Here is a 54,842-nt window from a genome sequence, read left to right as displayed (position 1 = left end):
CCGGAGGGCTGGCGATGACGCGCCCGCTTTGCTATGAAGCGGCCAAGCACCTGCTTACGCAAGCGGGTCCGCGGTCCCGTAGCTCAGCCGGATAGAGCGACGGTTTCCTAAACCGTAGGTCGCATGTTCGAGTCATGCCGGGATCGCCAGTTTCAGAATCCAACGACCCAATAATGACGGGCATTTCTCGTCGTGGGCGCATGGCAGGCGGCGCATTCAAGATCGATTTTGCCGGCGATAAAATGGTTGGCCCCGATCTCGCCGAGGACCGTGCCAACCGGATCAAGGCCGTGTTGCAAGGTTATGGCGCCGTGATGAATGATGAGCGGGATCCGGTCGGCATGCTGACCGCTGCAGTCACGAAGCCGCCGATACTTGAACTTCTGAAAGCGGACACCGCTCTTTCTCAAGACGCGTGGCTTGAGGAAAAGGCCAAAAAGGGTCCGCTCGATCCAGGTTCCTTGTTTTCGCGAAGCGCCTGATCATTCGTCGGTATCTTTCCGAGTGGTTGATCACGGCTTGCCCTGTACTTGGGATCTGCCCGACGCGCGCATGTCAGGCGGTCGGCGGGACCCGCTCGAACAGATGCTCGTAATGCAGCACCAGTCCGGTATCGTCGACCACCAGATCCGCTTCAAAGCCGAATGACAGCCCAAGATCGACGTAGCGTACCCGCCCGGGGCCTTGCCGGTCGTAGCGCTGGCGCGACCGCGCCACCGTCAGCGCCGGCCCATCGATGAAGGCTGTATCGAGCGGCAGGCTGTCTCCTGCGCCAAGGGGCGTCCTGCGGATCGGGAAGGTGTTGCAGAATGGCGTGATCGACAAGTCCGGCTCCTCGGCGCCTTCGAGGTCCGGCCGCAGCACGCCGTCGACCCGCCAGCCCGTTCCGGCGCGTTCCAGACGCAGGAGACCATGGCCTTGCGAGTTCCAACGCTCCACGGTGACGGTCAGCGCGTGCCATTCGGGATCGAGCCGCCAGCGGTGGTCGATGCGATAGCCGCCGGCTTCGAGGCAGATCGTGGTGGCGGTGGCCGTGACCTGGTCAGGCTCGATTGCTAGTTCCAGGCGTTCGAGGCCCTCGATATCGGTCCGGCGCCAAAACAGGGCGGATGTGCTCATGGCAAGTCTCCTTCCTTTCCCCAGCCTTTATCCTACGGGGGCAAGGATCATGCGTTACGCCGCCGCGGATCGAACACGCACACGTGTTCGAAGCCTTTCCATGAAGTGAGTCGGTTTCCTAAACCGTAGGTCGCAAGTTCGAGTCTTCCCGGGATCGCCATTTTTCAAGCACTTAACGCGACCTGCGGTTCGCTTTTTCGTTTTGGTTCTCCAATTCATCTATCGTGACGTGTGCGGCCCTTGCTATAGAATGGAGCCAGCACGCGGGGGCGTTTTTGCATGACGGATTTTTGGTACTACGACGAAGGAGGTCAGGCGCGTGGTCCGCTGTCGCACGCTGAATTGATCCCACTGCTTGCGCGTATTGCCGATCCGCGGCGCGTCCTGATCTGGCGCGATGGCTTCGAGGATTGGAAGGCGGTCGAGGATGTGCACGAGGTCGCACAGCAACTGTTCCCTCCGCCACCATCAGGATCTGCTCCGCCGCCGGCTGTTCGCGAGCCCGTAGTCGACGCGGGTGACGCGGCTGAATTCAAAAACGTGAAGCCGGAATTGACCGGCATCGGTGGTTGGCTCGCGCTCCTGGCGTTGGGGCAAGTGGTGGGAATTCTGCGAGTGCTGGCGTCGCTGGGGCAATATTACCCCACGATCTCTGACGAACTCTGGAAGCGATTTCCCGAAGCGCTCTGGGGCGAAGCTGCCCTGAATGCCGCGATGGTTTGTTTGGCGGTGTACACGACGGTGCTGCTGTTCCGGCACTCTCGACATTTCCCGAGCTTCTTCATTTGGCAAACGATTTTCGTAATCGTGATGCCGCTCATTAATCTCGTGTGGCTCGCGTTGATCTTTTCGCTCGCAACGAACAAGTCGATTTCCGAATTCCTCACCCTTGAGGCCAAGGAGGGCGCGCAGATGCTCGCCGCCGTGATCGGCGCGGCCATCTGGATTCCGTACATCCTGCGTTCCCGCCGGGTCGCGAACACATTCACCCAGTGATCCCCGAAAGGTCACGAAAGGGCGCCCAGTGCGACGTCACTTTCAGGATGACGTCGAGGTGCCGTCTCCGTGCGGTATCCGGTGGCGCATGTCGCTCGGAGTCATGCCGAAGCGGCGGCGGAAGGCGCGGTGAAAATAGGACACGTCGTTGAAGCCGGCGAGATACGCGATATCGCTGACCTTGCGCGCAAGGTGTCGCGGATCGCGCAGCAGCCGGGCGGCGCGGACCATCCGGTCCTAACCGGACTCCGGATGGATTTGCAGGAACGCCATCGTTGTGTCCCGCGCCCGTCGCGCAATCTCGGCGGCGCTTGGGCGATCGGCCACCTGAAGCAGCAGGCCGGTCATCAGGTCGCCCGAGAGTAGCCCCAAAAATTTTTCGGTCATCGCGTCGGGATCGCCAACGACAAGCCCGGCTGATTTGGCATTTGCCATGATCGTGCGCAATGCATCGCGCGTGGGTTTGCGCGCGATCGATTCCAGCGCTTGCGCGACTTTTGGCGCGTGCACGGTTTCTGATATTGCCAAGCGAAATACCGCGACGACGACCGGATCGGTCGTTTCCGTCAGAAGTCTTGTTCCAAAAGCGGTCAGCACTTCGGTCAGGATTTTTCTGTCGCGCAGTTCGGGGAGATCGGCGGGTGCTTTCAACCGCTGGGCGCGCTCGGTGATGCAGGCTACGAGCATCGCTTCCTTGTTGCCGAACAGCGCGTAAAGCTCCCGCTTCGAAACGCGCGCGCGCGTCGCAATCTCCAGCGTGCTGGTCTGCGCATAGCCGCCCTCCATGAACGCCGAAAGGGCCGCGCCGAGGATCCGCTTCCGGACCTCGGTCCCAGCGGTTTCCTCCTCGCGCGCCTTCATCCTTGGACTCATCGCCTGATTTTTCCGCTTGACTTGGTACCAGCAGGTACCATATTTCGATTTATCCGGTACCGGATCGTACCAAACCGAACCCGGATGTAAAGGACGGGAGATCATGAACAGACGCCAACTATTGGCTGCGGCACTGGCGCCGCTCGCATGGCGAACTGCCTCTGACGCGCTCCCATCAAAGGCATTTGCTGCAACAGCGGAGCGCGATGGAAAGATGAGCAAGACAACGCAACGCATCATCGAATGCAACGGGATCCACATCAACATCGCCGAGCAGGGCGAGGGGCCGCTGGTGCTGCTGGTGCACGGTTTCCCTGAATCCTGGTTCTCGTGGCGGCATCAGATCGACGCGCTTGCTGCCGCCGGCTTCCGTGTTGTCGCCCCCGATATGCGCGGCTACGGCAAGAGTGACGCGCCGCAGACGATCGACCAATATACGATCCTGCATCTCGTCGGCGACATGGTCGGCATTCTCGATGCCCTGGGTGCGGCGACCGCGGTCATCGTCGGTCACGATTGGGGCGCCAGCGTCGCCTGGCAGGCCGCTCTGATGCGGCCCGACCGCTTCAGGGCGGTGGCAGCACTCAGCGTGCCGTTCCGGCCGCGCGGCAAGGTGCCGCCGACAAGCCTGATGCCCCGCACCGAGAATGCGCAATTCTATCAGCTCTATTTCCAGGAGCCGGGGCCGGCGGAGGCGGAGCTGGGCCGCGATCCGCGCGCGACCATTCGCAACATGCTGTTCGGAGCGTCCGGCGATGGCGTGGCCGCAGCCCGCGCGGCCGCCGCTGCCGGCGGGCTTGCACCGAACCTCGGCATGGTGCCGAAGGGCGGCGGATTCTTGCAGGGACCCGGGGCGCCGAAAACCCTGCCGTCCTGGCTAACCGAAAGCGACATCGATTTTTATGGCGAGGAGTTCAAGCGCAGCGGCTTCCGCGGCGCGCTCAACTACTACCGCAACATCGATCGCAACTGGGAAATCACGGGCGCGATGGCCGGCCTGCAGGTGACGGTGCCGGCGCTCTTCATCGCGGGCGATCGCGATTTTGTGGTGTCGTTCCCCGGCACGGACCAATTGCTCGCAAACCTGAAGAGCTTCGTTCCCGGCTTGCGCAAGATCGAGATGCTTCCCGGTTGCGGCCACTGGACCCAGCAGGAGCGGCCGAACGAAGTCAGCGCCGCGCTTGTGGACTTCATTCGAGCCGGGCCGAGCCGCTCATGACAACGCTGACATCCCACCAATCCCTGTCGCCAGGAAATCAAGCGGCGCAGGTCAAACAAATGGCGATGCTCGACGGCCCGGTGCTGCCGACGCTCCTGAAGCTCGCCTTGCCGACCGTCGTGGTGCTGGTCGTGCAAACGCTTGTCGGCGTTGCGGAGACCTATTTCGTCAGCTTCCTCGGGACGGAAGCCTTGGCCGGCGTCAGCCTGGTGTTTCCCATCTTCATGCTGATGCAGATGATGTCGAACGGCGGCATCGGCGGCGGCGTCGCATCGTCGATCGCGCGTGCGATCGGGGCAGGCAAAGTGGCCGAGGCCGAGGCGCTCGCGCTGAACGCCCTGGTTCTTGCCGCCGTCCTCGGGATCATCTTTGCGGGCGCCGAATTGCTGTTTGGCGAGGCCGCCTACCGGTTGCTCGGCGGTCAGGCGGGAGCGCTCGGCGCGGCCCTCGAATATGGGCACGTCATCTTTTCCGGCGCGGTCTTTGTCTGGATCGTCAGCCTGCTGGCGGCGGCGCTTCGCGGCGCCGGCAACACGGTGGTGCCGGCGGCCGTCATTCTGCTGGGCGTGTTCGTGCTGCTTCCGCTTTCGCCGGCGCTGATTTTCGGCTGGGGCCTTTTTCCCCGGCTGGGCGTTATGGGAGCCGGCCTCGCCGTCGTCGTCTACTATCTCGGCGGCGCGATTGTGCTGATCGTCTACATGCGTTCCGCCTCGGCCTCGTTGCGCCTGCCTTTCGACGCTACGCTCATCAAGTGGCGGCTGCTCGGCGATATCCTTCGCGTCGGCGGATTGTCGGCCATCGGCACCATCCAGGCCAATTTGACGGTGGTGCTGGTCACGGGCGCGGTCGGGTTGTTCGGCACCGACGCCATCGCAGGCTACGGAATCGCTTCGCGACTCGACTACATCCAGATCCCGCTCCTGTTCGCGCTCGGCAGTGCGGCGCTCACCATGGTCGGCGTGAATATCGGAGCCGGTCAGGTCAGGCGGGCAGAACGCATCGCGTGGGTCGCCGCGTTTTTCGCGGCCGGCGTCACCGGGATCCTCGGATTTTTCGTGGCGCTGTTTCCCCATGTCTGGCTGACGCTGTTCAGCACCAATGCCGAGGTTCTCGCGGCCGGTTCGATCTATTTTCGTACCGTGGCGCCATTCTACGGAATATCAGGTCTCGGGATGCTGCTGTACTTCGCGGGTCAGGGGGCAGGTCGCGTGATGTGGCCGGTTCTCGGCGGAACCGTTCGGCTGTTGATCGCGGCCGGCATCGGCTGGATCATTGTCGTCGATCTTGGCGGAGGATTGCGCGAGCTCTTCATGGCAGGCGCCGCCGGCTCGATCGTTTCCGCTGCCATTGTCGCCGGCGCGCTTTGGCTTCGCGGCTGGGGCCCGGCCGGGGAGGTTTCGAAATAGTTTTCGGCATGCGACGGCTTCGCTTGCTGCGGCTCGCGATGTCGCGGCCTACACGCCCTTTTCCAGCAGCACCTTGAAATCCACCCGTGCGCGTTGCGCTTCGCGTTTGGCGGTCTCCGACGCCTCGCCGAGGCCGAAATAGCCGTGGATCAGGCCAAGGCCGTCGTAATAGCTGGTCGGAACGCCGGCGGCGGCAAGCGCATCGGCGTAGGCCTTACCCTCGTCGCGCAGCGGATCGAACCAGGCGGTCGCAACGATCGCCGGTGCTACGCCTGCAAGGTTTTTGGCGCGCAGCGGCGACACGCGCCAGTCGGTGCCGTGCGTCTTGTCGGCGAGGTAATGGCCGCAAAACCATTCCATGGTGACGCGGGTGAGGAAATAGCCTTCCGCGTTCTCGTTGCGCGAGGGAAAGCGCGCGTTTTCTTTTGCATCGGCGAAGTTTCCGAAAACGTCGGTGACGGGATAGGCCAGCAATTGCGCCGCCAGTTTGATGCCGGCGTCGCGGCAGGCGATCGCGGTGCTGGCCGCCAGATTGCCGCCGGCGCTGTCACCGGCCACGCCGACGCGCTTTTCGTCGCCGCCGAATTCGGCGATGCGGGCGACGATGTCCTTTGTCGCCGCGAAGGCATCCTCAAAGGCGCCGGGAAAGCGCACCTCGGGCGGGCGGCGATAATCGACCGAGATGACGACCGCGCCGGTCTCGATCGCAAGCCAGCGCGCCTGCCGGTCATGGGTGTCGAGATCGCCGGCGACCCAGCCGCCGCCGTGAAAGAACACCACGGTTGGTGATTTCTCGCTCGAGTTGCGGTAGGCCCGCGCGTTGAGGAACCCGGCGGCGCCTTTCACCTTGATGTCCTCCGCGCTCATCACCGGCGGCGGCGGAACCGCCGCGCGCGCAGCCGCCAGCGCGCGCAGCGCTTCGCGCGCGCTCTGCGGCGTCATCGTCGTGGCATCGCGCAGCGGCAACAGCGGAATGATCTGGGCGACGACGGGATCGAGCGGTGGAATCATGCAGGGCGCCTCACATGGAACGAGGCGGCAGCATAGGTAACGGGCGCGGGCGCCGCAATCGCGGCGTGGGGCCTGATCAGACCGGCCGATTTCCTTCAATTGATTATGAGTCCTGCAAGCAGATGCGCGGGCCACGCGTTGATAGAATCGTGCTCCGTTTACTTTTCGTTATCCATAAACGGGCGCGCGCGGGGAACGGGCGGGCGCGCCGCTCATTACTCCGTTCAGAGGGAGTGGTGCGATGGATCAAATTGCCGGAGTGGATCGGGCGCTCGACGAAATGCTGGTGCAACTCGGCGGGATGGTCCTGAGGCTGTCCAGCCCGCAGGTGACGCGGACCGCCGAAGAGCGGCACGCGCTGGCGTGTTCGGTCAACCAATATTCGGTGTGCGCGGCGCGCTCGGGTGATCCGCGCGTGCATCAGCTCAAGGTCGAGCTGGAAGAGACGATCAAGCCGCATCTGCGGCTGGTTGCCAGCCGGTAAGCGCGCCGCCTGATCCATCTGCGACGCGCATTTGCGGTTGAAATAGCGGGCCGGGCGGAGCCCGGCCGCGGTTGTGTGCGGATAACCTCAAAGCGTCTTGAGGTATTCGATCAGCGCCTTTCGATCGCTCTCCGACAGCGCCGGCCCGATCACGCCTTTGATTTCCTTGTCCTTGTTATAGTCCTTCCTGAACTCGTGGCCTCTGTTCGAGTTGCCGCGAATGGAAGTGTCGAATACGAAACCGTTGGTGATCGGGTCGGTCTTGTAGCCGAGCTTCACGGGGTCGTATTCGCGGCTGCCGAGATAGAATGTCGGCGGCCTTTTATCCGGGTCGCCGAGCAGATCATCGATGGTCGGCACTGAACCGTTGTGCAAATAGGGCGGCGTCGCCCAGACGCCATTCAGCGGACGAACCTTGTAGGCAAGCTCACCCCGGAGTTCGTTCGGCATATAGCCGTCGATCCGCTTCCGCTCCGCGGGGCTCGCGGGCGGCTTCTTCTGGTCGAAGACATAGTTGACGGTTTTCTCGACCAGCTCGCCCAGCGCGAACGCGAAACTGCTGCTCTTGATCCCGAGATTTTCAGGCACCGCGACCGTTCGGTTGAGCATGTCTGCCGCCTGTGCGGGATCGGTTCCGATATGCGAGATCGGAATATTCTCGACCTTGAGGATCAGCTCGCCGGCCTGGTTCCTGGTCCACCAATCCTTGTTGTTGAAGTCGTAGAAGGCTTCGCTCGTCACCGGCGGGCGGTGGCATTCCTGGCAATGGGTCTTGTAGAGCTCGGCGCCCTTGTCGGCCAGCTTCTGGTCGAACGGCGGCAGAATGTCGGCCGGCCATTTCGGAGATCTCAGGCCCGGAAAACCAGTCTTGGCGTTCGGCTGCGTGTCACCCTTGATCATCTGCTCCATCTTGAACAGCTGATCCACGTCCACGCTCGATTTATACAGTCCCTTCGACGGCTCGGTGAGATTGAGCTCCGCCGACACGCCGAGCGACTCGCCGGCGTTGCGCACCATCGGCTGCATGATGGAGCCGTTATACTGCACCCAGTCGAACCACGGCGTGTTCCAGATCCGTGGGTAATGCACCGGTGCGGAGGAGCCGGCGTAGTTTTCCGGCTTCTTCAGGTCGATTGAAAACACCTGGTTGCCGATCCGGTTGAGGGCGTCCAGCCGTCCGTAACCTTCCTGGATGCTTTGGGAGGCGACGCGCTCTTCCAGGTTCTTGACCTGCTTGTACTGATTGAGAGCCTGCTCGAGCTGGTTCTTCAGCGTTTCGCGGTCGTCGAGCGTGGCGTCCGGTCCCAGGATGCGCTCGGCGAAGCGGTCGAACCGGCCGGGCCAGTAGCGCGTCAGCAAGAGCGAGATGCCCATGCCCTGCTTCATCGCGAAGAGATTGGTGAGCGCCGGTCCGCCGTCGATGACGACGGCGGTGTCCTTGTAGGTGAAGCTGCCGGTGTGGCAGGCCGCGCAGGTCAGGCCGACGCCGATCATCTCCTTCTTGGTGCGCGGGTTACGCCATACCGCGCCCGTAGAATCGAGCATCGGGGTGCCTTTCGCGAACCCGATCGGAAGCGCCTCCTTGCCGGGGATGATGGTATCCGCGATGAAGCCATAGCGATCGAGATAGGCGGTGTCGCTGAAGAGACCGACCTTGGTGAAGGGCAGCCACGAAATTGTCGGCTGCTCCAGCGCCATGAACCACTCATAGGGGAAGCCGAAGGTCCGCGTTCCCTGGTCGGCGTGATAGAACCAGCTCAGTTTGTCCTTAGCGATGCCCTGGTCGAGCCAGACGGTTTTCTTCGGTGTGGGATGCTCCACGATCTTCACATGCAGATCTTGCCAGAGCTTGGCGATATCGTCCTTCAAGGCGCTGTAAGCGATGCCGACGATCGCCAGCGCGATCACAATTTTCGCAATCCTCTTGCCACGCATGGCCTGCCCCTTTTCAAAACCGCGTCGATTGCGCGCAATATCGGTCTATTATCAAAAAACGCCGGAAGGCGAATCACCCTCGGCGTGCGGTTGAATATGATGCCATCTTATAGTGGCGCTACAGGTCTGTCCATAAATCCGATTCCTCGGGCCGGGACGCGGTCGGCTGGGTCATCGCTCGCCCGGCTTTTTCCAGTATAGAGTCCCGATCGTGCAGCAGAGTGTCGGATAGATCACATGAAGGCAGCCGAGCCGGAATTGCTCCGAATTGAGATTGGGCCCAATGAGGCGGTCTCCGGGTTGGTGATGCGGCCGCCGCAGGCGCGCGCGTGTTACGTGTTCGCGCACGGCGCCGGTGCAGGCATGACTCATGCGTCGATGGAAACGGTTGCGGGTGGCCTGGCCGGGCGCGGCATTGCGACGCTGCGTTATCAATTTCCCTACATGGAAAAAGGCAGCAAGCGGCCCGATGCGCCCGCGGTCGCGCACGCCGCGGTGCGAGCGGCGGTGGCGGAAGCCGGGCGGCGCTGTCCCGCACTGCCGCTGATCGCCGGTGGCCGATCGTTCGGCGGACGAATGACGTCGCAGGCGCAGGCGCTTTCGCCCTTGCCCGGCGTTCGCGGGCTGGCGTTTCTCGGTTTTCCGCTGCATCCGGCCGGAAAGCCTTCCAGCGATCGGGCCAGGCATCTCGCCGATGTCAAAATCCCGACGCTGTTCCTGCAAGGCACGCGCGATGCGCTGGCGGAATTGAGTCTGCTCGAGCCTGTCGCCAAAGGCCTTGGATCGCGGGCGGCGCTGCATTTGCTTGATGGCGCCGATCATTCCTTCCATGTGCTGAGGAGTTCGGGGCGGAATGATCGCGAGGTGATGGATGAGGCGCTGGATGCGTTCGTGGCGTGGGTGGATGGGATTATCGGCTAGCTCAGGCGTCGTCCCTGCGAACGCAGGGACCCATAACCACAGCAGTTCATTGTTGAAGTATGCCGTCTCCCCTTGTGCCCTTTCCGCAAGGCCGCGGCGTATGGGTCCCTGCGTTCGCAGGGACGACGGATGATAGAGTTGCGCCGTTCGCCATCCCGGCTACGATGCATCCATGACAAAAATCCTGATCGTCAATCCGAACACGACCGCCTCGATGACCGAAACGATCGGCGCCGCAGCGCGCGCCGTCGCTAGCCCCGGCACCGAAATCTCCGCCGTCACGTCGGCGATGGGGCCGGTATCGATCGAGGGCTATTACGATGAGGCGTTCGCCGTGCCCGGCCTGATCCAGGCGCTCCTCAATGCGCCGGACGCTGACGCGGCGATCGTCGCCTGTTTCGACGACACCGGCCTCGACGCCGCCCGGACCGCCGCGCGTTTTCCGGTGGTCGGCATCTGCGAGGCGGCACTGGTGACCGCGGGCCAGATTGCCAAGCGGATCGCCGTCGTCACCACGCTGCCGCGCTCCATTGTGCCGCTCGAGGAACTGGTGCGCCGCTACGGCTTTGCTGAAAGGGCACAGGTCACCGCCTGCGACGTCGCGGTGCTCGATCTCGACAAGCCCGGCTCCGGTGCGGAAGTGAAACTTGAGGCCGAGATTGCCCGCGCACTCGAAAAGGGCGCGGAAGCGATCGTGCTGGGCTGCGCGGGGATGGCTGATCTCGCACAAAAACTGTCGCAGAAATTCGGCGTTCCCGTCGTCGACGGCGTTGCGGCTGCGGTAAAACAGGCCGAGGCGCTGGCCGGCCTGAAGCTCATGACATCGCGCCGCGGTTCATATGCGTCACCGGGTGTGAAAAAATACGACGGCATATTGGCGCCGTTCGCGCCAAAGACGTCAAGCTGATTGCGGCGCGCCGTAGATCTTGTCGCGCAGCCGGCGCATGCCGGTGATCCAGCGGTCGTGATTGGACGCCTTGCGCTGCATGTATTCGGCGACCTGCGGGTGCGACAGGATGAGAAAGCGTTCTTGCTCCATCGCCTCCATCACCATGCGCGCCACTTCCGGCGGCTGCAGCACGCCGTCGACCCGCGCGGCGCTCGGGCCGGGCGTCGTCATGCCGGTTTGCACCGATTGCGGGCAGAGCACGGACACGCGGATGCCGCGATCGCCATATTGAATGGCGAGATGTTCGGCGAGCGCGACCGCAGCATTTTTCGTCACGCCGTAGGGCATCGAGTTCAGCGACGCCAGCAGGCCTGCCGCGGACGCGGTGTTGAGCAGATAGCCGGATCCGCGCGCGAGCATGCCAGGCACCAGGGCGCGTGCCGCGAACACGTGGCTCATGACATGGACGCGCCAGCTCACGTCCCAATCGGCATCGGAGGCGGTCTCCTGTCCCTTGCGCGAAAGGCCGGCATTGGAAAAGAACACATCGACCGGGCCATACTTGTCTTCGGCCGCGGCGATCAGCGCCTTGATGTCTTCCTCCAGCCCGACATCGGCCGTGATCGGCAAGCCGTCAATGTCGCCGGCGACCTTGGCCAGTCTGTCGCGCGATGTCTTGAGGTCGGCGACGACGACGCCGCGCGCGCCGGCCTCCGCATAGGCGCGTGCCACTGCTTCGCCGATACCGCTCGCAGCTCCCGTGACGACGCAGACCTTGCCTTTGACGTGCATGTTCGGTTCCCGCCTGTTTTCTTTTTCTTGAACGGGGGCGAGAGTGATACGACCGCCGCTGCGCGGTCAATGCCGGTTTGCGCCGGCCATCAATTTTTTACGCGCACGGCGCACGCCGCTGGCATCAGCTTCGCCAGCGTGCGATGACGGCTTCGCGGGGCAATCAGGATCGGGAGAATTGAAGGATGCTCGAAGTGCGGGATGAACTGGCTGTGACGGCGCCGCTTGCGGACGCTCCGGAGTGGACGAGCGAGGCCGCCTGGTCGCTGTACGGGTTGCCGTTCAACGATCTCTTGTTCAAGGCGCAATCCATTCACCGCCGGCATTTCGATCCCAACCGCGTGCAGCTCAGCAAGCTGCTCAATATCAAGACCGGCGGTTGCCCGGAAGATTGCGGCTATTGCAGTCAGTCCTCGCATCATTCGACGGGGCTTGCCGCCTCGAAGCTGATGGATGTCCAAAAGGTCGTCGCCGAGGCGCGGAAAGCGCGAGACGGCGGCGCGACGCGCTACTGCATGGGCGCGGCATGGCGCAATCCGAAGCCGAGGGACATGGACGCCATCGTTGAAATGGTCGGCGCGGTGAAGGCGCTCGGGCTCGAGACCTGCATGACGCTGGGAATGCTGGACCGCGACCAGTCGGATCGCCTCAGCGCGGCGGGGCTCGACTACTACAACCACAATATCGATACGTCGGCGCGCTATTACCCGCAGGTGACCTCGACGCGAACGTTTGCCGATCGCCTCGACACGCTGGAGAATGTCCGGCAATCCGGCATGAAAGTGTGTTGCGGCGGCATCCTCGGCATGGGCGAGGAAGAAGCTGACCGCGTCGAAATGCTGGTTACGCTTGCGAATCTCGCCGAGCCGCCGGAAAGCGTTCCGATCAACATGCTGATTCCGATCGCCGGCACGCCGCTCGCCGAGGCAGCGCCAATCGCGCCAATCGAGTTTGTCCGGATCGTCGCGCTGGCGCGCATCATGATGCCGAAATCATATGTCCGCCTGTCGGCGGGCCGCTCGGCCATGACCGACGAGATGCAGGCGCTGTGCTTCTTTGCTGGGGCGAATTCGATCTTCGTCGGCGACACCTTGCTGACGGCCGGCAATCCTGAGGACGAGGCCGACCGGAAGCTGTTCAAGCGGCTCGGACTGGAGGCGCTCTGACCGGGTTTGCAACAGCCCGGCCTTCAACCCTGATAGAGCCCCTTGTCGCGCGCCTGGCGGATGGCGAGCGCCGCCATCATGTCGAGCATCGGCGTCGCAAGTCCTGCGGCGCGCGCGAATGCGGCGGGCGCGCGGACCAGCACGTCGATCTCCATGGCGCGGCCGAGTTCGTAATCCTGCAGGATCGAAGGCTTGTGGTCCGGCGCGGGGCCGGAGCGCGTGACGCGCTTCACCTCGGGAAAGCAGCTCTGCGCCACGCTGTTGGCCTCGTCGAGCAGGCGCGGCACGATTTCGGCAAGCGCCGGATCGTCGCGCACGGCGCGCGCGGTCTGCCCGGTCAACAGGCACAGCACCGACATCGACATGTTGGTCAGGAGTTTTGACCAGATCGTCTCGCGGATCTGCGTTACCTTGGGCGAATCGATCGAAGCTTCGTTCAGGGCTGCACGCAGTTTCGCGACCCGCTCGCTGGCGCGGTCGTCGCACTCGCCGATCAGGAGCCGGTTGCGCTCAGGCGAAAGGTTCGCCACCACGCCGGGGGCGACGACTTCATTCGACGAAAACACTACGCCACCGACGATAAGCTGCTTCGGGATCGCGGCGCGCAAGCGTCCGCCAGGATCGAGGAAGGCCAGATCCGGCACCGGCGGATGCCCGGGCGAGAGCCCGATACCGTACCACCAGGGAATGCCATTCTGCGCGAACACCACGGCGGTATCTTCGCCGAGCAACGGCTGCAGCCCGTCCGCGAGGATGGAGAGGCCGGTGGCTTTCAACGTGCAGATGACGGCGTCCTGGCGGCCCAGCGCGGCCGGGTCGCTCGATGCGCGCACCTTCGCCTTGAACTCGCCATTTCCAACACGCAGCGTCAGCCCGTTGGCTTTCACGGCGTCCAGATGCGCACCCCGCATCACGCAGGAAACGTCATGGCCTGCCAGTGCGAGCCGCACCGCAAAATGGCTGCCGACGGCGCCCGCACCGAAAACGCAAATCCGCATGGGTGGAAATCCTGCCGGGAGGGGATGGTCGTTGCTAGTTTTCACAAGCCGTGATCGGGCGCAACCGGTCTGCCGCACAGGGCGGGTTGCGGAAGGCGCGGCCATGGCGTCGCCGGGAACCCTGCCGTTCAGTCAGCGTTCATCCATGTGCCGCCAAGCTCGCGGCATAGCGGCGCTGGGACGTGCGACCATGATGGGACGTACCATGTCAAAGATCGCACTGGGAATTGCCGCGATTGTCTTCGCAACGGTGCTGTCCGTGGCGGACTTTGCAATCGCGAAAGGCGGTCATGGCGGCGGCCACGGAGGTGGCCGCGGCGGCGGTCATCATGGCGGCGGCCATCGCGGTGGTGGTCATGGTCACGGCCACCATTTCGGCGGCCGGCACCATGGCGGCGGCCATTTTCACGGCAGGGCGGCGCATTTCCGTTCGTTCTCCAGACACCGTTCATTCTCCGGACACCGCTCGTTTTCCGCGCAGCGCATGAATTTCGCAGGCGGCGGCCGGGCGCTGAACGCGCGCGCACTTGCCCGCAGCTATCGCCATACCGCAGCGCTACATCGTCCCGCGGTACGGGCCAGCGTGACCGCGGGCGCGGCGCTCGCAGGGTGGCAATACGGACGGTCCAGGGGCGGCGGCTGGTGGCGGCACGGCAACGGCGGATACGGCTGGGTCGGACCGCTGTTCTGGCCGTTCGCCTATTTTGACATCTATGACTATGCGCTATGGGGGCCGCGTGTCGGCGCCCCGTTCTGGTACTACGGCTACGACGACATTTATGCCGGCCTGTTCGGCCCCTATGACTATCAGGGTCTTGCGGGCTACCTGCCGCCGCGTGGTTCTCCCGACGCCGGGCCGGACCGGCTCGGGCTGTTATGCGGCGAGGACAGCCGCGAAATTGCCGGCCTGCCGATCGACCTGATCGCGCAGGCGATCGAGCCGACCGAGCCGCAACGCGCAGCCCTCGACGATCTCGCCAATGCATCGGTGACTTCAGCGCAGAAGATCAAGGCGGCGTGCCCGACCACGGTTGCGCTGACGGCGTCCGGCCGGCTTGCCTCGATGCAGCAACGCATCGAGGCGATGATTTCTGGTGTCGCGACCGTGCAGCCGGCGCTGGACAAGCTGTACGGTCTGCTGAATGACGAGCAGAAAGCGCGGCTGAACGCTGTCGCTGAAGATCAGGAAAGGAAGACCGAGCGGCGCCGTAACAGGTCCGTTGCGCGGCCCTGCGACGTTACGCAATCCTCGAGCTTGCAATGGCCGGCCGAGGAGATCGAGGCGCGGGTGCATCCGACCGAAGCGCAACGCACCGGCCTCACCGCCCTGCAGAAAGCCAGCGCAAAGGCAGCCGACATGCTGGCCACGTCGTGCCGGATCGAGGAAGCGGCCACGCCGCCGGTTCGGCTCACCGCCGTCGGCAAGCGGCTCGACGTCATGCTGGAGTCCGTCAAACTCGTGCGCACGGCGCTCGATGATTTCTATGCGATGCTGAGCGACGAGCAGAAGGCCCAGTTCGAGGCGATCGGCCCGCGGCGGACCTCGTTCGGCGACAGGGCAGACATGATGCAGCGGTACGGCCGCCGATAGTCGGCGGCGGTGACAACGGCTGCGATCCCGGCCTATTGTCCGGCATAACAAGATGCCGAACAAAGGGGCCGCCGAATGACTGCCAATCCGGTTTTGTGGGAGCTCGACGCGCGCGGCGTCGCCACGGTGACGTTGAACCGTCCCGAAGTAAACAACGCCTATGACGCCGGCCTCATCAACGGCGTGCTCGCGGCGATGGATGAACTCGGCAACAAGCCCAATCTCCGCGTCGTGGTGCTCAAGGGTAACGGCAAGCATTTCCAGGCCGGCGCCGACCTGAAATGGATCAACGGCGTGCGGCCGAAATCAGCGGAAGAGAACGAGGCGGTGTCGCGCGCGACGTTCGAAGCCGTGCAGCGGCTGAACACGCTGCCGATCCCGACGGTGGCGCTGGTGCAGGGCGGCTGCTTCGGCGGCGGCACCGGCGTGATCTCGGCGTGCGACGTCGTGATCGCCGCCGACAATGCGTTGTTCTCGATCACCGAAGTGCGCTGGGGGCTGACGGCGGCCATCATCATCCCGCAACTCTGCGACGCCATCGGCGTCCGCCAGGTGCGGCGCTACGCGTTGACCGGCGAACGATTTGGCGCGGAGGAGGCGCGGAGGATCGGGCTGGTTCACGAGGTGGTGCCGCTGACCGAACTGGAGGCTGCGGGCGCCAAGGTCGTTGAGCAACTACTCGGCAATGGTCCGCAAGCCTTGGCCGAAACCAAGGCGCTCGCGTTGGAGAGCTCGTTCGGCGGAATGGGCGTGGATGACGAGGCCTATGCCCGGCTGGTGAAGATGCATTCGGACAGGCGCCAGACCAGCGAAGCGTCGGAGGGGCTGGCGTCGTTCGCAGAGAAGCGGGCGGCGAATTGGGACTACAAGGCATAAGCGTCGGGCTCTGCTACGCTCGATGACGTTTCTTGCAGGAGTATCGGATTTGCCATCAAAAAATATCGCCATTGCCGGGCTGGGTGAGATCGGGAAAACCGTGGCACGCAAGCTGGCGCAGGGGTTGCCGGGACTTGCTCTCGCGGCGATCGCGGCAAGAGATCAGGCGAAGGCGCAGGCGTGGCTCGATCGCGAAGGCATCGCCTGTCCGCTGGTCTCGCTCGATGACCTGCCCGCCCATGCCGACCTTGTCGTCGAATGTGCGCCGGCTGAAATCCTCGATCAGATCTGCCGGCCGATGCTGCGCGCGGGCAAGCAGGTCATGGTGCTGAGCGCCAGTGCGCTGCTGCCCCGTCCCGAGCTGGTCGATCTGGCCCGGGCGCATGGTGGTCAGATCATCGTGCCGACCGGCGCCTTGATCGGCTTCGATGCGGTATCGGCTGCCGCCGAAGGCACTATCAACTCGGTGCAGATGATCACGCGCAAACCGCCCGGAGGTCTCGCCGGCGCGCCCTATCTCGTCGAGAACGGGATTTCGATGGAGGGTCTGACATCCGCCCTCTGTGTCTTCAAGGGCTCGGCGCGGGATGCCGCCGCGGCGTTTCCCGCCAATGTCAACGTGGTGGCGGCATTGTCGCTCGCCGGCATCGGCCCCGATCGCACGACGATCGAAATCTGGGCCGATCCGGCCGTGACGCGGAACTGCCATCAGATCAGGGTGGAATCCGACTCGGCCTCGTTCACGATGGGAATCGAAAACATCCCATCGGAAAACCCGAAGACAGGCCGCATCACCGCGCTCTCGGTGATCGCGGCGCTGCGCAAGCTCGCCTCGCCGCTGCAGGTCGGAACGTAAGCCCCCGCACGTTTCACAGCGCCGGCGCGAGCGCGCGTTTCAATTGCTGAAGCAACGCCTGCACGGCGGCCGCATTGACCCGCCGCTCGGGGATCGTTGCCTTTACCCACAGATCGGGGATCGGGAATTCCGGAAGCACCACCTGCAGCGAGCCGTCGCGCAGCGCGTCGGCCGCGAGATAATGCGAAATGAAAGCGATGCCGTTTCCGGCGATCGCGCTTTTCACCAGCACGTGGCCCTCGTTCGAACTCAACAGCGGGCGTACCTGAATGGTGATGCGGCCGCGGGGGCCGTCGAATATCCATTCGGGCCCGGTGGGTAGAAAGCTCAGGCAGCGGTGTTCGACCAGATCGCGCGGGTGTCGCGGCGTGCCGTGTAATTTGAGATAGGCGGGCGCTGCGCACAGCAGGCGCTTGAGCGCGCACAGGGGTTCATCGACGACACCGCCGAACGAATGCGGGAAGGCGCCGATGGCAACGTCAAAACCTTCCGTGACCGGATCGACCGGCCGGTCGATCAGCACGACTTCCAGTTTCAGCCGCGGATTTTCCGTCTGGAAGGCGCTGAACACATCGGCCAGCCGGGCGATGGTCAGCGATGTCGGCGCCTTGATGCGCAGATGATCGATCAGATCATGGTCCTTTTCGCCCATGCGCGACAGGAGATCGCCGACATCCGCCACCACGCCGCGGGCGCGATGCACATATTTGTGTCCGGCTTCAGTCAACCGCAATTGACGGGTCGATCGATGAAACAGCGCGATGCCGATCTGATCTTCGAGCTGGGTGACGCGCTTGGCCACCACCGAGGTCGAGACTTTCAGCTTGCGGGCGGCGGCCGAGAAACCGGCGGCGTCGGCGGTCGCCAGAAAGGCCTGAAGGTTGACGAGCGTATCCATCTACTTTTCTCGATTCGCGAAAGCTGATCGCGCTATTTGCTGGATTGTAGTCCGCTTCGCGTTAATTCATAGTCCCGCGAAACAAAAATCATCAGGGATGGGATCGCTGCCGTGTCGGCCAAAACCATTGAAGAACCCGCTCGCCAGATTCCGCTCTACGGCGAGTATGAAGTCGCCGTGCTGGGCGGCGGCCCTGCGGGTATTGCGGCGGCGGTTGCGGCCGCGCGGGCCGGGCGGCGTACGCTGCTGATCGAGCGTTACGGCTTTCTCGGCGGCATGGGCACGGCTGCCGGTGTGACAAATTTCTGCGGGCTGCACGCCAATGTCCATGGCGAGATGCATCGGGTGGTGCAGGGCATCGCCTCCGACCTGCTCGCGCGGATCGACCGGCTCGACGGGCTCAACGCGCCGCACCTCATCCTTGGGAAGATTTTCGCGCAGGCCTACGACACTGCGGCCTACAAGATTGCGGCGGATGATTTGCTCGCCGCCCACAAGGTCGACATCCTCTTTCATGCGCTCGGCGCCGGCGTCGTGATGCAGGATGAGAAACGCATCAACGTGCTGATGGTGGAGACCAAGGCCGGGCGTCAGGCGGTGCGCGCCGGCATCTTCATCGACTGCTCGGGCGATGGTGATCTCGCGGCCTGGGCGGGGGCGCCGTTTGAAGTTGGCGACAATGCCGGCGGCATGCTCTACCCCTCGATGATGTTCCGCCTCAACGGCATCGATCCCGAAAAGGCGGGCGAGGCCTGGCGGACCATTCCGGCGCTGATGGAAAAGGCCGAAGCTGCGGGCACGCATCGATTTCCGCGCAAGACCGCGATCGTGCGGCCGCAGCGCTCGGCGATCGAATGGCGGGTGAACTTTACCCAGCTCGCGCGCGAGGACGGCACGGCGGTCAGCGGGATCGACCCCGACCAGATGACGCGTGGCGAGATCGAGGGCCGGCAGCAGGCGCTGCAAGCGTTCGAATTCCTGCGCACGGTGCCCGGCTTCGAAAAATCCTATATCGTCGATTTGCCGCCGCAGCTCGGCATCCGTGAGACACGGCGCGTGGTCGGCGGCTACATGCTGTCGGGCGAGGATGTGCTCGGCTGCGCCTCGTTCGAGGACTCCATCGGCGTCAATGGCTGGCCGATGGAGCAGCATGTCGCGGGTGATGTGACCTTCACGTTTCCGCCGATTCCGGAATCGCGCGGCTTCAACGAACTGCCGTATCGCATGCTGGTGCCCGAAGGCGTAGACAATCTCCTGATGGCCGGACGCTGCGCCTCGATGACCCATGACGGCCAGTCGGCGGCGCGGGTCTCCGGCGCCTGCTTTGCGATGGGGGAGGCGGCAGGCGCCGCGGCGGCGCTGGCGCTGTCGGGCAATACGATTCCGCGCGACATTGCAGTTGAAAAGTTGCAACAAAGCCTGAAACAACAGGGCGCGTTCATCGGGCGGGACCAGAACGTGCCCGAGGGGTTATAAAAGAGTTAGGGAGGAGGCGGGATGACGAAGTTTGCACGGCTCGCGCTGGCGGGCCTGTTGGCGATAGCAGCGGGCGGGGTCGCGCGGGCCGATGATGCGCAAAAGGCCAAAATCGGCGTGCTCCGGCTGTCGTCGTCGGCGCCGGTGTTCATTGCGCAGGACAAGGGCTATTTCCGCGAGGCCGGCCTCGATATCGAACTGAAATTCTTCGACGCGGCGCAGCCGATCGCGGTGGCGACCACCTCGGGCGACGTCGATTTCGGCATCACGGCGTTCACCGCCGGGCTCTACAACCTCGCCGGCAAGGGCACGCTGAAGGTGATCGGCGGCATGAGCCGCGAGAAGGCGGGCTATCCGCTGATCGGCTACTTCGCCAGCAACAACGCCTATGCGGCGGGCTTGAAGACGCCGAAGGACCTGGCGGGCAAGCGGATCGCGGTGACGCAGGTCGGCTCCAGCTTTCATTATTCGCTCGGCCTGCTCGCGGACAAATACGGCTTCAAGCTCGCGGACGTGAAAGTACTGCCGCTGCAGTCGCTGTCGAATGCCGCGGCCGCGCTCAAGGGCGAAACCGTCGATGCCGCATTGCTGCCGATCTCGACCGCGCGGTCGCTGGTGGATTCCGGCGGAGCAAAGTTCCTCGGCTGGGTCGGCGACGAGACGCCGTGGCAGTTGGGAGCCGTGTTCGCCTCGCCGAAGACGCTGGCCAACAAAGCTATGGTCACGAAGCTTATCGCCGCGCTGGTGCGCGCCGACCGCGAATATCACGACGTGATCCTGGCCTCGGTGAAGGACGGCAAGGCCGAGATCAACGACAAGACAAAGCCGCTGCTCGAGATCATCGCCAAATACACCAATCTGCCGGTCGAGCAGGTGGTCGGCAATTGCGCCTATATCGATCCCGACGGCAAGCTCGACGTCAGGAACGTCGACAACCAGATCGCGTGGTTGCAGGAGCAGGGCTTTGTCGACAAGGGGTTTGCAGCGGACGCGATCATCGCGAAGGAATATGTGAAGGCGGATTGATGATGCCGATGCCGATGCCAATGCCGTCATTTGCGAGCGCAGCGAAGCAATCCATGCTTCAACACGAGGATAGATGGATTGCTTCGTCGCTTCGCTCCCTTGCGCAAACGCTTCGCGTTTGTCGCAGGCAATGACGAACGATAGCTAGCTGGGAACCAAATGGACCTGATCGCACATCAAATCAGCCACCGCTTCGGCGGGCTCGACGTGCTCGATCATGTGTCGTTCACCGTTGCCTCCGGCGAGGTCGTTGCCATCGTCGGGCCCTCCGGTTGCGGCAAGAGCACGCTGCTGTCGATCCTTGGCGGGCTGTTGCGCTCGAGCGAGGGGAGGGCAGCGCTGCGCGGCGCGCCGCCGGCCGACAGCCTCAATCCACTGACCTTCGTGTTTCAGGATTTTGCGCTGCTGCCGTGGTGCACGGTGGAAGCGAACGTCGAATTTCCGCTTGCGCATGCCGCGCTCGACGCCGCCACGCGCCGCGCCGTCGTCGATGACGCGCTGCGGCGGACGGGCCTGTCCGATTTTCGAGGCGCCTATCCGAAGCAATTGTCGGGCGGCATGCGCCAGCGCGTCGGCATCGCGCGCGCGCTCGCGGTGCGGCCCGCAATCCTGTTGATGGACGAGCCGCTGTCGGCGCTGGATTCGCAGACCCGCGAATTGCTGATGGAGGATTTCATCGGCCTGCTCGCGGACGGCGCGATGGGCGCGGTCTATGTCACGCATAATCTGGAAGAGGCCGTGCGGCTCGCCGATCGCATCGTGGTGCTGTCGCGCCGCCCGGGGCGCGTCAGGGAGATCGTCGAAATCCCGATGACGCGCGCCGAGCGCGGTGCGATCGACGCGCGCGGCAAGTTGCTGGCGCTGCAGAACGATCTGTGGTCGCTGATCCGCGAGGAGGCGATCGATGCCGAGCGCGAGGTGCAGCATGCTTGAGCGCGCACCGCAGGACGATCGCGCAACCGAAGCCCGGCCCGTCGCATTTCGCGGCGCGGGTTTTGTGCCAAGGGCGGGGCGCGCCTCCGGCTGGACGGCGCTCGCGCTGGTGATAGCGCTGTGGCAACTCGCCGGCAGCGCCGGCTGGGTCAACCCGCTGTTCCTGCCGGCGCCGTCGGCGATTGTAGTTGCGATCTACAAGCTCGCGGTCAGCGGCGCGCTCTGGCAGCATGTATCGGCTTCGGTTGTTCGCATTGGCAGTGGCTGGCTGGTGGGCACGGTGGCCGGCGTGATCGTCGGATTTTCGATCGGGCTGTCGACGCTGGCGCGCGGCGTCGGGATCACGTTCATCTCGGCGCTGTTTCCGATTCCGAAGATCGCGCTGTTGCCGCTTCTGATCCTCTGGCTCGGGATCGGCGAGGAGCCGAAGATCGCGACCATTGCGCTCGGCGTGTTCTTCTCGACCGCGATCTCGGTCTATAGCGGCGTCGATGCGGTGCCGCGCAACCTGATCCGGATGGCGCAGAGCTTTAACGTGCCGTTCCATGCCATCGTGTGGCGCGTGATCTGGCCGGGCGCGCTGCCCTCGATTCTCGCGGGCTTCCGTATCACAGCTTCCGTCGCATTGCTGCTCGTCGTCAGCGCCGAAATGATCGGCGCCCAGTTCGGCATCGGCGCGTTCGTGCTGCAGGCCGGCAATTTGATGCAGACCGATCAGCTACTCGCCGGTGTCGTGATCCTGTCGCTGTTCGGACTGGCGGTGGGGAAGCTGATCAACGTGCTGGAGGCGCGGTTGCTGCACTGGCGGTGAGCGCAGATTGTAGGGTGGGCAAAGCGAAGCGTGCCCACCATCACGTGCGGAGTCCCTGATGGTGGGCACGTCGCTAACGCTCCTTTGCCCACCCTACGAGTCTATGTCGTCCCTGCGAACGCAGGGACCCATACCGCGTGATCTATCGATAAGGCAAAGTGGCCGACGCCTTCCGCACAACGCAGGCCGGTGGCTATGGGTCCCTGCGTTCGCAGGGACGACGAAACACCTCACGCATTCCCGCGATCCTCGCGGAACAGATCGAGCTTCTGCTGCACCGGGCGGTCGGAGAACGAGAACAGCACCGCGTCGGTGTCGGCCTCGTGCGTGACCCAGTGCCAGCTCGGCACCACGAACAGGTCGCGCGCGCCCCACTCAAACGTCTGGTCGCCGATCCGGGTGCGGCCCTTGCCTTCGATCGCGGCGAACACGGTGGCGTCGGTGGCGCGATAGCGCGCGGTCTTGAAGCCCTTCGGCAATAGCTGGATGAAGGTGCCGATGGTCGGCATCGCGAAATCGCCGGTCTCGGGATTGGAGAATTTCAGCTTCAACCCGTGACAGGCATCCCATTCGTCGCGCGTCTTGGCCAGCTCCAGCGCCTCGCGCGTATAGCTGTAGGGATAGTTGAAGATCGGCGAGGTCTTGGACTTTCGCTTTTCGTCGACCGGCAGCAGGTTGTGGCCGTAGCGGGCAAAGCTGTCGCCGGCAGGCTTACTGATCTTCTGCTGGTCCTCGTTCGACCCTTCGGCAAAGGACGCATCGAAGAACTGCACCATCGGGATGTCGAGCCCGTCGAGCCAGAACATCGGCTCGGATGTTTCGTTGGAATGATCGTGCCAGGTCATCGACGGCGTGATGACGAAATCGCCCGGCTCCATCGCGGTGCGTTCGCCGTCGACGGTGGTATGGGCGCCCTTGCCTTCGAGCACGAAACGCAGCGCCGACTGGCTGTGCCGGTGGGCGGGGGCGACGTCGCCCGGGACCACCATCTGCACGCCGGCAAACAGCGATGTCGTGACCTTCGACTGGCCGCGCAGGCCTGGATTTTCCAACACCAGTACCCGCCGCTCGGCTTCCTTGGCGGTGATCAGCTTGCCGGCTTCGGTCATGTAATCGCGGATGGAATCGAACTTCCACAGATGCGGCCGGCAGGCGCTTCGCGGCTCCGGCGTGACGAGATCGCCCAGCACGTTCCACAGCGCGGAGAGATTTTCGCCGTCGATCTTCTTGTAGAACGCCTCGCGTTCCGGGGTCTTCTGCACGGCTTCCATGGTCAAGCCTCCCGTCATTTTTGTATCGTCTATGGATTGACAGTATACTTACAATATGGGTAGCGTCAATGACGGGCTGCGAGGCAAACGATAAAATCCGAGGGAGGTTCCGATGAAGCTGCATGGCTATTTCCGCAGCAGCGCGGCATACCGGGTCAGGATCGCGCTCAATCTCAAGGGGTTGTCGACCGATCACCTGTCGCACCACCTTCGCAAGGGCGAACAGTGCGCGCCCGCCTACCTCGCCATCAATCCGCAGGGGCTGGTGCCGACCCTGGAGGGTGACGACGGTGCCGTGCTGACCCAATCGCTCGCCATCATCGAGTGGCTGGACGAGACTCATCCCAACCCTCCGTTGCTGCCAAAGGACCCGCTGCGCCGTGCCAAGGTGCGCGCGTTCGCCATGGCGCTCGCCTGCGATACGCATCCCGTGCAAAATCTCAAGGTTCTGGCGCGTTTGCGCCAACTCGGTCTGCCCGAAGAGAAGGTGACGGAATGGGCGGCCTGGGCCAACCGTGAGGGATTGTCCGCCTGCGAAACGCTGGTCGCGGCCGAGGCCGGGCCGTTCTGTTTCGGCGACAAGCCCACTCTTGCCGACCTCTGTCTGGTCCCCCAGCTTGGGAATGCGCGGCGGTTTGGCGTCGATGTTTCGGCCTTTCCGCGCCTGCTCGAGGCAGAAGCCGCGGCAAAGCAAATGAAGGCGTTCGCGGACGCCGCGCCGGACAAGCAAGCCGATGCCGAGTAAACCCTCACCCATCACCATGGACGCGGTCTATACCGCGCCCGGCTACCTGTTCCGCCGGATGCAGCAGATCGCGGTTTCGATCTTTGTCGAAGAGTGTAACGCGTTCGACCTGACGCCGGTGCAATATGCAGCGCTGGTGGCGATCCACACCCATCCCGGCATCGACGCCACGCGGCTGTCGGCGGTGATCGCGTTCGACCGCTCCACGCTCGGCAACGTGATCGAGCGGCTGGAGAGCAAGGCGCTGATCGAGCGCCAGCCGTCGCGGGAGGACAAGCGCGTCAAGCTGCTCCATCTGACCAAATCGGGTGCAGCCGTGCTGCGCGATATCATGCCCTCGGTGGAGCGCGCGCAGTTAAGGATGCTGCAGCCGCTGAAGCCGGCCGACCGCAAAGCCCTGCTGACGCTGCTGACTCAACTGGTCGATCTCAACAACGAGGCCTCGCGCGTGCCGCTGCGCGCCGAAGACGCCCTCGAGCATCTGGGGAAATCGAACTGATGGACACAGGGCCGGTCCTGATCGCAGGTGGCGGAATCGGCGGGCTCGCCGCAGCGCTTGGGCTGGCGCAAAAAGGAATCCGCTCGATCCTGCTGGAGAAGGCCTCAACGCTTGGCGAGATCGGCGCCGGCATCCAGCTCGGGCCCAACGCATTCCACGCCTTCGACTATCTCGGCGTCGGCGAAGCCGCACGAAGCATGGCGGTCTATATCGACCAGCTCCGGCTGATGGATGCGTTGACGGCCGAGGAGATCACCCATGTCGATCTGGGCGAGGCATTTCGCACACGCTTCGGCAACCCCTATGCGGTGGTGCATCGCGGCGACCTGCACGGCGTTTTCCTGCGCGCCTGCCAGAATCACGGGTTGATCGAGTTGCGCGTCAGCAGCGAAGTGGTCGGCTACGATCAGGACGGCTCGTCGGTGACGGCGCGGCTGGCGAATGGCGAACGCGTCACGGGACGGCTGTTGATCGGCGCCGATGGGCTGTGGTCGAACGTCCGCAAGCAGGTGGTTTCCGACGGGCCGCCGCGAGTGTCCGGACATACGACGTACCGCTCGGTGATCCCGACTGAACAGATGCCGGAGGATTTGCGCTGGAACGCGGCGACGCTGTGGGCCGGGCCGAAATGCCACATCGTGCATTATCCGCTGTCGGGCTGGAAGGTGTTCAACCTCGTCGTCACCTATCACAACGACGCGCCGGAGCCGGTGGCCGGCAAGCCAGTGTCGGACGAAGAGGTCATGCAGGGCTTCGGGCACGTCCATCCGCGTGCGCAGGACATCATCCGCCACGGCAAGAACTGGCGGCTATGGGTGCTGTGCGACCGTGATCCGGTCGAGCGCTGGGTGGACGGCCGCGTCGCGCTGCTCGGCGATGCCGCGCATCCGATGCTGCAATATTTTGCGCAAGGCGCCTGTCAGGCAATGGAGGACGCGGTGTGCCTGTCGCACATGATGGGAGCGCATGACGATTACGCGAAAGCGCTGGAAGCCTATCGCACGCAGCGTTTCCTGCGCACCGCAAAGGTGCAGCTGATGTCACGTGCGATTGGCGAGCACATCTATCACCCAGCGGGCGGACATGCCCGGCTGCGCAATGAGATCATGAGCGCGAAGACGTCGGAAGAGTGGTATGGCGATCTGGCGTGGCTGTATGGCGGGACGGGGTTGGCGGGGTAGGGACGAAAAACTCCGCCGTCGTCCCTGCGAACGCAGGGACCCATACGCCGCGGCCGGCGTGAAGGGCACACACCGCACGACGGCTTCGCTACAGCAGCCCATGCGCTAGTTGAATGACGCAGAGCGTCAGCGACCACGCCTCCTCGATAGATCACGCGGTATGGGTCCCTGCGTTCGCAGGGACGACGCCGAGTTTGTTGCCGGCTACATCTTCATCAAGGCCTGGCGGTCGATCTTGCCCGTGCCGGTTTTCGGTAATTCGGCGATGAACCTGATCTCGCGCGGATATTTATAAGGCAACAGCTTTGCCTTGACGTAATCCTGCAGCGTCTTAGCGGCGTTGTTCGGATCGAACTCGCCCTTGTTCATCACCACTACCGCCTTCAGCGTCATGCGCCGATCCGGCAGTTCGGCGGCGAAGACGGCGCATTCCCTGATATCGGGGTGTTCGGCAAGGCACAGCTCGACTTCCAGCGGGTAGACCCACTGCCCCGAAATCTTGATCAGGTCGTCGGCGCGGCCACGGAAGAAATGAAAACCGTCGGCATCGCGCAGGAAACGGTCGCCGGTGTAGATCCACCCCTCCTCACGAATGGTCTCCGCCGATTTGTCCGGCCGGTTCCAGTACAGCGGCGTGTTGGAATCGCCGCGTACCCACAAGATGCCTTCCTCGTTGTCGCCGACCTCGCGGCCGTCCTTGTCCCTCAGCAGGATTTCGTAGCCGGGCACGCGCAGGCCCGCCGCGCCGAGTTTTTTCGTCTCGGGGCGGTTGGACAGATAGATGTGCAGCGCCTCGGTCGAGCCGAGCCCTTCGATGATCTCGAGTCCCGTCAGCGCCTTCCAGCCGTTGAAGACTTCCGCCGACAGCACCTCCGCGGCCGACAGCGCCATCCGCAGCGAGGAGAAATCGGTGGCGGCAGCGCCGTCGGCCTTTGTGAGCGAGGTGTAGAGCGTCGGCAATCCGAAGAAAACGGACGGCCGGTATTTTCCGATCGCCTCGAAGATCGTTGCCGGCTTCGGCTGGCCAGGCAGCAGCAGCGTTGCCGCGCCGACCGAGAACGGGAAGGTGATGGCGTTGCCAAAGCCGTAGGCGAAGAAAATCTTCGGCACCGAGAAACAGATGTCGTCGGGCCCAAGCTTGAGCACGTTGCGGGCAAACGCCTGCTCGCTATAGGCCATGTCGTGCTGCAGGTGCACGATGCCCTTGGGCCGCCCGGTCGAGCCGGATGAATACATCCAGAACGCCATGTCGTCGCGCCTGGTGTCGGCTTCCGGCAAATCGGTGGAGAATCCCTGCAGCCATTGCGGCGCCATGAGGGCTTTCGGCACGGCGTGTTCGCTCGCCGCGCCATTGACCACGACCAGGGTTTGCAGCGGCGTATCCTTGCAGGCTTCCGCATTGAACCGCGAGGTAAACTCGGCTTCCGCGACCGCGACCGCAGCGCAGGCGTCCGAAAGGTAGAACTGCAGCAAGTCCGGCGGCGTCAGCGTGTTGATCAACAGCGGCACGAAACCCGACCGCACTGCGCCGAAAAACGCCGCAGGATAGACCGGCGTGTCGTCGAGGAACATCAGGATGCGATCGCCGCGCTTCAGGCCCAGCGACTGAAAGCCATGCCCCCATTGCGAGGCCTCGGCACAGAGCTCTGCGTAAGTGCGCGTGCCGCCGGGGCCGGTCAGCGCCAGCCGGCCGCCGCGGCCAGTCACGAGATTGTCGAACAGGATCCGGCTGGCGTTATAGCTCTCCGGAATCGTAAAGCCGATCTCGCGCGCGCCGGGATTGTCGCGGGGGACCAAATCGGAAATTTCTGACGTCATGCTCGGCTCCCAATCTTTTTTTCCGCCTCGTAACGCGCCATGAATTCGGGCGACATCGCGCGCAGCCGCGCGTCGGCGATCCGCCCCGAGCGGGTGATGTAGCTGTAGGCAAAATCCATCAGGTCGAGCTTCATGTGTTCGGGAAAGTGTTCGTACCAGTCGGCGCTGGTGCGCGCCGCCGTCACCAGCTTCTGCACGATCGGCTTGCGTTCGGCCTGGTAGCGGGCGAGGCTTGCGGGAATATCGTTTTCCGCCTCCAGCGCCTTGGTCAGCGCGATCGCGTCCTCGATGGCGAGCCGCGTGCCCGAGCCGATCGAGAAATGCGCGGTATGCAGGGCGTCGCCGATCAGCACCATGTTGCCGTGTGACCAGTTCTCGTTCCAGATCCAGGGAAAATTGCGCCACACCGATTTGTTCGAGACCAGCGCATGGCCATCGAGCGTGTCAGCAAAGATCTCCTCGCAGATCGCCTGCGACTGCTCGATGGTCTTGTGCTCGAAGCCATAGGCCTGCCAGGTCGCCGCATCGCACTCGACCAGGAACGTGCTCATGGAGGGCGAGTAGCGATAGTGATGCGCGTTGAAGGATCCCAAATCGGTCTTCACAAAGGTCTGTGACAGCGTGGCAAAGCGTTTGCTGGTGCCGTACCAGGCGAACTTGTTGGTCGAGTGCGAAACCGAGGCGCCGAATTCCTTCTCGAAGCCGCGGCGCACCAGCGAGTTCAGCCCGTCGGCGGCGACGATCAGGTCGTACCCCCCGAGCTCGTCCAATGACTGGATCGTGGTGTTGTATCGCGCCGCAATTCCTACCGCGCACACGCGCTGCTGCAGGATGGTCAAGAGTTCGAGCCGGCCGATCGAGGAGAAGCCGATGCCGTCGATCTCGACACTTTGCCCACGCAAATTGAGCGTGATGTTCTTCCAGCTCTCCATCCGCGGCGTGATGGCGTCGACCGTCTCGGGATCGTCGGCGCGCAGAAATTCCAGCGCCTGTTCGGAGAACACCACGCCAAATCCCCAGGTCGCGCCTTCGGGGTTCTGTTCGAACAGGTCGATATCCGCGTCCGGATGACGCCGCTTCCAGAGATAGGCGAAGTAGAGACCGCCGGGGCCTCCACCGATGACGGCGATACGCACGTCTTCCTCCCAATCGACAGTATACTGATTAATTTGGGTCGGAGACTAATCCGCGCCGGAAATTTGCGCTACAGAAAAATCATCAGGGAACGAGGCTGACGTCCGGTCCTGTCCGCGTCAGGACCGGGCGCCAAGGGTCCCGTTTCTCCCGCCGGTTCTGTCCGCGAACGGTTGTGCGCTATGCGGCATCTCCGGCTTGACCTTGCCTTCGACGAAAGCGCCTGGGGCTCAGGTGCAGCGGCGAACCTTCACGCCGTTCACCACCACGGTCCTGCAGACCACGGCAGGCTTGCGGACGACGACAGCGCCGCGGGCTCCGGCGCAGCCGGCGCGAACGACGCCGCGGGCACAGACCACCGCGTTGGCCTCGGTGGTTTCGAACGTCATGGTGGCGGAAAAGGACAGCACGGCGGCGGCAATCAGCAGGAACGAACGCATGTTGGTCTCCCGGACTGTAATGGTTGATGTTCAGGTACTGAAATTTTCTTCTTGAAAGTTTCTTCGCAAGGTTCTGCGGATGCCTGTCGCGGCGTGCGTGCACGCCGATCTCGGTTCGGTTGACGGGAGGCATGAACGCCAGCCGTCTCCTCATTTCTTCTCGGCGGCCGTCAGCACCTTCTTGCAGGCCGGCGTGATCTTGTCGCTCTCCTTGGCGAGGCAGGCGATGATGCGTCCGCCGCCGGGGGTGACGCCTTTGCAATATTTCTCGTAGTCGCCCATGCAGGCGCTGCGCTGTTCGGCAGTCATCTCCTGCGCGAAAGCGACATGCGACATGCAGAGCACGGCGGTGGCGGTCAGGATGGTGCGTAGCATCGGTTCTCCCTTTCCTTGGCAGCCGATCGCTGAGGTGACTGTCCGCAGATAAGACCGGCGGCCTTCTTGCTTCTTGATCGCGGACCCGCTGTAGTGAAGCTCCGATTAGCAGCTGCAAGGAAGCCTAAGGAAAACCCATGGCGGAGGTCAGAGCCAAATGGCTGGCGTTCTATTCCGAACATGTCGAGCCGGTCTCCAAGGAAATATTTTCTCACGTCGAGAAGTTGATCATCGGGACGTTGATCGTATCGGCCGGCGCCCATGTTTCGAGCAGTGAGCCGGCGATCGTGCTGTTCGGCTATCTGCGCCATGGTCTCATCGGCCGCGGCGTCATGTTGTTCGGCGTCATTCTCCTGGTGCTGAACTTCGTCGACGGCCTCTACAAGCTCGCCAGGCTCAATTGGCATATTGCGTACCAAACCGTGATGGCGATCCTTTATGTCGCACTGTCGATACGGCTCATTCAGCTCATCCTCGCCTTTCGCGGCGGCGAGTGACCGGCGGCTCCGGGATCAATGAGGGGCCGCCGCAGGCGAATGATTAACGCGCCGCGAACTGAGACAGAACGTCCTTGCAGGCCGGCGAAAGCTGCGCGGCATTGGTCGCCAGGCACTGCACGATCCGGCCGCCGCCAGGCTGCACGCCGCCGCAAATCGAGCGGACGTCGGCGCCGCATGCCGACCGCAGCACGAGCAGCTCTTCACGCGGCCGCATCGGCCGCAGCACGATCACGGCCGGCGCCGCCGGTGCAACGGTGGCCGCCGTGCCCGCTGGAGCCGCTCCCGCTGCGGCTGGAGCCGCGCCTGCCGCGGGTGCAGCCGCTGCTGCTCCACCACCGCTGGCGGCGGAGACGGCTTTTTCGCAACCGGCCGAGAGTTTCGCCTTGTTCTTTTCCAGGCATTGCAGGGCCGGCGCGCCCCCGGTCGGCACGCCCGCGCAGACCTTTGGATAGTCGGAGCGGCATGCGCTGCGGACGGCGGAAATCTGTGCGCTGGTCGGCTGTCCGGCTGCGGGGGCTGCTGCTGCCTTTGGCTCGGCGGATTTCGCCGGCGCCGCGGGTGCTGCCGTTGTAGCGGCCGGCGCTGCAGATTTGGGTGCCATGGTCTCGGTGGGCTTGGCGGGCGCGGCCGCCGGCGCTTCCACGGCGCGCACCGCGCTCTGGCAGCTCGATGAAAGGCTCGACATGTTCTTCTGCAGGCATTGCAGCGAGGCCTCGCCGCCCGGCGGCACGCTGGAGCAATGGGCCATGTAATCGGAACGGCACTGCGATTTGATGGCGTCGCGTTGTGCCTGGCTCGGCGCTTGCGCAAAAGCCGGCGCTGCGGTTGCCAATATCGCGGCGACCGAAAACCACGACGCAACTCTGCTCGCACGTTTCAACGTGTTGATCATTTGAATAAATCCTTTTGTCGTCGCAGGAAGCCGCCGCTTCAACCGCAGTAAAATCTAATCGTAAAAATTATAACGGCCCGCATCATTTTCGCTTTCCGGTTTCACTGCAAGCGGATTGTTGCTATTTTCATGGGGTGGCGCCGAACGCCGATTTCTGAATAGACATTTTTCTGAACAAACCAATTGAGGCATGAAAAATGAAGCCCATGCGTTCGCCTGCACGCCTGAGTCCGCACCGCAGCATCGGGCAAGGAGCCGCGTCGGTCCGGCGCGCGGCGTTCGCCATTGCCGCGATGGGCATATTAAGTGCCTGCGAACAAAATACTTTTGTCCCGCCCCCGCCGCCGAAGGTCGATGTCGCGGTGCCGGTGCAACGGTCCTTCACGCGCTATCTGGAAGCGACCGGCAATACCGCGGCGATCAAGAATGTCGATCTGGTCGCGCGCGTGCAGGGCTTTCTGCAATCGATCAACTATACAGACGGCGCCTTTGTGAAAGAAGGCGCGCCCCTGTTCACGATCGAGCCTGACACCTACAAGCTGAAGCTCGAACAGGCGCAGGCCGCGGAAACCGGCGCGCAGGCAACGGTGAGGCAGGCCGAGGCGGACTTCAAGCGCCAGCAGGAACTGGTGCAGCGGCAAGCCGTTTCCCAAGCGACGCTGGATACTTCAACGTCAACGCGCGACAACGCGCAAGCGAACCTGCTTCAGGCCCAGGTCAATACCAAGATCGCGGCGGTCAATTACGGTTATACCAATGTGACTGCGCCGTTTGACGGTGTCGTCAGCGCGCATCTCGTCGCCGTCGGCGAACTTGTCGGTGTGTCGTCGCCGACGCAGCTCGCCACCATCGTGGCGCTCGACCCGATCTGGGTGAATTTCAACGTCAACGAACAGGACGTGCTGCGGATCCGGGAGGAAGCCCGCCGGCGCGGGATGACACAGGACGATCTCAGGCAGATACCGGTGGAAGTCGGGTTGCAGACCGAAACCGGCTTTCCGCACCAGGGCAAGCTCGACTATGCCGCCACGACGCTCAACCAGTCGACCGGTACGCTTCCGGTGCGCGGCGTGCTGCCCAATTCGGACCGTGCCCTGCTGCCGGGATTCTTCGTCCGGGTCCGCGTACCCGTTGACCAGGTGCAGAACGCGCTGTTCGTGCCGGATGTCGCCCTCGGCAGCGATCAGTCCGGACGCTACCTGCTGGTCGTGAACGGCGAAAATATCGTCGAACAGCGCAAGGTGCGGGTCGGGCCGCTGGAGGGCGAGTTGCGTGTCATCGAAGAAGGCCTCAAGGCCGACGACCGCGTCGTCACCGCCGGGCTGTTGCGCGCGATTCCCGGCCAGAAGGTCGATCCGCAACTGAAAAAGATCGAAGCACAGCCAATAGCGGCCAAGTAGGAGCCGGGCCATGATTTCGAAATTTTTCATCGAGCGGCCCGTTCTTTCCAACGTCATCGCGATCCTGATGGTCCTGATCGGCGGCGTCTGCCTGCTCCGGCTGGCCGTCGCGCAGTATCCTGAGGTCGTGCCGCCGACGGTGCAGGTCACCACCCGCTATCCCGGCGCCAGCGCGAAAACCGTGATCGATACGGTGGCGCTGCCGATCGAGCAGCAGGTCAACGGCGTCGAGGACATGCTCTACATGCAGTCCTACAGCGGTGCCGATGGCACCTATACGCTGACGGTTACGTTCAAGATCGGCACCGACCTCAACTTCGCGCAGGTGCTGGTGCAGAACCGGGTCTCGAGCGCGCTGGCGCAGCTACCGCAGTCGGTGCAGAACCAGGGCGTCACCGTGCAGAAGAGATCGACGGCGATCCTGCTGTTCGTGACGCTGACCTCGCCGAAAGCGACCTATGACAGTCTGTTCCTGAGCAACTACGCCACTATCAACATCCGCGACGAGCTGTCGCGTTTGCCCGGCGTCGGCAACGTCACCGTGTTCGGGGCCGGTCAATACTCGATGCGGGTCTGGCTCGATCCGAACAAGCTGTATGCGCGCGGGCTGATGCCGCAGGATGTCATTTCCGCGATCCAGCAGCAGAGCCAGCAGGTCACCGCGGGCCAGGTCGGGGCACCGCCAGCGCCCGCAGGGCAGGCGTTCCAGTACACGCTGAACGTCAGTGGACGGCTCGACGACACCAGCGAGTTCGAGAACGTGATCGTCAAGACCGGCACCAGCGGCGACGTCACGCGTGTGCGCGATGTCGGCTGGGTCGAACTCGGCGCTCAGACCTACAGCCAGGCGTTCTCGCTCAACAACAAGCCGGCCACCGGCATCGGCGTATTCCAGTCGCCCGGCGCCAACGCGCTCGAGGTCCAGCGTGCCGTTGAGAAGAAGATGCAGGTGCTGGCGAAGTCGTTTCCGCAGGACGTGACCTACGACACGCCGTTCGACACCACCAAATTCGTCTCGGAATCGATCAATGAGGTCTACAAGACGCTGATCGAGGCGGGTTTGCTCGTTCTCGTCGTGATCCTGATCTTCCTGCAGGACTGGCGCGCGATGCTGGTGCCCGCGACCACGGTGCCGGTGACGATCATCGGCGCCTTTGCTGCGATGGCGGCGCTCGGCTTCACCGTCAATATCTCGACCCTGTTTGCGATCGTGCTCGCGATCGGCATCGTGGTGGATGACGCCATCGTCGTGGTCGAAGGCGCCGCGCACAACATCGAGAAAGGCATGTCCGGCCATGACGCCGCGATCAGCGCGATGGACGCGCTGTTTGCGCCGATCATCGGCATCACGCTGGTGCTGATCTCGGTGTTCCTGCCCTCGGCGTTTCTGCCGGGATTGACCGGGCAGATGTATGCGCAGTTCGCGCTGGTCATTGCCGCAACCGCGCTGCTCAGCGCCATCAACGCGGCGACGCTGAAGCCGACGCAGTGCGCGTTGTGGCTGCGCCGGCCGGTGCCGCCGGAGCAGCGCAACTTTTTCTACCGCGGCTTCAACGCGGTCTATAACCGCGTCGAGGCCGCCTATAGCCGGTTGATCGGCCGCCTGGTCGCACACAGCAATGTTTCTGTCATCTGCGCGCTGATCCTGATCGCCATCGGTGGCTACGGCCTGTCGCGGGTGCCGACCGGATTCATTCCGATCGAGGACCAGGGTTATCTCCTGGTCGCCGTGCAATTGCCTGATGGTGCGGCGCTTGAACGTACCCAGCGTGTGCTTACCCAGGTCAGCGAGATAGCCGGCAAGGCCCCGGGCGTCGATCAGGTGATCGCCATTTCCGGCATCTCCGCGCTCGACAATTCTTCCAGTCTCGCCAATGCGGGCGTCGCCTATTTGATCCTGAAAGAGTGGAGCGCGCGAGGGCCAGGTGAGGATCTGCGGTCGCTGTTCGTCGGATTGAACGAAAAGCTCTCCGTGATCGAGGAGGCGCGGATCCTGGTGGTCCCGCCGCCGCCGATCCAGGGTATCGGTAACGCCGCCGGCTTCGCGATGCAGGTCCAGCTCCGTGACGGCAATTCCGACTTCAGCAAGCTGCAGGCGATCACCGGCGCGATCGTCGCCAATGCGTCGTCACAGAGCGCGCTGCAGCGGGTGAGTTCGCCGTTCCGCTCGATGGTGCCGCAGTTCGACATCGAGGTGGATCGAATCAAGACCCAGACGCTGCATGTCACGACCGACCAGATCTTCTCGACGCTGTCGTCCTACATGGGTTCGACCTTCGTCAATCAGTTCAACAAGTTCGGTCGTACCTTCCAGGTCTATGCGCAGGCGGACGCGCAATTCCGCCTGACGCCGCGTGACATCCAGAACATGATGGTGCGTAACAGCAATGGCGACATGATCCCGCTCGGCACCGTGGCAAAGATTACGCCGGCGGTCGGTCCGTCGCTGATCAGCCTGTACAATCTGTATCCTTCCGCAACCATCATCGGCCTGCCGGCGACGGGTTACAGCTCAGGTCAGTCGATGAATCTGATGGAGCAGATTGCCGCGAAGACCCTGCCGCCCGGCACGGGCTTCGAGTGGACGGCGATGTCGTATCAGGAGAAGGTCGTCGGCGGCCAGATCTACTGGGCGTTCGGCCTTGGCCTCCTGCTGGTCTACCTCGTGCTGGCCGGACAATATGAAAGCTGGTACGCGCCGATCTCGGTGATTCTCGCAGTGCCGCTGTCCTTGCTCGGCCCAATGATCGTGCTGACGGGCTTAAGGATAGAGAACAACCTCTATACCCAGATCGGCATCATCCTGCTGATCGCGCTGTCGGCCAAGAACGCCATCCTGATCGTCGAGGTGGCGCTGGAACTGCACGTGCGCGATCGCAAGCCGCTGCTGGAATCCGCCGTCGAGGCGGCGCGAGCCCGGTTCCGGCCGATCCTGATGACGTCGTTTGCTTTCATCTTCGGCATGATCCCGCTGGTGCTCGCGACCGGCGCCGGCGCCAACGCCCGGAAGTCGATTGGCATCACGGCGGCCTCGGGCATGCTGGCCTCGACGTGTTTGGCCGTGCTGTTCGTGCCGACCTTCTTCGTCGTGATCCAGGGGTTCGAGAATTGGCTCAAGGAGCGGAAGCTGAAGAAGGCGGGGGCGCAGGCGGCGCCTGCCGCGACGCACTAAATCGTAGGGTGGGCAAAGCGAAGCGTGCCCACCGTCACGAGCGAATGGATAGATGGTGGGCACGGCGCGAAGCGCGCCTTTGCCCACCCTACGACATCACACCTTCACCATCCGTTTGCCGCGGTTTTCGCCGGCGAGCAGGCCGATCAGCGCTTTCGGCGTGTTCTCGATCCCGTCGATCACGTCTTCCTGCACCTTCAGTTTGCCTGAGGCCACCCAGGACTGCAGGTCGGCCAGCGCGGCGGCGCTCTCATTCATGTAATCCATCACGATGAAGCCCTGCATGATGAGGCGCTTCACCACGATCAGGCCGGGCACGCCGCGCGGGCCATGGGCGGACGGCGCGCCGTCATACTGCGAAATCGCGCCGCAGCAGGCGATGCGGCCGCGGTTGTTCATCAGCGAAAGGCAGGCTTCGAGAATGTCGCCGCCGACATTGTCGAAATAGACGTCGATGCCCTTGGGGGCGGCGGCGCGCAGCGCCTTGAAGGTGGCGCCGTCCTTGTAATCGACCGCGGCGTCGAAGCCGAGTTCGCTGGTCAGCCAGTGGCACTTGTCCTTGCCGCCGGCGATGCCGATGACGTTGCAGCCCTTGATCTTGGCAATCTGCCCGACAATCGATCCGACGGAGCCGGCGGCAGCCGACACGACGACCGTCTCGCCCTCCTTCGGCTTGCCGACATGCAGGAGGCCGAAATAGGCGGTGAGGCCGGCGATGCCGTACACGCTGAGCAAATGCGTCATCGGTTCCATCTTCGGCATCTTGGTGAGGTGCTTTGCCGGCACCGCGGCGTAATCCTGCCAACCGGTGTCGCCGAATACGATATCGCCCGGTGCGAGGCTTGAGGTCTTCGAGGCGACGACCTCCGCGATGCTGCCGCCGGCCATCACGGTGTTGGCCTCGACGGCGGCGCGATAGGTGGCGCCGTGCATCCACGCCCGGTTGGCGGCGTCAAGCGAGATATAGCGTGTTCGCACCAGCGCCTCGCCATCCTTCGGCTCAGGCACCGCGCCTTTGATCATCTTGAAGTGCTCAGGTCCGAGTTTGCCGGTGGGCTTCTCGACCAGCAGGATCTGACGATTGACGGTGTCGCTCATGATGTTCTCTCCCCTCGCATTGTCTTGTTCCGGCGTTTCCGGATGCACTGGCCGCGGACGAGCCGTTCGACTGCGCGGATTGTGCGCCACGTTCAGAAAAACTCCAAATCCTCCGCGCGGCCGCCCTTCACGACGGTCGCGTATTCGACCGCCAGGAATAATCCGCCCGCCACATACACGCTTCGCTTTTGTCGCAGAGCCATCTCTTGCGAGAGCCGCGCTGCGTCCGCGATTGTCGCGGCGAGATGAATGTTCGCTGTGGGATTGCCGCGTCGCGCCGCGGCAGCGATGACTTGCGCCTCGGCCCCCTTGTGGTGCGCCGCTGTGCAGATGATGGTGTCGAAGGAAGGCGCCAGCGCGCCGATGATCTCGTCTGCCCTTTTGTCGTGCGAAGCGCCGGTGACAAGGATCCAGCCGTCGCGGCCATGAATCGACATCAGGCTGGCTAGCGATTGCCGGATGCCGTCCGGGGTGTGGCCGACGTCGATCACGGTGAGCGGGTCGTGCCGGATGATTTCGAGTCGGCCGGGCCAGCGTGCCTCGCGCAGTCCGGCGCGTATCGCGGCTTCGATCCGGTCGGGAGCCTTGCGCGGCTGTTCGCGCTGCAGCCAGAGCAGGATCAGTGTGATCGCGATAGCCGAATTGCTGAACTGGAACGCGCCAGGCAAGTTCAGTTCGATCCGGCGAAAATCATGGTATCCGAACTGGAAATCAAAATGCTGCCCCGTGGCCGCAGCGTCCTCGTTATCGACGGCGATTTCATCGCGGATGAACAGCGAGGTGCGGTCGGCTCCGCGATTATACTCGACGAGATGCGGCCGCAGGTCCCGGCAGTTTTCGCCATAGACGATCGTGCCGCCGGCGGCGCAGGCGTCGCTCTTGTCCGATGCGATCAGTTCAAGCGAGTGTCCGAGCAATTCGACATGCTCGTAATCGACCGAAGTGACGCAAGTCTCGTGCGCGCCGACGAGGCGGACCGGGTCGTAGCGCCCGCCGATGCCGGCCTCGAACACGGCGAAGTCGCATCCGCTCTCCTGGAAGTGCAGGCAGGCAAGCGCGAACAGCGCTTCGAAGGCACCGAACTTCTCGCCCATCCTCTGCGAGACGGTTGCAATGGCAGCTTCGACCCGCATTCTCAGGCGAACGAACGCGTCGTCGCCGATCTCGACGCCGTCGATCTGAATCCGTTCGTTGAAACGAAAAAGATGCGGGGAGGTGAAAAGCCCGGTCCGCAGGCCATAGGCGCGGCCGATTTGAGCGCACATCGCCGCCGTGCTGCCCTTGCCGTTTGATCCGGTTACCGCCACGGAGATGCGTTGCAGCCGCGCGCGATCGATGGAAAGCGCCTCCAGCAGCACGGCCATGCGCGCGAGGCAGATGCCAGCGCCGTATTTCGGCAGGTCGAACACTACAGCAATCCCATGGCGGAGAAGGTGTGATGCCAGATTTTTAGAATGAGGTCGCCGCGATTGGATTCTTCCAGCAGCCGGATCGCGGGATTGGAGTTGATCTCGATGATCTCGATTGCCTCCGGATTGCCGCCGACATCGACGAACATGTCGATGGCCGCGACGCGAAGTCCGATCGCGCGCGCGGCCTGCCGCGCCAACGTGATGGACTTTTCGGATGGCGCCGGCGCCAGCACCATCGTGCCGCCCGCGCTCAGATTCATGCGCCCGGGAATCTCGCAGCGCTCGCCCCTTGCCGGGACAGCATCGAGCGACGGATCATGGTTCGGCAGCGAAGCAGGCGAGAGGCCGCGGGCGCGCAGCGCGTCGTTATGGATGATGAGCAGTTCACGAACGGTGTGCACGCCGTCGGCCGTGACGGACGGCGGATATTTTCGCGCGCAATAGAGCACATCATCGTCGAGCAGAAAAACGCGATACTCTGTCCCTTCGACGATCGGCTGGATCAGGACCGCGTCATAATACTTCATGACGTCATCGAGATACCGAACCAGCGCCGCTTCGCCGTGAACGGCTTGCGCGAAATCGCCGCGCGATCCCGTCAGCGGCTTGACGAAGGCCGATCCGCCCAATGTGTTGAAACAGGCAACCGCGTCGCTGCGCTCATGTCCCGCCGGGCGATGCGCGCGATAGCGCTCGTGAAGGAAGAAATATTCGCCGCCAAGCGCCGGGACGCCGGCTTCGCGCAGGATCCGGCTCGTAAAATGTTTGTCGGATGCCAGCGTCGAGGCGGTGGCGTTGTTTTGCGGATACCAGGAACTTCGGCCGGCGCCGAAATGAACCAGCCTGTCGCGTGATGCGACGCTGAAAAGCAATCCCGATCCACCGTCGAGGTCGCGAAAGTGGAGCCCGAATTCGGCGCAGGCAAATTCGGCATAGATCGACTGGTCCGGATAAAAGCCCGGTTTACCCTTTCGAAATTCGCCTGGGCTTCGCATGCGATCTCTTTTTGAAACGTTCTTAATTTGGTGTGGTCATTTATTGCCAGATCGATGCCGAATTCAGCAAGTTAATTGCGCGAGAAAGCGTTAACGAAGCGAATCGAACCTTTTTGCAAAATAGACCGACAGCTATTCCGAGTTCTCAATTGTGCTGCAGGTCATATTGACTATGTGTGTCCTGTGCGCAAATGAAGCGCCAAAACGCCAATGATTTCGCTGATTTTTGGCAATTCGAGGCCCGAAAACCGAAACGTTCTACATCGAGACGTCAGGAAAAACGAAAACCCATGAGCGCATTCTATAGAGAGAAAGTTCTTTCTGTCCGCCACTGGACCGATACGCTTTTCAGCTTCCGAGCCACCCGCGATTCCGGTTTCCGCTTCCAGAACGGCCAGTTTGCGATGATCGGCCTCGAGGTCGAGGGCCGGCCGCTTTTGCGCGCCTACAGCATGGCGAGCGCCAATCACGAGGAAGAACTCGAATTCTTCTCCATCAAGGTCGCGGACGGGCCGCTGACCTCGAAGCTGCAGAAGATCCGCGAGGGCGACGAAATCCTGGTCGGCCGCAAGGCGACCGGCACGCTGATCACCGACAATCTGATTCCGGGCAAGCGCCTGCTGCTGCTGTCGACCGGCACGGGTCTGGCGCCGTTCGCGAGCCTGATCAAGGACCCCGACGTCTATGAGCGGTTCGAGACCATCGTGCTCGTTCACGGCTGCCGTCAGGTTTCCGAACTCGCCTATGGCGAAGAGCTGGTCGCCAAGCTGCGTGACGACGAACTGTTCGGACCGTTGCTGTCGGAGAAGTTGCTGTATTACCCGACGGTGACCCGCGAGCCGTTCCGCAACCGCGGCCGCATCACCGACCTGATCTCGTCCGAGCAGTTGTTCAACGACATTCACCAGGCGCCGCTCAATATCGAGACCGATCGCATCATGATGTGCGGCAGCCCGGGGATGCTGGACGAACTGAAGCAGATGTTCGAATCCGGCGGCTTCCTCGAAGGCAGCCACAACACGCCCGGCCATTTCGTGATCGAGAAGGCGTTCGTCGAGCGTTGAGTTCATGCGTAGCCCGGATGGAGCGAAGCGAAATCCGGGATCACGTTTCTCTGCCGATGAAGTCGTCCCCGGATTGCGCTTCGCTCCATCCGGGCTACGGGCACCCCAGTAGCCCACCCCATTCCCCCACTGCTATAACCACCTCAACGTCGCGCGGCCTGTTGCCGACGCGGCGATGAGGGAGTGTGTGCGTGTCGGTACGCGATGAGATCGGTCCGGCAAAAACCGCCTTTGTGTTTGCGGGCGGCGGCAGCTTCGGGGCCATCCAGGTGGGCATGCTGCATTCGCTCGCCGCCCACGGCGTCGCCGCTGATATGGTGGTCGGCTGCAGCGTTGGCGCCCTGAACGGCGCGTTCTATGCCGGCGATCCCACGCTCGATGGCGTGCAGCGGCTCGCTGCGATCTGGCGCGGCTTGACCCGGCACGACATCTTTCCGATGAGCTGGCGGACGGTGCTGAGCTTTTTGTGGCGCCGCGATTTCCTGATCCCCCATGACGGCATCCGCAAGCTGATCGAGGATCACATCCCCTATCGCAACCTGGAGGAGGCGAAGCTGCCGGTGCATATCGTCACCACCGACATCGTTTCCGGCGACAGCGTGGTGCTGTCGGAAGGCTCCACAGCGGAGGCGATCGTTGCGTCCACCGCGATCCCGGGCGCGTTCTCGCCGATCCGCTACAAGGGCTATTATCTCGCCGATGGCGCGATCTCCAGCAACACGCCGATACAGGTCGCGGTGAACAAGGGCGCCAGGCGCCTGATCATTCTGCCGACCGGTCACGCCTGCGCGAACCAGGCGCCGCCGGTCGGGGCGGTCGCCAACGCGCTGCACGCGCTCACGCTCCTGATCGCGCGGCAACTGGTCAACGAGCTCGAAGCGCTTGCGCCCGATATCGAGTATTTCGTGGTGCCGCCGCTCTGCCCGCTGGTTGGTTCACCTTACGATTTCTCGCGAACCGCCGATCATATCGACCGCGCCATTCTCTCCACCGACGCCTGGCTCGCCCAGCACGGCCTGCAGCAGGGCAAGATTCCGCACGAGATGCGGTTGCACAGCCACTGAGTGGTTGGGCGCCGGGCCGTTACGCTGCACTGCAAAAGGCGACAGATTTATTCAAGCCGCCAACTATTTTTTCGAGCCGTCGTCACTTCCGTGAGTACCGTTCCGTATATCGTGTAGCGCTCGTTCCGGCGGTTGGACTAAGCTGGCACTGGCGATGCGACAATCCGGCTGAGGGGTTCCATGGAAACGCTGCTGCTTCCGTTCTCGCCACGCTACATCATTTTGACGGTCTGCGCCGTCGTCACGGCATTGCTGATCGGCATCGGGATTTTCGACCATAATCTCAAGGTGTGGGAAATTCTGCTGATCCCGATCGTGATTTTCGGCGCCCTCACATTTCTCGGCATTCGCGATCTCCTGCAAAAGAACCACGCGGTTTTGCGCAACTATCCGATATCAGCGCATATTCGTTTCCTGCTCGAGGAAATTCGCCCCGAGATACGGCAGTACTTCTTCGAGAGCGAAAAGGACGGCATGCCGTTCTCCCGCGACACCCGCGCCCTGGTCTATCAGCGCGCCAAGATGCAACTCGACAAGCGGCCGTTCGGTACCCAGGAAGACGTCTATCGCGAGGGTTACGAATGGATGCATCATTCGGTGGCGCCGAAGGCTCGTAGCGGCGCTGAATTTCGCGTCACCATCGGCGGACCGGATTGCACCAAGCCTTATTCGGCATCGGTCTTCAACATCTCGGCGATGAGTTTTGGCGCGCTCAGCCCCAACGCCGTGCGCGCGCTGAACATAGGCGCCAAGAGGGGCGGCTTCGCGCATGACACCGGTGAGGGCGGTGTCAGTCCCTATCACCGCGAAAACGGCGGCGACCTCATCTGGGAGATCGGCTCCGGCTATTTCGGCTGCCGCAACCGCGATGGTTCGTTCAACCCGGAAGAATTCGCCCGCGTCGCGGCCGACGACCAGATCAAGATGGTCGAACTCAAGATCAGCCAGGGCGCCAAGCCCGGACATGGCGGCGTGCTGCCGGCAGCCAAAGTGTCGACGGAGATCTCCAAAATCCGGGGCGTCGCGATGGGCGAGGATTGCATCTCGCCGGCCACCCACCGCGCGTTTTCAACGCCACTGCAGATGATGGCGTTTATCGGCGAGATGCGCAGGCTGTCGGGCGGCAAGCCGACCGGGTTCAAGATGTGTGTCGGCCATCCCTGGGAATTCCTGGCGATCTGCAAGGCGATGCTGGAGACCGGCATTTATCCTGACTTCATCGTCGTCGACGGCAATGAGGGCGGCACCGGCGCGGCGCCGCTGGAGTTCATGGATCATCTGGGTATGCCGATGCGTGAGGGCGTCAGTTTCGTCCATAACGCGCTGATCGGCATCAATGCGCGCGACCGCGTCAGGATCGGCGCCGCCGGCAAGATCGCGACCGCCTTCGACATGGCCCGCGCCATGGCGATCGGCGCCGACTGGTGTAATTCCGCGCGCGGCTTCATGTTCGCTCTCGGCTGCATCCAGTCCTTGAGCTGCCACACCGATCGCTGTCCGACCGGTGTGAGCACGCAGGATCCCTTGCGCGCCCGGGCGCTGGTGGTGCCGCTCAAGACCGAGCGGGTCTACAGCTACCATCACGCCACCCTGCACGCGTTGTCCGAGCTTCTCGCCGCCGCCGGCCTCGACCATCCGCAGCAGTTGCGGTCGATCCACTTCTCGAAGCGAACGTCGAGCACCGAGGTAATGTCATTTGCGAAGCTCTACCCGTCGCTGCGGCCGGGCGAGTTGATCGAAGGCACCCAGGATCCGCGCTTCCGCGATGCCTGGGCGATGGCGCGCACGGATTCGTTCCAGCCGGTGGGGTAAGGCGCGAATTCGACCGCGTAGCCCGGATGGAGCGAAGCGCAATCCGGGAACATCTCGCCTGCGGACAGGCTTACCCGGATTGCGCTGCGCTACATCCGGGCTACGTCGCCGCTTTCGCAAGGGCGACGCAGAAAATCAGCTAAAACTCGCCGTGGAAGCGCCCGGAGAAGATGTGGACCGGGCCGCGGTCGGCGTTATAGGCGGGGTTGGTGATCAACTGGTAATCGGCGGTGAGGGTGAAGTTCTTGTCGATCGCGTAGGCGTAGTAGGTCTCGAGGATTCGTTCGTTGCTGTAGTTGAGACGGCCGTCGCCGATCAACAGGCCGAGGCCGCCGGCCGCCAGGAAATCGCGGTGCGCGCCGGAGAGTCCGTTGATTGCACCGCCCAGACCGAATGTATCGCTCGGCCGTCCCCAATAGCTGCCCTTGACCGACAGGCCTGCCGAAACGCTGCGATCAATGTCGGTAAAGGACAGGATTTGGTTCCGGCCGTCGTTCCAGCTCGCACGGGCGAACAGGCCGACATCCTTCATGAGCTGTTGTTCGGCGTTGACGTAAAATCCGTATTTTAGATTTTGGCGCTGGATGTCTGTCATGACGTTGTTGATGTCGAGCGCCGGGTCTGCGGCGCTGATCGCCAGCGCGTTGCGGTAGTTGCCGGTATTGCCGCGATTGGCGAAGATGCCGAGCCGCAGTTTGCCGGGCTGGTCGAACACGGTGTGACGTTCTTCGAATTCGACCACCGCGCCGCCGGTCTTGAAGGTGAGGACATCGCTGTTAGGAGCGGACGGCACCTGGAACAGGCCGGCGCGCACGGCCCAATCCTTGCGGTTGAGTTCGACGACGGCGCCGCGGGTAAATCCGGGGAGGTCGGCCGGAAAGTCATAGGCGGCCGACGCCCACATTGCCCAGTTCATGAAGTCCACGCGTGGATCTTTTGCGTAGGAATTGCCGTCAAAGAAATCGCCGACCGCAAATCGTCCGACCGTTACCGTGACCCGGTCGATGTCGCGTTTGCCCGGCAACTGATTGGGCGCATCCGCGACTTCTTCCTGCTCGCCTCCCAGCCCGAACGTCTGCCGGAAGAAATAGCGCTGAGCGCGGAATCTCGGATACTCGGCACCGCCTTTCTGTGCTTCGCCGTTTGAAAAACCTCCCAGGCCTAATGTGCCGCCGATTCCAAAGCCCTGCGCAAGCTCCGGACCAAAATAGAGCTCTCCGCCGTCCCACAACCGCCACCCGAGAAAGGCTCCGACCGTCCAGGTCTCTCTCACGCGTCCGTCGCCGGGCAGGCTGTTCGTACCTTGATACGGCGAGCGGAAGCTCGGATAGCCCTGCGATATGAAGGTCGTCTGGGCGTGGACGTTCCAGTCCCTGGATACGGGAGGGGTGGGTGGCTTGATGGCGTAATCGCCTGACGTCGCCGAAGGCGGCCCGTCCCAGATCTTGTAGTTCAATCCGAGTTTGACGGTGTGGACCTTCGGGTCGATGGCGACGTCCGGCAGCGATACATCCGCAAGCCCGTAGGTTCGGGCTCCCAGATCGATGTAGCCATATTCGATTTTTGCACTCCATTTGGCATCGGCGGCATATTCGACGCCAATACCTGCGGTCCAGCCAAGAGGTGCGTGCCCCCGCTCGGATAACAGGCTGCCGTCGACATCATTGACGTCGACGCGGGTTCGGGCCCAGGCGGCGCCGCCGGTCACATAGGGCAGCAGCGTTCCGAATGCGTATCCGACGCGTCCCCGGACCGTGGCAATGTAGTCGAAGCTGGTGTTGAAAGGGGCCGGCGCAAGCCTTGGACGATCAAGCGTGCTCAGGAACGAAACATCGGCCTCGGCGCCCAACACCAGATTGTTCGGGAGCTGAAAATTGTAGCCGGCCTGATAGCCGCCAATCAGGCCCGTGATGCTGTGGGGAAAGAACACGCCTTGCAGCGGCAGCGGATTGGTACCGGGACCGAAGCTGCCGCCGCCGTAGCCGACATGGCCGCCGAGATAGAAGCCGCTCCAGTCGAACGCCGGACGAAGATGCAGCGCCTTGAGCGGCAGGTCGGCCGCAATTGCCGGACTGCCGAGCGCCAGCGCGCCGAACGCGGCGCTGGCCAGCGCATATTCCAGGGATCGGCGGTTGCGGTTCACAGTGCGGACATTCCCGGTGCGACCCATGCTGTCGCTGCTTGCCATCACTGCAGATTCGAATGCCTGCCGCCACCCAACGATTGAAGGCATCAACCCCGCCGCCCCCCGAAATTCCCGCGGTTCCTCCCCGATCAGCGCCAGATCGGGATCATTCCGCCATTTACGCCCGACCCTTATTGCAAGTAATTCGCAATAGCAAGAAGAGGACCCCGCGACTGCGGTTAGATGGCACCGTTGCGTGACGTGGTTGCAACACGTCATCGCCGTTGCCGCTACCGTTCGGACAGATCGCTGACGGGTGTTCGGAGACATCGCCGACACATCGCGACGAGCCGGGCTCGGCGGCCAGCCTGCATCCCAAAAAAGGGTGACCCGCCCGGGGGGACAACCGGGCGGGTCGGGTTCAGCACGGGGTGGATGAGGCGCCCGTGCTGGACGCAAATCCACGAGAAGCGTTTTGGGGGTCTGAAGTGGTTGTTTGAAGAGAACGCTTCTCAAACAGAAACCAAGTCAGCCGAAGAAATCAGTAACCGCAGGTCCGGACGCGGCCGATGTAATTGCCGAAAGCGTCGAACTGGCGAACCCAGCCGCAGCGGCGATAGCCGTCGTAGTAGTAGCCGGGGCCAGAAGCGGCGATCGCGGTGCCGACGATGGCGGCGCCAACGAGGCCGGCTCCGACACCCCAGTGCAGCGGCTTGGCTTGCGCCTGGGTGGTGGAAGCGATCGTGCCGGTAACGGCAAGGGTAGCGAGGGCGAGAGCGGCGAACTTGGTCTTGATCGACATGGAAGTCTCCATCCTGTGTTGAGCGGCCATTGTGGTCCGCATGCCCAGTTGGACGGAGGCTCCTCGAAAGCGGTTCGAGGCGACGGCTGGAAATATGGTTTCGTCGTTTATTTCTTCGATATTTCAGATGGTTACGAGAATAAATCGGGATTCTATGCTTTACGAAGAAACAATTCCGGATCGAATTTGTCGACATCGTCGAGCAATTCGCAGAACGCGCGTGCGCCGTGATCGAGCAGTTGTTCGCCCTTCTCCGCGGAGGCTTTGGTGGCGTCGCCGACCGCGCCGCTTTCATGCAGATCCTGCGTCTGCCACGCAAAGGGGACCGGCCGATGCGCCGAGAGCCAACGAAATTTTTTCTCCATCGCGATGCTGGCGGGATGAAAATCCGCGATCGCCTCTCGCCGCACGGTGTGCGGATAGCGCGCCAGCATGATCGACGTCTCGACCGCGCCGCCGTGAATGCCATGACGCAGCTCTTCCGCGGAAAACAATCCATCCGGCGCACCGAAGCGCGACCAGCTCGTCGTGACCACGAGAAGCCCGTGATGCGCGCGCAGATCCTGCGCCACCAGCGACATCGCCGCGCTGTTACCGCCATGGCTCGTCACGATCACGAGCTTGCGGATGCCCGATCGCGCGACACTCTCGCCGATCGCCATCCACTCCTTCAATGCGACAACGGTCGGCAGCGTCAGCGTGCCCGGGTAATCGATATGTTCGGTGGAAATGCCGACCGGCTGCAGCGGCAGAAAAGTGACGGGAAGTGCTACAGGCAGCAGCTCGCGCACCCGCGCCAGATAGGCCTCGCCGATCAGGACGTCGGTTTCCAGCGGCAGATGCGGGCCGTGCTGTTCGGTCGCCGCCAGCGGCAGCACCGCGATCCAGCGCGCGGCGTCGGTCCTGGCAATATCCGGCCAGTGGATGTCGGTCCAGTCGCGGGGCGGAACGGTTGAAGCCATCGAGCGAAGCGTTTCTTTGGATGAATTTGCAGGGTAGTTTGTTAGATATTCCGGGGACTGATCCAACCCCTAAAATCAAACCCTTGGGGGACGTTGTCTTACGTCCATTGCCTCCCATCATGGGCCAGAACGATCGACGGAGTCCAATCATGAACCCGGCCTTTTTGACGCGAGCGTTAACCGCAGGTCTTCTGGCGCTGGCTGCGGCGCTGATGCCGGCGCGCGCGCAGACCCTCGACAAGGTGTCGTTTGGAACCAACTGGGTGGCGGAGGCCGAACATGGCGGCTTCTTCCAGGCGGTCGCCGACGGCACCTACAAGAAATACGGCCTCGACGTCACCATCGTGCCGGGTGGTCCCAACACCAACAATCGCATCCTGCTGACCGCCGGCAAAATCGACTTCTTCATGACCGCGAACACGCTGCAATCCTTCGACGCGGTCACCAACAACGTACCGGTGGTCGCCGTCGCGGCCATCTTCCAGAAGGATCCGCAGGTTTTCCTGACCCATCCGGAAACCAAAATTGCAAAACTCGAGGATCTCAAGCCGCTCACGCTATTCGTGTCCAAGGAAGGCGTCGCGAGCTATTTCCAGTGGCTGAAGTCCGAATACGGGTTCAGCGAGAGCAAGGTGAAACCCTACACCTTCAATTCGCAGCCCTTTATCGTCAACAAGCAGAGCGCGATGCAAGGCTATGTCACGTCGGAACCCTACGCCGTCGAGAAGGCCGCGGGCTTCAAGCCGGGCGTGATCCTGCTCGCCGATCACGGCTTCAACGCCTATTCGACGCTGATCGAGACCCGCCACGAGATCGTCGACAAGAAGCCCGACCTCGTTCAGCGCTTCGTCGATGCTTCCTCCATTGGCTGGTACAATTATCTCTACGGCGACAATTCGGCCGGCAATGCGATGATCAAGAAGATGAACCCGGAAATGACCGACGAGTTGCTCGGTTATTCCGTCACCAAGATGAAGGAATACGGCATCGTCGATTCCGGCGATACCTTGCGCGACGGCATCGGCGCCATGACCGACGCGCGCGTGGCGAGCTTCTTCGACAAGATGGTGCGGGCCGGCGTGGTTCGCCGCGATATCGACTACCGCCAGGCCTACACGTTGCGCTTCGTCAACAAGGGCGTCGGTGTCGATCTGCGGCCGAAGAACTGACGCGAGATGGCCGAGCCTGCTTTGTCCGAGACGGATATCGATGCGGCGGGCCTTGCGGTGCGCCTGCGCGCCGTTACCAAGATCTATGATAACGGCGTGACCGCGCTCGGGCCGCTCGATCTCGATGTCGCAAAAGGCGAGTTCGTCTCGTTGCTCGGGCCTTCCGGCTGCGGAAAATCGACCGCGCTGCGGCTGATCGCGGGGCTCAGCGCGCCGAGCGCGGGCACGGTGAACGTTTCCCATCGCGCCCACAGGAAGGATGGGCGGCATCCCATCGGCTTCGTGTTTCAGGAGCCTACCCTGATGCCGTGGGCAAGCGTGCGTGAAAACGTTCGCCTGCCGCTGAAACTTTCGCATGCGCCGGCGACCGATGCCGACAGCCGCATCGAGGAGGCGCTGGTGCAGGTCGGCCTTTCCGAATTTGCCGATGCATACCCCCGTGAATTATCCGGCGGCATGAAGATGCGGGCCTCATTGGCGCGTGCGCTCGTCACCGACCCGGATATTCTGCTGCTGGACGAGCCGTTCGCGGCGCTCGACGAGATCACGCGCTTTCGGCTCAACAACGATCTGCTTGATCTGTGGCGCAGGCTGCACAAGACCGTCATCTTCGTCACCCATTCGGTGTTCGAGTCGGTCTACCTGTCGCAGCGGGTGACCGTGATGACGGCGCGGCCGGGCCGTCTCGCCAGCGAATTTCGCATCGCCACGGTGGGGCCGCGCGGGGAGGAGTTTCGCACCTCGGCCGAATATGCCGCCTATTGCCGCGAGGTTTCCAGCGCGCTCGCGCCTTCCTATTCCGGGCAACGCAGCGCATGAGCTCCTTCCCGAATATCGGCCGGATGCTGATGCCAGCCGTTGTGCTGGCGGCGGGCCTGGCGCTGTGGGAACTCGTGGTGCGCGTCAACGACATCCAGCCTTACGTGCTGCCGAGCCCTTATCTCGTGTTTTGGACGCTCGTCGGCGACTGGCCGGTGCTGTCGGAATCGCTCGGCGTCACCTTGCTCACCACGCTGGAAGGCTTTATCGCCGCGGCCGTCGGCGGCATCGCGCTGGCGCTGTTGTTCAATCAGTCGAAATGGCTGGAATATTCGCTGTTTCCCTATGCGGTGATCCTGCAGGTCACGCCGGTGATCGCAATTGCGCCGTTATTGCTGATCTATCTGCCGCAGCAAACGGCAGTCATCGTCTGCGCCTGGATCGTCGGTTTCTTTCCGGTCCTGTCCAACACCACGCTTGGGCTGAATTCGGTGGACCGCAATCTGGCCGGGCTGTTTCAACTCTATGGCGCGTCACGGCTGCAGACGCTGCGGTACCTGAAATTGCCGGCGGCGCTGCCGTATATCCTTGGCGGCTTGCGGATCGCGGGCGGCCTGTCGCTGATCGGCGCCGTGGTCGCCGAAATCGCGGCGGGCACCGCGGGCGCCGGCTCCGGCCTTGCGTTCCGGATCGCCGAGTCCGGCTATCGCCTCAACATTCCCCGAATGTTCGCGGCGTTGCTGTTGCTGTCCGTCGCCGGGATTGTCATCTATGGGCTGCTGGCGCTAGTTTCGCATCTGGTACTACGGCGCTGGCATGAGAGCGCGCTTGGAAAGGAAAATTGATGGCTGCCGCGAATATTTCGTCCGAAAAGATCGACCTCCTGATTTATGGGCCGATCAGGCCGATCCTGGAAAACGGCTTTTCGGATCAGTTCGTCCTGCATATGGCGGAGAGCCGTGCCGACCTCGAGCGGTTGACGCCCGACACGATCGCGAAGATCCGCGGCATGGCGGTGACCTATCACATGGTGCCGGCCGACGCGAAGGCGCTATCGCAGTTTCCAAAACTCGAAATGGTCGCGAGCTTCGGCGTCGGCTACGACCATGTCGATTCCACCTATGCGCGTGAGCACGATATCGTCGTCACCAACACGCCCGACGTGCTGACGGAAGAAGTCGCCGACGTCGCGATGGGGCTTCTGATTTCGACATTGCGCGAGTTCGTCAAGGCCGACCGCTATCTGCGCTCGGGCTTGTGGCAGGCACAGAACTATCCCTTGAGCGTCGGCTCGCTGCGCGACCGCAAGGTCGGCATCGTCGGCATGGGCCGCATCGGGCAGGCGATCGGACGCCGGCTCGAAGCCTCGCTCGTGCCGGTGTCCTATCACTCGCGCAATCCGTCTTCGGCCGTCTCCTACAAGCACTATCCCGACCTGATGGAAATGGCGAAGGCGGTGGACACGCTGATCGTGATCGTGCCCGGCGGCGCCTCTACCGCCAAGATGATCAATGCCGACGTGCTGAAGGCGCTCGGTCCGCGCGGCGTGCTGATCAACGTCGCGCGCGGCTCCGTTGTCGACGAACCGGCGCTGGTCGCGGCGCTGAAATCCGGCACCATTCTCGCGGCGGGGCTCGACGTGTTCGCCAACGAGCCGAACGTGCCGGACGAGCTGAAGGCCATGCAAAATGTCGTGCTGTTGCCACATATCGGCTCAGCTTCGGTGGTAACGCGCAACGCCATGGATCAGCTCGTCGTCGACAATCTGAAAAACTGGTTTGCCGGCAAGGCGCCGTTGACGCCTGTACCGGAAACCCCCGTGAAGGGACGCTGATGTTGCGCAGGTGTTCGGGCATCACGGTGGCAGCGCTGACGGCGCTGCTGGCGCTTGCGCCGCCGGTAGCGGCGCAGGATGCCTCGACCCTGAAGAAGGACATGATCGGGCAGTGGGAGCTTGCCACTACCGAGCGCAGCAAGACCTGCGTCGTCACGCTGAAGGGCGATACGACGCCGCAAGGATTGAAGCTTGAGCTGGAGCCTGGCTGTGCGAAGGCGCTGCCGTTTACGAAGGATATCACCGCCTGGAATATCAAGGGGCTGGATATCGTGCGGATGCAGGACGCAGCAGGCCAGCCAGTGATCGACTTTACCGAAGTCGAGAGCGGCATTTTCGAAGGCTTGCGGACCGGCGAGGGCGTCTACATTCTGCAGAACCTCGCCGCCGCCCGCTCGCTCGCCAAATCGATGGACCAGATGATCGGCGACTGGTCGATGGTTCGCGGCAACGGCCAGACGATCTGCGGCCTGACGCTGACCAACACGGAAGCCACCGGCGATAATTTCCAGGTGTTCCTGAAGCCGAAATGCGATCCGGCGGTCGCAGCTTTTGCGCCGAACCAATGGCGGCTGGACCGTGGGCAGATGATCCTGATGTCGGCGACAGGCCAGACGTGGCAATTCGAGGCCGATGACAATGCGCAGTGGCGGCGGGTGCCTGACACGGCGGACCCCCTGATCATGATCCGGGGACAATAGGCGGTATCCCGGGGTCGGGATTTTTTTTCAAGCGCATGTCGATCCGGCCGCGGCCCGATCGTCGTTCCCTGTAGCGAGACGGAATGGCCGGCCTGATGCCGCCAGCTCGCAGCACAGGAGTTGTTCATGCGCTTCATGTCCATCGTCACTTCCCCGCAACCGATGAAGGCCCCGACGCCCGCCCTGATGGAAGCGATGGGCAAGCTTGCCGAACGCGAGATCAAGGCCGGCCGGATGATCGACATGGGCGGGCTGACCCCGTTGCAGGAGGGGGCGCGGGTCTCGATCGAAGGCGGCAAGCTGCGGGTCACCGACGGCCCGTTCGTGGAGGCCAAGGAAGTGATCGGTGGCTACGCCATCTTCGAGTTCCGCGACAACGCGGAAGCGCTCGCCATGGCCAAGGAGTTCATGCAGCTTCATCTCGACCACATGCCCGGCTGGGAAGGCACCTGCGAGCTGCGCGCCATGGCCGGCCACGGCCTGGAAACGACCTGCGGAGACGTCGAATCACCCGCCCACGCCTGATGGCGGCATCCGTAAAACGCAGTCGGCGGCGATGACGGCCGCCGACGTCCATCGCACCATTCTGGCGGTCTGGCGCATCGAGCAGCCGCGCCTGATCACCGGCCTGTCCCGGATGTTGCGCGATGTGACGCTGGCCGAAGACCTGACGCAGGAAGCCTTGGTGGCGGCGCTCGAGCATTGGCCTGTCACCGGCGTGCCGGAAAAGCCGGGCGCATGGCTGATGGCAACCGCCAAACGCCGCGCGCTCGACGACCTGCGCCGGCGCAGCATGCTCGCGCGCAAGCACGAGATGCTGATACGCGACCTGGAGCAGGAGCAGCAGGCGATGCCTGATCCGGACGCCGGCCTGGATGATGATATCGGCGACGAACTGCTGCGGCTGATATTCACCGCCTGCCATCCAAGACTGTCGCGTGAGGCGCGCGCAGCTCTCGCCCTCAGGATGATCTGCGGCCTGACGACGGAAGAGATCGCCCGCGCCTTCCTGCAGCCGGAGGCAACCATTGCCCAGCGCATCGTGCGCGCGAAGCGGATGTTGTCGGAATCCGGGCTCGCCTATGAAACGCCGCGCGGCGAGGAGCTCTCGGAACGGCTAGCTTCGGTGCTGGAGGTCGTCTATCTCATCTTCAACGAGGGCTACACGGCCGCGCGCGGCGACGAATGGCTGCGGCCGCAGCTTTGCAACGATGCGCTGCGCATGGGCCGCGTCCTCACACTGGTCGCGCCGCTGGAAGCCGAAGCGCACGGCCTGCTCGCGCTGATGGAGCTGAACGCTTCGCGCACCGCGGCGCGCACGGATGCAGCTGGCGACCCAATTCTCCTGATGGACCAGAACCGGGCGCGGTGGGACCGGCTTCAGATCCGCCGCGGGATGTTGGCGCTTGCAAGGTCGCATGAACTCGGTGGGCGCGGATTCTACGCACTGCAGGCCGCGATCGTCGCTTGTCACGCCAGAGCCGGAACGCCTGGCGACACCGACTGGCCGCGCATCGCAAAACTCTATGCCGAACTCGCGATGCTGGTGCGCTCACCGATCATCGAACTCAACCGCGCCGTGGCGGTCGGCATGGCCGAGGGGCCGGCGGCGGCGCTCGCGATCGTGGACGGGTTGGCAGGCGAGCCCGCGCTGAAGAACTACCATCTCTTGCCGAGTGTCCGCGGCGATCTGCTCCACAAGCTCGGCCGCGCTGCGGAAGCCCGCACAGCGTTCGAGCTTGCATCAACGCTTGCAACCAACAAGCGCGAACGCGAATTGCTGAAGCGGCGCGCCGCCGAGGCGGGCGCGGCGTCGGCTTAAGGGCGGCTTCACATCCGGGACTGACCGCTTCCGGGGTCGTTGGGCTCTACGGCTAGAGCTGCTTCACGCCTTTGCAGGCTTGCAGTCCTGCTCGTGACGAAGACAAAGGCGGCAATGAAGACGATGGTCATCAGCAGCACAATGGTTGGGGCCGGCGCGCTGTCGATGAAAAAAGAAAGATAGACTCCGAGGAAAGACGCAGTCACCGCAATGATGACAGCGATCGCCAGCATGACGCTGAACTTGCGTGTCAGCAGGAAGGCGATGGCCCCCGGTGCAATCAGCATCGCAATGGCAAGGATGATGCCGACGGCCTTCAATGCGCCGACGATGGTCAGGGAAAGGATCGCCAGCAACCCGTAGTGCAGGAGCCTGACCGGCAGTCCGATCGCTCTTGCTTGCGCCGGGTCGAACGCGTGCAGGAGAAGGTCGCGCCATTTGACGACGATGACGCCGGCCGCAATGGTCGCGATAATTCCGGTTTCGACGATGTCACGGAGATCCACCCCAAGCATGTCGCCGAACAGAATGTGATCGAGATGTACGTCGCTCTGGATCTTGACGTAGAGCACGAGCCCCAGCCCGAACATCCCCGAGAACACGACCCCCATCACCGTGTCCTGCTTGATGCGGCTGTTCTCCTTGAGGAAGCCGGTCGCCAGCGCGCAGATCATGCCGGCTGCGAACGCGCCCACTGCATAGGGAAATCCGACAATGTAGGCGATCACAACGCCGGGAAAAACGGCATGCGAGATCGCATCGCCCATCAGCGACCAACCCTTGAGGACGAGGAAACAGGAGAGAAGTGCGGTCGGGATCGCGACCAGCACCGAGATGATCAGCGCATAGCGCATGAACTCGAGTTGGAAGGGCTGGAGGAGCGTGTCGAGTAGCGTCATGGGGCGGCATCCAGCGCCTGGGCCGCGCGGCGGCGGGCCGCCAGCATGCCGTGCTTGGGGGCGAGGAAGAAGACCGCGAGGAAGGCCAGTGTCTGCAGGACGACGATGATTCCGCCGGTCGCGCCATCAAGGAAATAGCTTGCATAGGCGCCGACGAAGCTCGTCGTGGATCCGATCGCAACACTGATCACGAGCAGGCGAGGGAAGCGGTCGGTCAGGAGATAGGCAGTCGCGCCGGGCGTCACCACCATGCAGATGACGAGGAAGGCCCCGACAGTCTGCAGCGCCGCCACCGTCGAGGCTGATAACAGCGTGAAGAACATGATCTTGAGAGCAGTCGGATTGAGCCCGATCGAGCGGGCGTGGGTCTCGTCGAAGAAGGTAACCATCAGATCCTTCCATTTGACGATGAGAACGGCGAACGAGACGAAACCGATGATGGCGAGCTGCAGGGTGTCTTCCGGGGTGATGGCCAGGATGTTGCCGAGCACGATGGTCTGGATATTCACCGAAGTCGGCGAAAGCGACACCATGAAAAGTCCGAGGCCGAAAAAGGAAGAAAAGATCAGGCCGATGATGGCGTCCTCTTTCAGCTTGGTGCGCTGGTTGAGGAAAAGCATG

52 protein-coding genes, 1 tRNA gene and 1 pseudogene (1 of these 54 cut by a window edge) are annotated in these 54,842 nt (G+C 63.2%); 32 read left to right on the top strand and 22 right to left on the bottom strand.

Annotation, left to right across the window (positions count from 1 at the left end; genetic code table 11):
• Positions 1-72: 72 nt before the first annotated feature.
• Both IVB05_RS41220 and IVB05_RS41215 read left to right on the top strand, forming a co-directional pair.
• Positions 73-149 (top strand) — tRNA-Arg (locus IVB05_RS41220).
• 24 nt (positions 150-173) lie between these two features.
• A complete protein-coding gene (locus tag IVB05_RS41215) occupies positions 174-482 on the top strand; it encodes a hypothetical protein (protein WP_247781859.1) in 309 nt (102 codons plus the stop codon).
• 73 nt (positions 483-555) lie between these two features.
• On the opposite strand, the gene IVB05_RS41210 is transcribed toward IVB05_RS41215, so the two are convergent.
• Entirely contained in the window at positions 556-1,119 is a 564-nt protein-coding gene (locus IVB05_RS41210; protein WP_247781858.1) for a putative glycolipid-binding domain-containing protein, read from the bottom strand.
• A 279-nt stretch (positions 1,120-1,398) separates the two neighbouring features.
• On the opposite strand from IVB05_RS41210, the gene IVB05_RS41205 reads away from it, so the two are divergent.
• On the top strand, positions 1,399-2,115 hold the full coding sequence (locus IVB05_RS41205) for a DUF2569 family protein (protein WP_247781856.1): 717 nt from the start codon (positions 1,399-1,401) through the stop codon (positions 2,113-2,115).
• Between the two features lie 42 nt (positions 2,116-2,157).
• Here IVB05_RS41205 and IVB05_RS41200 read toward each other — a convergent pair.
• Both IVB05_RS41200 and IVB05_RS41195 read right to left on the bottom strand, forming a co-directional pair.
• Positions 2,158-2,349 (bottom strand): annotated as a pseudogene (locus tag IVB05_RS41200) (helix-turn-helix domain-containing protein); the annotation flags it as partial.
• A gap of 3 nt (positions 2,350-2,352) precedes the next feature.
• Positions 2,353-2,988, bottom strand: a complete 636-nt coding sequence (locus IVB05_RS41195) for a TetR/AcrR family transcriptional regulator (RefSeq protein WP_247781855.1) — start codon at positions 2,986-2,988, stop codon at positions 2,353-2,355.
• Between the two features lie 214 nt (positions 2,989-3,202).
• Here IVB05_RS41195 and IVB05_RS41190 point away from each other — a divergent pair, with 214 nt between their 5' ends.
• Positions 3,203-4,207: an alpha/beta hydrolase gene (locus IVB05_RS41190; RefSeq protein ID WP_247781853.1), complete on the top strand. Its 1,005-nt coding sequence runs from the start codon at positions 3,203-3,205 to the stop codon at positions 4,205-4,207.
• Positions 4,204-5,613 carry an MATE family efflux transporter gene (locus IVB05_RS41185; RefSeq protein WP_247781851.1) on the top strand — a complete coding sequence of 470 codons (1,410 nt, stop codon included), beginning with the start codon at positions 4,204-4,206 and terminating at the stop codon, positions 5,611-5,613. Before IVB05_RS41190 ends, IVB05_RS41185 begins: the two co-directional genes overlap by 4 nt.
• A 48-nt stretch (positions 5,614-5,661) precedes the next feature.
• Here the strand turns inward: IVB05_RS41185 and IVB05_RS41180 are convergent, their stop codons facing one another.
• Positions 5,662-6,624 (bottom strand): alpha/beta hydrolase, encoded by a 963-nt coding sequence (locus IVB05_RS41180; protein WP_247781849.1) that lies wholly within the window; start codon positions 6,622-6,624, stop codon positions 5,662-5,664.
• Positions 6,625-6,865: 241 nt separating this feature from the next.
• Between IVB05_RS41180 and IVB05_RS41175 the strand changes: the two genes are divergently transcribed.
• The gene (locus IVB05_RS41175; RefSeq protein WP_247781847.1) at positions 6,866-7,108 is read left to right on the top strand and encodes a hypothetical protein; all 243 of its coding nucleotides are present in this window, start codon (positions 6,866-6,868) and stop codon (positions 7,106-7,108) included.
• An 87-nt stretch (positions 7,109-7,195) separates the two neighbouring features.
• Here the strand turns inward: IVB05_RS41175 and IVB05_RS41170 are convergent, their stop codons facing one another.
• Positions 7,196-9,043, bottom strand: coding sequence for a di-heme-cytochrome C peroxidase (locus IVB05_RS41170; protein ID WP_247781846.1), 1,848 nt, complete (start codon positions 9,041-9,043; stop codon positions 7,196-7,198).
• Between the two features lie 237 nt (positions 9,044-9,280).
• On the opposite strand from IVB05_RS41170, the gene IVB05_RS41165 reads away from it, so the two are divergent.
• Both IVB05_RS41165 and IVB05_RS41160 read left to right on the top strand, forming a co-directional pair.
• Positions 9,281-9,964: an alpha/beta family hydrolase gene (locus tag IVB05_RS41165; protein WP_247781844.1), complete on the top strand. Its 684-nt coding sequence runs from the start codon at positions 9,281-9,283 to the stop codon at positions 9,962-9,964.
• Between the two features lie 172 nt (positions 9,965-10,136).
• Positions 10,137-10,871, top strand: a complete 735-nt coding sequence (locus tag IVB05_RS41160; RefSeq protein ID WP_247781842.1) for an aspartate/glutamate racemase family protein — start codon at positions 10,137-10,139, stop codon at positions 10,869-10,871.
• Here the strand turns inward: IVB05_RS41160 and IVB05_RS41155 are convergent.
• Complete coding sequence (locus IVB05_RS41155) at positions 10,863-11,645, bottom strand: SDR family oxidoreductase (RefSeq protein ID WP_247781840.1); 783 nt, start codon at positions 11,643-11,645, stop codon at positions 10,863-10,865. The genes IVB05_RS41160 and IVB05_RS41155 overlap by 9 nt on opposite strands.
• A 185-nt stretch (positions 11,646-11,830) precedes the next feature.
• On the opposite strand from IVB05_RS41155, the gene bioB reads away from it, so the two are divergent.
• Positions 11,831-12,811, top strand: a complete 981-nt coding sequence (bioB, locus tag IVB05_RS41150; protein WP_247781838.1) for a biotin synthase BioB — start codon at positions 11,831-11,833, stop codon at positions 12,809-12,811.
• Positions 12,812-12,834: 23 nt separating this feature from the next.
• Here bioB and IVB05_RS41145 read toward each other — a convergent pair whose 3' ends face one another.
• Positions 12,835-13,809: a ketopantoate reductase family protein gene (locus IVB05_RS41145; protein ID WP_247781837.1), complete on the bottom strand. Its 975-nt coding sequence runs from the start codon at positions 13,807-13,809 to the stop codon at positions 12,835-12,837.
• A gap of 205 nt (positions 13,810-14,014) precedes the next feature.
• Here IVB05_RS41145 and IVB05_RS41140 point away from each other — a divergent pair, with 205 nt between their 5' ends.
• The 3 genes from IVB05_RS41140 (at position 14,015) to IVB05_RS41130 (ending at position 17,132) form a co-directional block, all read left to right on the top strand.
• Positions 14,015-15,400, top strand: a complete 1,386-nt coding sequence (locus IVB05_RS41140) for a Spy/CpxP family protein refolding chaperone (RefSeq protein ID WP_247781835.1) — start codon at positions 14,015-14,017, stop codon at positions 15,398-15,400.
• A gap of 75 nt (positions 15,401-15,475) precedes the next feature.
• Positions 15,476-16,276 (top strand): enoyl-CoA hydratase-related protein, encoded by an 801-nt coding sequence (locus IVB05_RS41135; RefSeq protein WP_247781833.1) that lies wholly within the window; start codon positions 15,476-15,478, stop codon positions 16,274-16,276.
• Positions 16,277-16,298: 22 nt separating this feature from the next.
• Positions 16,299-17,132, top strand: coding sequence for an aspartate dehydrogenase (locus tag IVB05_RS41130; RefSeq protein WP_247781831.1), 834 nt, complete (start codon positions 16,299-16,301; stop codon positions 17,130-17,132).
• A 13-nt stretch (positions 17,133-17,145) separates the two neighbouring features.
• On the opposite strand, the gene IVB05_RS41125 is transcribed toward IVB05_RS41130, so the two are convergent.
• Positions 17,146-18,030, bottom strand: a complete 885-nt coding sequence (locus IVB05_RS41125; protein WP_247781830.1) for a LysR family transcriptional regulator — start codon at positions 18,028-18,030, stop codon at positions 17,146-17,148.
• A gap of 111 nt (positions 18,031-18,141) precedes the next feature.
• Between IVB05_RS41125 and IVB05_RS41120 the strand changes: the two genes are divergently transcribed.
• From IVB05_RS41120 to IVB05_RS41105, 4 genes are all read left to right on the top strand, one after another.
• Positions 18,142-19,506 carry an FAD-dependent oxidoreductase gene (locus IVB05_RS41120; protein WP_247781828.1) on the top strand — a complete coding sequence of 455 codons (1,365 nt, stop codon included), beginning with the start codon at positions 18,142-18,144 and terminating at the stop codon, positions 19,504-19,506.
• Between the two features lie 21 nt (positions 19,507-19,527).
• Positions 19,528-20,532 (top strand): ABC transporter substrate-binding protein, encoded by a 1,005-nt coding sequence (locus IVB05_RS41115; protein WP_247781826.1) that lies wholly within the window; start codon positions 19,528-19,530, stop codon positions 20,530-20,532.
• A gap of 159 nt (positions 20,533-20,691) precedes the next feature.
• Entirely contained in the window at positions 20,692-21,465 is a 774-nt protein-coding gene (locus tag IVB05_RS41110) for an ABC transporter ATP-binding protein (protein ID WP_247781824.1), read from the top strand.
• On the top strand, positions 21,458-22,276 hold the full coding sequence (locus IVB05_RS41105; RefSeq protein WP_247781822.1) for an ABC transporter permease: 819 nt from the start codon (positions 21,458-21,460) through the stop codon (positions 22,274-22,276). Before IVB05_RS41110 ends, IVB05_RS41105 begins: the two co-directional genes overlap by 8 nt.
• A gap of 230 nt (positions 22,277-22,506) precedes the next feature.
• On the opposite strand, the gene gtdA is transcribed toward IVB05_RS41105, so the two are convergent.
• Complete coding sequence (gene gtdA / locus IVB05_RS41100) at positions 22,507-23,547, bottom strand: gentisate 1,2-dioxygenase (protein ID WP_247787365.1); 1,041 nt, start codon at positions 23,545-23,547, stop codon at positions 22,507-22,509.
• Positions 23,548-23,659: 112 nt separating this feature from the next.
• On the opposite strand from gtdA, the gene maiA reads away from it, so the two are divergent.
• The 3 genes from maiA to IVB05_RS41085 are packed head-to-tail and all read left to right on the top strand — an operon-like array spanning position 23,660 to position 25,972.
• Positions 23,660-24,292 (top strand): maleylacetoacetate isomerase, encoded by a 633-nt coding sequence (maiA, locus tag IVB05_RS41095; protein ID WP_247781820.1) that lies wholly within the window; start codon positions 23,660-23,662, stop codon positions 24,290-24,292.
• The gene (locus IVB05_RS41090; protein ID WP_247781818.1) at positions 24,282-24,791 is read left to right on the top strand and encodes a MarR family transcriptional regulator; all 510 of its coding nucleotides are present in this window, start codon (positions 24,282-24,284) and stop codon (positions 24,789-24,791) included. The genes maiA and IVB05_RS41090 overlap by 11 nt, the downstream gene beginning before the upstream one ends.
• A complete protein-coding gene (locus IVB05_RS41085; RefSeq protein ID WP_247781817.1) occupies positions 24,791-25,972 on the top strand; it encodes a 3-hydroxybenzoate 6-monooxygenase in 1,182 nt (393 codons plus the stop codon). The genes IVB05_RS41090 and IVB05_RS41085 overlap by 1 nt, the downstream gene beginning before the upstream one ends.
• Positions 25,973-26,176: 204 nt before the next feature.
• Here IVB05_RS41085 and IVB05_RS41080 read toward each other — a convergent pair whose 3' ends face one another.
• The 4 genes from IVB05_RS41080 to IVB05_RS41065 form a co-directional block, all read right to left on the bottom strand.
• On the bottom strand, positions 26,177-27,790 hold the full coding sequence (locus IVB05_RS41080; protein WP_247781815.1) for a benzoate-CoA ligase family protein: 1,614 nt from the start codon (positions 27,788-27,790) through the stop codon (positions 26,177-26,179).
• Positions 27,787-28,926, bottom strand: coding sequence for an FAD-dependent monooxygenase (locus IVB05_RS41075; RefSeq protein ID WP_247781813.1), 1,140 nt, complete (start codon positions 28,924-28,926; stop codon positions 27,787-27,789). Before IVB05_RS41075 ends, IVB05_RS41080 begins: the two co-directional genes overlap by 4 nt.
• 228 nt (positions 28,927-29,154) lie before the next feature.
• Entirely contained in the window at positions 29,155-29,364 is a 210-nt protein-coding gene (locus IVB05_RS41070) for a hypothetical protein (RefSeq protein ID WP_247781812.1), read from the bottom strand.
• Positions 29,365-29,514: 150 nt separating this feature from the next.
• Positions 29,515-29,739 carry a cysteine rich repeat-containing protein gene (locus IVB05_RS41065; RefSeq protein WP_247781810.1) on the bottom strand — a complete coding sequence of 75 codons (225 nt, stop codon included), beginning with the start codon at positions 29,737-29,739 and terminating at the stop codon, positions 29,515-29,517.
• Between the two features lie 137 nt (positions 29,740-29,876).
• On the opposite strand from IVB05_RS41065, the gene IVB05_RS41060 reads away from it, so the two are divergent.
• Positions 29,877-30,236: a hypothetical protein gene (locus IVB05_RS41060; RefSeq protein ID WP_247781808.1), complete on the top strand. Its 360-nt coding sequence runs from the start codon at positions 29,877-29,879 to the stop codon at positions 30,234-30,236.
• A gap of 43 nt (positions 30,237-30,279) precedes the next feature.
• Here the strand turns inward: IVB05_RS41060 and IVB05_RS41055 are convergent, their stop codons facing one another.
• Positions 30,280-31,131, bottom strand: coding sequence for a hypothetical protein (locus IVB05_RS41055; protein ID WP_247781807.1), 852 nt, complete (start codon positions 31,129-31,131; stop codon positions 30,280-30,282).
• A gap of 206 nt (positions 31,132-31,337) precedes the next feature.
• On the opposite strand from IVB05_RS41055, the gene IVB05_RS41050 reads away from it, so the two are divergent.
• A complete protein-coding gene (locus IVB05_RS41050; protein WP_247781806.1) occupies positions 31,338-32,531 on the top strand; it encodes an efflux RND transporter periplasmic adaptor subunit in 1,194 nt (397 codons plus the stop codon).
• A gap of 10 nt (positions 32,532-32,541) precedes the next feature.
• Positions 32,542-35,703, top strand: coding sequence for an efflux RND transporter permease subunit (locus IVB05_RS41045; protein ID WP_247781804.1), 3,162 nt, complete (start codon positions 32,542-32,544; stop codon positions 35,701-35,703).
• 96 nt (positions 35,704-35,799) lie between these two features.
• Here IVB05_RS41045 and IVB05_RS41040 read toward each other — a convergent pair whose 3' ends face one another.
• From IVB05_RS41040 to IVB05_RS41030, 3 genes are all read right to left on the bottom strand, one after another.
• Positions 35,800-36,801, bottom strand: coding sequence for an NADP-dependent oxidoreductase (locus IVB05_RS41040; RefSeq protein ID WP_247781802.1), 1,002 nt, complete (start codon positions 36,799-36,801; stop codon positions 35,800-35,802).
• A gap of 92 nt (positions 36,802-36,893) precedes the next feature.
• Positions 36,894-38,210, bottom strand: coding sequence for a cyanophycin synthetase (locus tag IVB05_RS41035; RefSeq protein ID WP_247781801.1), 1,317 nt, complete (start codon positions 38,208-38,210; stop codon positions 36,894-36,896).
• Entirely contained in the window at positions 38,210-39,208 is a 999-nt protein-coding gene (locus tag IVB05_RS41030; protein ID WP_247781799.1) for a hypothetical protein, read from the bottom strand. The genes IVB05_RS41035 and IVB05_RS41030 overlap by 1 nt, the downstream gene beginning before the upstream one ends.
• Positions 39,209-39,498: 290 nt before the next feature.
• Here IVB05_RS41030 and IVB05_RS41025 point away from each other — a divergent pair, with 290 nt between their 5' ends.
• From IVB05_RS41025 to IVB05_RS41015, 3 genes are all read left to right on the top strand, one after another.
• Positions 39,499-40,272, top strand: coding sequence for a ferredoxin--NADP reductase (locus IVB05_RS41025; protein WP_247781797.1), 774 nt, complete (start codon positions 39,499-39,501; stop codon positions 40,270-40,272).
• A gap of 191 nt (positions 40,273-40,463) precedes the next feature.
• Positions 40,464-41,336 carry a patatin-like phospholipase family protein gene (locus tag IVB05_RS41020; protein ID WP_247781796.1) on the top strand — a complete coding sequence of 291 codons (873 nt, stop codon included), beginning with the start codon at positions 40,464-40,466 and terminating at the stop codon, positions 41,334-41,336.
• 180 nt (positions 41,337-41,516) lie between these two features.
• Complete coding sequence (locus IVB05_RS41015) at positions 41,517-43,148, top strand: FMN-binding glutamate synthase family protein (RefSeq protein ID WP_247781794.1); 1,632 nt, start codon at positions 41,517-41,519, stop codon at positions 43,146-43,148.
• A gap of 139 nt (positions 43,149-43,287) precedes the next feature.
• Here IVB05_RS41015 and IVB05_RS41010 read toward each other — a convergent pair whose 3' ends face one another.
• The 3 genes from IVB05_RS41010 to IVB05_RS41000 form a co-directional block, all read right to left on the bottom strand.
• Positions 43,288-45,318: a carbohydrate porin gene (locus IVB05_RS41010; RefSeq protein ID WP_247781792.1), complete on the bottom strand. Its 2,031-nt coding sequence runs from the start codon at positions 45,316-45,318 to the stop codon at positions 43,288-43,290.
• A gap of 496 nt (positions 45,319-45,814) precedes the next feature.
• Positions 45,815-46,075, bottom strand: a complete 261-nt coding sequence (locus IVB05_RS41005; protein WP_247781790.1) for a hypothetical protein — start codon at positions 46,073-46,075, stop codon at positions 45,815-45,817.
• Positions 46,076-46,227: 152 nt separating this feature from the next.
• Complete coding sequence (locus IVB05_RS41000; protein WP_247781789.1) at positions 46,228-47,037, bottom strand: creatininase family protein; 810 nt, start codon at positions 47,035-47,037, stop codon at positions 46,228-46,230.
• Between the two features lie 149 nt (positions 47,038-47,186).
• On the opposite strand from IVB05_RS41000, the gene IVB05_RS40995 reads away from it, so the two are divergent.
• The 7 genes from IVB05_RS40995 (at position 47,187) to IVB05_RS40965 (ending at position 53,322) form a co-directional block, all read left to right on the top strand.
• Complete coding sequence (locus tag IVB05_RS40995) at positions 47,187-48,206, top strand: ABC transporter substrate-binding protein (RefSeq protein ID WP_247781787.1); 1,020 nt, start codon at positions 47,187-47,189, stop codon at positions 48,204-48,206.
• A 6-nt stretch (positions 48,207-48,212) separates the two neighbouring features.
• Complete coding sequence (locus tag IVB05_RS40990; RefSeq protein ID WP_247781786.1) at positions 48,213-49,025, top strand: ABC transporter ATP-binding protein; 813 nt, start codon at positions 48,213-48,215, stop codon at positions 49,023-49,025.
• On the top strand, positions 49,022-49,810 hold the full coding sequence (locus tag IVB05_RS40985) for an ABC transporter permease (protein ID WP_247781784.1): 789 nt from the start codon (positions 49,022-49,024) through the stop codon (positions 49,808-49,810). The genes IVB05_RS40990 and IVB05_RS40985 overlap by 4 nt, the downstream gene beginning before the upstream one ends.
• The gene (locus IVB05_RS40980) at positions 49,810-50,799 is read left to right on the top strand and encodes a 2-hydroxyacid dehydrogenase (RefSeq protein ID WP_247781783.1); all 990 of its coding nucleotides are present in this window, start codon (positions 49,810-49,812) and stop codon (positions 50,797-50,799) included. The genes IVB05_RS40985 and IVB05_RS40980 overlap by 1 nt, the downstream gene beginning before the upstream one ends.
• Positions 50,799-51,500, top strand: a complete 702-nt coding sequence (locus IVB05_RS40975) for an AprI/Inh family metalloprotease inhibitor (protein WP_247781781.1) — start codon at positions 50,799-50,801, stop codon at positions 51,498-51,500. Before IVB05_RS40980 ends, IVB05_RS40975 begins: the two co-directional genes overlap by 1 nt.
• 126 nt (positions 51,501-51,626) lie before the next feature.
• Positions 51,627-52,025 (top strand): YciI family protein, encoded by a 399-nt coding sequence (locus IVB05_RS40970; RefSeq protein ID WP_247781779.1) that lies wholly within the window; start codon positions 51,627-51,629, stop codon positions 52,023-52,025.
• A gap of 31 nt (positions 52,026-52,056) precedes the next feature.
• Positions 52,057-53,322 carry an RNA polymerase sigma factor gene (locus tag IVB05_RS40965; RefSeq protein ID WP_247781778.1) on the top strand — a complete coding sequence of 422 codons (1,266 nt, stop codon included), beginning with the start codon at positions 52,057-52,059 and terminating at the stop codon, positions 53,320-53,322.
• 8 nt (positions 53,323-53,330) lie between these two features.
• Here the strand turns inward: IVB05_RS40965 and IVB05_RS40960 are convergent, their stop codons facing one another.
• Together IVB05_RS40960 and sitC are read right to left on the bottom strand one after the other, a co-directional pair.
• Entirely contained in the window at positions 53,331-54,221 is an 891-nt protein-coding gene (locus IVB05_RS40960; RefSeq protein ID WP_247781776.1) for a metal ABC transporter permease, read from the bottom strand.
• Positions 54,218-54,842 carry the 3' portion of an iron/manganese ABC transporter permease subunit SitC gene (sitC, locus tag IVB05_RS40955; RefSeq protein ID WP_276578777.1) on the bottom strand. The gene runs 197 nt beyond the window's last position, so the window shows 625 of its 822 coding nt (coding positions 198-822); its start codon lies off the right edge, out of view; its stop codon occupies positions 54,218-54,220. Before sitC ends, IVB05_RS40960 begins: the two co-directional genes overlap by 4 nt.

The sequence above is a fragment of the Bradyrhizobium sp. 170 genome, assembly GCF_023101085.1.
Taxonomy (GTDB): domain Bacteria; phylum Pseudomonadota; class Alphaproteobacteria; order Rhizobiales; family Xanthobacteraceae; genus Bradyrhizobium.
Note: the sequence above shows the minus strand (reverse complement) of the source record. Positions and strands in the feature narration are given on the sequence as shown.

What these genes read in the sequence shown, in the direction of transcription:
- IVB05_RS41215 (WP_247781859.1), top strand. Translation starts at nt 174, where the DNA reads ATGACGGGCATTTCTCGTCGTGGGCGCATGGCAGGCGGCGCATTCAAG.
- IVB05_RS41210 (WP_247781858.1), bottom strand. Translation starts at nt 1,119, where the DNA reads ATGAGCACATCCGCCCTGTTTTGGCGCCGGACCGATATCGAGGGCCTC.
- IVB05_RS41205 (WP_247781856.1), top strand. Translation starts at nt 1,399, where the DNA reads ATGACGGATTTTTGGTACTACGACGAAGGAGGTCAGGCGCGTGGTCCG.
- IVB05_RS41195 (WP_247781855.1), bottom strand. Translation starts at nt 2,988, where the DNA reads ATGAGTCCAAGGATGAAGGCGCGCGAGGAGGAAACCGCTGGGACCGAG.
- IVB05_RS41190 (WP_247781853.1), top strand. Translation starts at nt 3,203, where the DNA reads ATGAGCAAGACAACGCAACGCATCATCGAATGCAACGGGATCCACATC.
- IVB05_RS41185 (WP_247781851.1), top strand. Translation starts at nt 4,204, where the DNA reads ATGACAACGCTGACATCCCACCAATCCCTGTCGCCAGGAAATCAAGCG.
- IVB05_RS41180 (WP_247781849.1), bottom strand. Translation starts at nt 6,624, where the DNA reads ATGATTCCACCGCTCGATCCCGTCGTCGCCCAGATCATTCCGCTGTTG.
- IVB05_RS41175 (WP_247781847.1), top strand. Translation starts at nt 6,866, where the DNA reads ATGGATCAAATTGCCGGAGTGGATCGGGCGCTCGACGAAATGCTGGTG.
- IVB05_RS41170 (WP_247781846.1), bottom strand. Translation starts at nt 9,043, where the DNA reads ATGCGTGGCAAGAGGATTGCGAAAATTGTGATCGCGCTGGCGATCGTC.
- IVB05_RS41165 (WP_247781844.1), top strand. Translation starts at nt 9,281, where the DNA reads ATGAAGGCAGCCGAGCCGGAATTGCTCCGAATTGAGATTGGGCCCAAT.
- IVB05_RS41160 (WP_247781842.1), top strand. Translation starts at nt 10,137, where the DNA reads ATGACAAAAATCCTGATCGTCAATCCGAACACGACCGCCTCGATGACC.
- IVB05_RS41155 (WP_247781840.1), bottom strand. Translation starts at nt 11,645, where the DNA reads ATGCACGTCAAAGGCAAGGTCTGCGTCGTCACGGGAGCTGCGAGCGGT.
- bioB (WP_247781838.1), top strand. Translation starts at nt 11,831, where the DNA reads ATGCTCGAAGTGCGGGATGAACTGGCTGTGACGGCGCCGCTTGCGGAC.
- IVB05_RS41145 (WP_247781837.1), bottom strand. Translation starts at nt 13,809, where the DNA reads ATGCGGATTTGCGTTTTCGGTGCGGGCGCCGTCGGCAGCCATTTTGCG.
- IVB05_RS41140 (WP_247781835.1), top strand. Translation starts at nt 14,015, where the DNA reads ATGTCAAAGATCGCACTGGGAATTGCCGCGATTGTCTTCGCAACGGTG.
- IVB05_RS41135 (WP_247781833.1), top strand. Translation starts at nt 15,476, where the DNA reads ATGACTGCCAATCCGGTTTTGTGGGAGCTCGACGCGCGCGGCGTCGCC.
- IVB05_RS41130 (WP_247781831.1), top strand. Translation starts at nt 16,299, where the DNA reads ATGACGTTTCTTGCAGGAGTATCGGATTTGCCATCAAAAAATATCGCC.
- IVB05_RS41125 (WP_247781830.1), bottom strand. Translation starts at nt 18,030, where the DNA reads ATGGATACGCTCGTCAACCTTCAGGCCTTTCTGGCGACCGCCGACGCC.
- IVB05_RS41115 (WP_247781826.1), top strand. Translation starts at nt 19,528, where the DNA reads ATGACGAAGTTTGCACGGCTCGCGCTGGCGGGCCTGTTGGCGATAGCA.
- IVB05_RS41110 (WP_247781824.1), top strand. Translation starts at nt 20,692, where the DNA reads ATGGACCTGATCGCACATCAAATCAGCCACCGCTTCGGCGGGCTCGAC.
- IVB05_RS41105 (WP_247781822.1), top strand. Translation starts at nt 21,458, where the DNA reads ATGCTTGAGCGCGCACCGCAGGACGATCGCGCAACCGAAGCCCGGCCC.
- gtdA (WP_247787365.1), bottom strand. Translation starts at nt 23,547, where the DNA reads ATGGAAGCCGTGCAGAAGACCCCGGAACGCGAGGCGTTCTACAAGAAG.
- maiA (WP_247781820.1), top strand. Translation starts at nt 23,660, where the DNA reads ATGAAGCTGCATGGCTATTTCCGCAGCAGCGCGGCATACCGGGTCAGG.
- IVB05_RS41090 (WP_247781818.1), top strand. Translation starts at nt 24,282, where the DNA reads ATGCCGAGTAAACCCTCACCCATCACCATGGACGCGGTCTATACCGCG.
- IVB05_RS41085 (WP_247781817.1), top strand. Translation starts at nt 24,791, where the DNA reads ATGGACACAGGGCCGGTCCTGATCGCAGGTGGCGGAATCGGCGGGCTC.
- IVB05_RS41080 (WP_247781815.1), bottom strand. Translation starts at nt 27,790, where the DNA reads ATGACGTCAGAAATTTCCGATTTGGTCCCCCGCGACAATCCCGGCGCG.
- IVB05_RS41070 (WP_247781812.1), bottom strand. Translation starts at nt 29,364, where the DNA reads ATGCGTTCGTTCCTGCTGATTGCCGCCGCCGTGCTGTCCTTTTCCGCC.
- IVB05_RS41065 (WP_247781810.1), bottom strand. Translation starts at nt 29,739, where the DNA reads ATGCTACGCACCATCCTGACCGCCACCGCCGTGCTCTGCATGTCGCAT.
- IVB05_RS41060 (WP_247781808.1), top strand. Translation starts at nt 29,877, where the DNA reads ATGGCGGAGGTCAGAGCCAAATGGCTGGCGTTCTATTCCGAACATGTC.
- IVB05_RS41055 (WP_247781807.1), bottom strand. Translation starts at nt 31,131, where the DNA reads ATGATCAACACGTTGAAACGTGCGAGCAGAGTTGCGTCGTGGTTTTCG.
- IVB05_RS41050 (WP_247781806.1), top strand. Translation starts at nt 31,338, where the DNA reads ATGCGTTCGCCTGCACGCCTGAGTCCGCACCGCAGCATCGGGCAAGGA.
- IVB05_RS41045 (WP_247781804.1), top strand. Translation starts at nt 32,542, where the DNA reads ATGATTTCGAAATTTTTCATCGAGCGGCCCGTTCTTTCCAACGTCATC.
- IVB05_RS41040 (WP_247781802.1), bottom strand. Translation starts at nt 36,801, where the DNA reads ATGAGCGACACCGTCAATCGTCAGATCCTGCTGGTCGAGAAGCCCACC.
- IVB05_RS41030 (WP_247781799.1), bottom strand. Translation starts at nt 39,208, where the DNA reads ATGCGAAGCCCAGGCGAATTTCGAAAGGGTAAACCGGGCTTTTATCCG.
- IVB05_RS41025 (WP_247781797.1), top strand. Translation starts at nt 39,499, where the DNA reads ATGAGCGCATTCTATAGAGAGAAAGTTCTTTCTGTCCGCCACTGGACC.
- IVB05_RS41015 (WP_247781794.1), top strand. Translation starts at nt 41,517, where the DNA reads ATGGAAACGCTGCTGCTTCCGTTCTCGCCACGCTACATCATTTTGACG.
- IVB05_RS41010 (WP_247781792.1), bottom strand. Translation starts at nt 45,318, where the DNA reads ATGGGTCGCACCGGGAATGTCCGCACTGTGAACCGCAACCGCCGATCC.
- IVB05_RS41005 (WP_247781790.1), bottom strand. Translation starts at nt 46,075, where the DNA reads ATGTCGATCAAGACCAAGTTCGCCGCTCTCGCCCTCGCTACCCTTGCC.
- IVB05_RS41000 (WP_247781789.1), bottom strand. Translation starts at nt 47,037, where the DNA reads ATGGCTTCAACCGTTCCGCCCCGCGACTGGACCGACATCCACTGGCCG.
- IVB05_RS40995 (WP_247781787.1), top strand. Translation starts at nt 47,187, where the DNA reads ATGAACCCGGCCTTTTTGACGCGAGCGTTAACCGCAGGTCTTCTGGCG.
- IVB05_RS40990 (WP_247781786.1), top strand. Translation starts at nt 48,213, where the DNA reads ATGGCCGAGCCTGCTTTGTCCGAGACGGATATCGATGCGGCGGGCCTT.
- IVB05_RS40985 (WP_247781784.1), top strand. Translation starts at nt 49,022, where the DNA reads ATGAGCTCCTTCCCGAATATCGGCCGGATGCTGATGCCAGCCGTTGTG.
- IVB05_RS40980 (WP_247781783.1), top strand. Translation starts at nt 49,810, where the DNA reads ATGGCTGCCGCGAATATTTCGTCCGAAAAGATCGACCTCCTGATTTAT.
- IVB05_RS40975 (WP_247781781.1), top strand. Translation starts at nt 50,799, where the DNA reads ATGTTGCGCAGGTGTTCGGGCATCACGGTGGCAGCGCTGACGGCGCTG.
- IVB05_RS40970 (WP_247781779.1), top strand. Translation starts at nt 51,627, where the DNA reads ATGCGCTTCATGTCCATCGTCACTTCCCCGCAACCGATGAAGGCCCCG.
- IVB05_RS40965 (WP_247781778.1), top strand. Translation starts at nt 52,057, where the DNA reads ATGACGGCCGCCGACGTCCATCGCACCATTCTGGCGGTCTGGCGCATC.
- IVB05_RS40960 (WP_247781776.1), bottom strand. Translation starts at nt 54,221, where the DNA reads ATGACGCTACTCGACACGCTCCTCCAGCCCTTCCAACTCGAGTTCATG.